The sequence below is a fragment of the Methylococcus geothermalis genome, assembly GCF_012769535.1.
GTDB classification, from domain to species: Bacteria; Pseudomonadota; Gammaproteobacteria; order Methylococcales; family Methylococcaceae; genus Methylococcus; species Methylococcus geothermalis.
This window is the reverse complement of record NZ_CP046565.1, coordinates 1053105-1109409: the sequence shown is the minus strand read 5'-3', so window position 1 is coordinate 1109409 and position 56305 is coordinate 1053105. Positions and strand designations below refer to the sequence as shown.

Below are 56305 nucleotides of genomic sequence, written 5' to 3'. Positions count from 1 at the left end.
GAAGCTTCTTCGGCCGGATAAGGCAGGTAAGTAGTTCCATTGCTTTCCCGCGCGTATCAGGCACCATGATAAGCAAACCAAAAGCTGTTTGCTCGCCTTACTTGATTACCATTTACTAATGGTGGGAGGACAACCATCTGTCACACCAATCCGACCTCATCGGCACCGACATCCACGCCTACCTGGCCCAGCACGAGAAGAAGGAGCTGCTGCGGCTGCTGACCTGCGGCAGCGTCGACGACGGCAAGAGCACCCTGATCGGGCGGCTGCTGCACGACTCCAAGATGATCTACGAGGACCAGCTCAGCGCGGTGCGGCGCGACAGCCTCAAATCCGGCACCACCGGCGGCGAGCTGGATCTGGCCCTCCTGGTCGACGGCCTGCAGGCCGAGCGCGAGCAGGGCATCACCATCGACGTCGCCTACCGCTATTTCTCGACGGCGCAGCGCAAGTTCATCATCGCCGACACCCCCGGCCACGAGCAGTACACCCGCAACATGGCCACCGGCGCCTCCACCTGCGACCTGGCCATCATCCTGATCGACGCCCGCCACGGGGTGCAGGTGCAGACCCGGCGCCACAGCTACATCGTCTCGCTGCTCGGGATCAAGCACGTCCTGGTCGCCATCAACAAGATGGACCTGATGGACCACGCCCAGGCCGTGTTCGACCGCATCCGCGCCGACTACCTCGCCTTTGCCGACAAGCTCGAACTGCACGACGTGCGCTTCATCCCCATCTCCGCCCTGAACGGCGACAACGTGGTGCACCCGAGCGCGGCCATGCCCTGGTACGGCGGGCCCTCCCTGCTCGAACTGCTCAACACCCTCGAGATCGCCCAGGACCAGAACTTCGACGACCCGCGCTTCCCGGTGCAGTACGTCAACCGCCCCCACCTCGACTTCCGCGGCTACAGCGGCACCGTCGCCGCCGGGGTGTTCAAGACCGGCGACCCGGTCCTGGTGCTGCCGGCCAAAACCACCAGCCGGATCCAGTCCATCGTGACCTACGACGGCGAACTGGACCAAGCCTTCCCGCCCCAGGCCGTCACCCTCACCCTGGAGGACGAGATCGACGTCAGCCGCGGCGACCTCTTGGTGCGTCCGGACCGGCTGCCGCACCTCGACAGCCGCTTCGAAGCGCATCTGGTGTGGATGACCGAGGCCCCGCTGATCCCCGGGCGGCAGTACCTCCTCAAGCACGCCACCCGGACCCTGACCGGCTCGGTGGCCGCCATCCGCCACCGGATCGACGTCAACACCCTGGACCGGCACCCGGCCGGCCAGCTCAACCTCAACGAGATCGGCCTGTGCGAGCTGGCGCTGAGCGCCCCGCTGGCATTCGACGCCTATGCCCGCTGCAAGGGCACCGGCGCCTTCATCGTCATCGACCGGCTGACCAACGTCACCGTCGGCGCCGGCATGATCGTGGGACCCGTCCAGGGCGAGGCCGGCTTCCGCAAGGTCACCGCCGAGGAGCGTGCCGCCCGCTTCGGCCAGAAGGCCGTTACTGTTTGGTTGACCGGGGCAAGCCGCCTGGATACGGCTTATCGGCTGGAAAGGCAGCTGTTCGAACGGGGCTACGTCTGCGCCGTCGTCGACGCCGATCTGCTCGGCGATCGAACCGCCCTGGTCGCGGACAGCTTCGTCCAGGCCGGCATCGTCTGCCTCTGCGCCGCCGATACCGGCCTGGCACCGGATGCGGATGAACTCAACCTGGTCGTTCCGCCGGATCAGCTCGACATCGAGGCCGTGCTCGAGCGATTGAATCCGCCCCGCGCAGCGGCTCCTGACTTCGAGATCTGATTCCGCACCGTTGCGAACGCGCGCCGATTCACGCGCTCCAATCACCTGCCCACGACACCGGCGCCGTCCGCCAAGGTGTCCAGCATGTCCAGGAATGCCCGTGTCTTCACAGGCAACAAACGGCGGCCGGCAAACACCGCCCAGCCGGTGACCGACGGCAGCCGCCAAGCGGGTAACACCGGCGTCAAGGCTCCCGTATCGACGTAAGACCGCACGTCATGATCGGGCATGGCCACGACCCCTAAGCCCTGGCAAGCGAGTCTCACCAGCAGTTCGGGCGAGTTCGCCGTGACGCGTCCCGGAGGAACCCCTCCCCTTTCTGTTCGCCGCGCCGAAAGATCGATTTCCAGCGACACTTTCGGATAACGCTCGACGAACACCGAAAGCATCGGCGCAAGCACCAGATGGGCGAAATCATTGGGCATGGAGATGCGCAGAACGCCGCTGGGCTATGCCTGGCGATGCTGAGCCAGCACCGCGGCGGCAAACCGGGCTGGGGCTCCGAAGACAAGACTCCTTATCGTGGCGGCGGTGGCCCTGAATGAACACCACCACCCCATCGCCATGAATCCGCAGGTGGTCCAAGGCTTCCGTTCGGACGCGATCGAACGCTGGGCGAAAAAGCGCCTGGCGCTCGGCAGCCTGGTCTATTCGGATGGGCTGGCCTGCTTTTCCGTCGTCCTCGGTGCGGGCTGCCACCACTACCGCATCGTCACCGGTGGCGGGCCGCAGAGCGTGACCCGAGAGGAATTCACCCGGGTCAACACGATGATCGGCAATGTGAAAAACGCCATCTATGGCACTTACCATGCGATCAATCCCAAGTATCTGCCCCGCTATCTGGTTGAATCTTGCCACCGCTTCAACCGCCGGTTCGACCTGCGGGCGATGATGTCAAGGTTCCTTCACGCCGCCGCCTGGACTATGCCCATGCCCGGCAGGCTACTCAAATTGGCTGAGGCTTTGGGTAATCAAGTAAGCTTATCGGTATCCCGTCTCCAGCAGAGAGCCACAGGTACGGATTCCCGATACGCAAAAAAAAAAACGCTGCAGAAGCAGCGTTTTTTTGAGGCCGGCTCGTGTCAGAGCCAGTACACGAAGATGAACAGTCCGAGCCAGACAACGTCGACGAAGTGCCAATACCACGCTGCGGCTTCGAAAGCGAAATGGTGCTCCGCGCTGAAGTGGCCGCGGATGCTGCGGAACAGCACGACCGTCAGGATGATCGCACCGATCGTCACGTGCAGACCGTGGAAACCGGTCAGCATGAAGAACGTGGAGCCGTAAATCCCGGAGCCGAGGGTCAGGCCCATCTCGGTGTAGGCTTCGTGGTATTCGAACGCCTGCAGCAGGACGAAGAGGAAACCCAGGGCAACGGTGGCGATCAACCCCTTGATCAACTGCCCGCGATTGTCGGCCAGCAAGCCCCAATGTGCCCAGGTGACGGTGCCGCCACTTGACAGAAGGATCAGAGTGTTCAGCGCCGGAATGCCCCAAGCCGCCATGGGCTCGAACTCGCCGCCGATCTTACCCGGACCGTTGCTTGGCCAAACGGCGTCGAATCCCTTCCAAAGGATTTCGTTGGAAACCCCTAGTTCGCCCTCCCCACCGAGCCACGGAAGCGCATAGACGCGGGCGTAATAGAGCGCGCCGAAAAATGCCGAGAAGAAAAACACTTCGGAGGTGATGAACCAGATCATTCCCCAGCGGAAGGAATGGTCGACTTGGTCGTTGTAAGCCCCTGCAACGCTCTCGTGGATGACGGTGCCGAACCAGCCCACCAGCATGGTCACGAGAATGCCAGCACCGAGAATCATCATGGTCGGCCCGATGGACAAGCCGTTCAGGTAGTTCGCAAAACCCGCCAGCAGACTGGTCAGGCCGATGGAGCCGACGATGGGCCAGGTCGCCTTGTGCGGAAGGTAATAGGAAGCTGCGCTAGTCGCCATGTAAATCCCCTGATGAAATGCGAAGAAGGTACAACTTTAGTCTTTCTGAGTATTGGAAATATCGAAAAAGGTGTACGAAAGCGCCATTTCCTTGATGTCCTTGGGCAGACCCGGATCGATCACGAAACGGACCGGCATTTCCCGGCGCTGGCGCGGTTCAAACTTCTGTTCCGAAAAGCAGAAGCACTCGGTCTTTTTCAGGTATGCCGTCGCGGTGCCCGGCGTGATGCTCGGTATGGCACGCCCCACCATCGGTCTGTCGGTCAGGTTCTCGCCGTAAAATTTGACGGTGTAATACTGCCCGGGATGAATCTTCATCTTGGGCGTCTCCACGCTGAAGGCCAATGGCATACGTTCGTTCAGCTCGGTGATGAATTCGATCGTAATCTCGCGCGAAGCATCGACGTCGTAGGCAACCTCTTCAACCGCTTCGGTACGCACCTTTCCATTCAATCCGGTGATTTCACAGAACAGGCTGTAAAAAGGAGCCAGGGCGAATCCGAAGCCGAACATCGCCAACGCGACGAAGACGATGCCCCCGACGAGGCGCCCGTGTTTCTTGCTCTCGGTGTTCTGGTGGCTCACGACGGCGATGACGATGAAATCACTTTAAAAATGGAGAAGAGATACAGCCCGATCACGATGACGAGGATGACCCCCGTCAGGATCAGATTCTTCTTGCGTAAGTCCATGGGCCTTGCCGTAGCGGGCCCGCTTGAAGGCGAGCCCTTGGTTTCCTACCGCTTATTTGATATCCGGTGCGGTGGTCCAGCTGTGGTACGGCGGCGGCGAAGGCAGGGTCCATTCCAGACCGTGCTCGCTCGCACCCTCCCAAACCTCATCCGTCGCCTTCTCGCCGCCGCGGATCGCCTTGATGACGACCCATACCAGGATCAACTGCGAAAAACCGAAGATGAAGGCACCGACGCTCGACATCGCGTTGAACTCGGCGAACTGCACCGCATAGTCCGGGATACGCCGGGGCATGCCGGCCAGTCCCAGGAAATGCTGCGGGAAGAAGCAGACGTTGACCGAAATCGTCGTCAACCAAAAATGCAGCTTCCCGAGACGTTCGTCGTACATATGGCCGGTCCACTTCGGCAGCCAGTAGTAGGTTCCGGCCATCAACGCGAACACCGCGCCCGGCACCAGCACATAGTGGAAATGCGCCACGATGAAATAGGTGTCGTGATACTGCAGATCGGCCGGCGAAATCGACATCATCAGGCCGGTGAATCCGCCCATGGTGAACAAGACCACGAACGCGATGGCAAACAGCATCGGCGTTTCGAAGGTCATTGCACCCTTCCACATCGTGGCGACCCAGTTGAACACCTTCACGCCTGTCGGCACGGCAATCAGCATGGTGGCGTAGGTGAAATAGAGCTCGCCTGCCAACGGCATGCCTACGGTGTACTGGTGGTGAGCCCACACGATGAAGGATAGGAAACCGATCGAAGCGGTTGCATATACCATCGACGAATAACCGAACAACGGCTTGCGCGCGAAGGTCGGGATGATGGTTGAGATGATGCCGAAGGACGGCAGGATCAGGATATAAACCTCGGGATGCCCGAAGAACCAGAACAGATGCTGATACAGCACCGGATCGCCGCCGCCAGCCGCATTGAAGAAGCTGGTGCCGAAGAACTTGTCGGTGAGCAGCATGGTCACCGCACCCGCGAACACCGGCATCACCGCGATCAGCAGGAAGGCAGTGATCACCCAGGTCCACACGAACAAAGGCATCTTCATCAGCGTCATGCCGGGAGCGCGCATGTTGAACACGGTCACGATGATGTTGATCGCCGCCATGATGGAGGACATCCCCAACAGATGCACGGTGAAGATGGTGAACGGAAGCGAGGCACCAGTCTGCAACACCAGCGGCGGATAAAGAGTCCAGCCCGCCGCCGCCGCGCCGCCATCCATGAACAGGGTGCTGGCGAGCATGACGAAGGAGAAGGGCAGAAGCCAGAAGCTCCAGTTGTTCATGCGCGGCAGCGCCATGTCCGGCGCACCGATCATGATCGGAATCATCCAGTTGGCAAACCCTGCGAACGCCGGCATGACCGCACCGAACACCATGATCAGCGCGTGCAGCGTAGTCATCTGGTTGAAGAAGGCCGGGTCGACGTACTGCATGCCCGGTTCGAACAGCTCGGCCCGGATCACCAGCGCCATGGCGCCGCCGACCATGAACATGATCAGTGCGGTCACCAGATAAAGGGTGCCGATATCCTTGTGGTTGGTAGTGAACACCCAGCGCATGAAGCCTTTGGCGGGACCGTGATGATCGTGTTCATCGTGATGGCCGTGGGCGATATGCTCGTCATGGATGGCGTGTTCTTCGTGAGTTGCCTCTGTCATGGCTCTATGACCTCATCGAAAGCGTTGAAAAATCAGTGCCGCGCGGAAATATCCGACGGTTGAACCAGATCGCCCTTGTCGTTGCCGAAGCCATTGCGCTGGTAGGTCACGACGGCGGCGATCTCCACGGGGCTCAGGGAGTCGCCGAAGGCAGGCATCATCTGTCCCTTGCCTTTGACGACCACGTCGAGATGGGTATTCAGGTCGCCGGTGGCCACCGGACTGCCCTTGATGGCCGGGAACATGCCCTGCATGCCTTCCCCATTGACCATGTGGCAACCCGCGCAGCTGGCGTTGTAAACCTCCTCACCCTTGGCCATCAACTCCGCCATCGAGTAGGTCTTGGCCGCATCGGCGACGGCCTTTTGCGCCTGCGCTTTCTGTCCTTCCACCCATTTGTTGTAGTCGGCTTCGCTCTTGACGTCGACGACGATCGGCATGAAGCCGTGGTCGCGGCCGCACAGCTCGGCACACTGGCCACGATAGATTCCCGGCTGCTCGACCTTGGTCCAGGCATCGGTCACATAACCGGGGATGGCATCCTTCTTCCAGCCAAACTGAGGCACCCACCAGGAGTGGATCACGTCGGCGGCGGTGAACAGGAAGCGGACCTTCTTGCCGGCCGGGATCACCAGCGGCTTGTCGACTTCCAACAGATAGTTCGGCACCGCTTCGGGATTCGAGCGGACGCCCAGCTGGCGCGCATCGTTGCTCTTGGCGTCGAGCGTGCTGAAGAAGTCGATGCCGTTGTCGAGGTAGGTATAGCGCCACTTCCACTGGTAGCCGGTGACCTTGACGGTCATGTCGGAGGCGCTGGTATCGTAAGCCTCGATCATCACCTTGGTGGCCGGAATCGCCATGGTCAGCAGGATGACGAAGGGAATGATGGTCCAGACGACTTCCAGCTTGGTGTTCTCGTGGAAATGCGCAGGCACCACGCCCTTCGACTTGCGATGGTGCATGATGGAATAGACCATCATGCCGTATACGCCCACACCGATTGCCACGCAGATCCACAGGATGTACATATGAAGGTCATAAATATCCCGGCTCAACTGGGTGACGCCCGGCGAGAGATTCAACGCATAGTCGGCATTCGCCTCCCCGAACGTTGCGATCCCCACCCCGGTGATCAGTAGCTTAAGTTTTTTCACGGAGCCCTCTCCTCGGTATCTCAGGTCAATATCTTGCGGATCGAACCACTAGCCATTCGTCAATTCTTTTTTCAATTCCCGGTACAGCGCCTCGCGCTCCGATTCCACCAGGAAACGACCGATCTCTATCTTCCTGCCATGACGTTTCAGGCACAGCCGGCTCGGATGCCCCGCGGCCGGTGGCCCTTCCAGACTCACGCCGAGCCAGGCGCGCCGGAACTGGAAAGTCTGCTCCGGACCGCGAATTCCGCGCTCCAGCTTCACGTCCGCAGCGGTCACCGTGATCACCTCGCGCACCGCCGACTGTCTGAAGGCCAAGCTGAAACAGTAAGCCAAGACCAGCCACTCAGCTCCGGCGAATGGCAGGACGAACCAGCAGCCGATGAATGCGAACACCGCCCCGATAGAAGCCAATACGAGGGCGAACCCGCCCAGCAGCAAACGAGCCTGCCATCGCGTCAGCGATGCGTTGGGTTTCAGGATGATGCGCTTGCCGCCCGTCTGTGGATCCCGCTCGGACTCAATCATGGAACCGGCCCGCTACCCGTCTCAAACGCCCGCGCGACACCCCGGCTCTGCACCCGGTTCAGGCATCATCGGTCATTACCCCCACTTTTCTGTGGGAATTCACTCACAGCTTAAAACCCGCAGAACTTTAACGTAACCCTCTGGGCAACGCAAGGAAGGCATGGAGCTGACATTTTCCCGATGGTTTGACGGAACGACCCGGATGTGTGGATAGTGACTTTTGTTCAGGAGCAAGCATATGACCAAGATCAAACCGGAGGAGATTTATGTCAGCGTGGACATCGAGGCGGATGGCCCCATCCCCGGCCCTCACTCGATGCTCAGCATCGGCGCCGTGGCCTATGGCGCCGGGGGCAACCCTCTTGGTGAATTCACTGTCAACCTGGAAACCCTCCCCGAGGCAACTCCTCACCCGGCCATGACGGAATGGTGGCGGCAGTTCCCGGACGCATGGAACGCCCATCGCCGGAACACGCGGCCGCCGGCGGAAGCCATGAACGCCTTTGCCGACTGGCTGGAAGGACTGCCGGGCAAGCCGATTTTTCTCGCCTGGCCCGCGACCTGGGATTTCATGTGGATCTATTGGTACCTGATCCGCTTTACCGGACGGCGGCCTTTTTCGGAACACGGCATCGATGTCCGATCGTACGCCATGGGGATGCGTCGCCAGTCGTTTGGACGAACGAGCAAGAACTTTCTGCCCAAGCGCTGGTTTTCGCCCAATCCGCACACTCATGTCGCCCTCGACGACGCCCGCGAACAGGGCGAACTCTTCATCGCCATGTTGCGGGAAAACATGGGGATCGGGAATGACTGAACGACCGCGGCGACAGTTTATTCACCCTCGCGGCAGAAAACGTCGATCACCGATGTCCGGAATTCCACAGGAAGAGCGCTTCGCCGGGTTTTAACCCAAACATGCGGCTGGGTCACGACCTGGGCCGTCATGCAGCCCGCTCCCGGACGGTTCAGTACCAGGTTGACCCGGATGCGACGGTCTTTCTCTTCGATGCCGGCGACGCTGAGGCGGTAGCCCCCGCTGTTCTTGGCCCCGGCGAAAGCGGCTATCACCATGTCGCTGGCAAAATCCACTTCCGGCAGGGAGGGGGCTGGAACGGAACCCACGACATGCGAAGCCCATAGTGACCGGAAGGCTGCTTCGTCGAGAATCACCGCCGTCCGCTCGTCCTCGATACCGCTTTGGGTGCCCTGGGCCAGCACCGTGAACGGCATCGGACCGGCCATTGTACCGGACGATGCAGTCATAACCGCCGCAAATGCCAGCCTTCGCCACGTCAATGGGTATATCATCGCCAGCCTCACTCGGGGGCGGGGCTGAAATGTCTGCCCCAAGCCCCTTGCCGAATCAATGCTATTGGGTCACCGTCAGCTCCACGTCATCGACCAGAAAACTGGTAGCCCTCGACCAATTCTCCACTCCGTGGAACTGGAGCCGGATCGTTTGCCCCTTATAAGCGGAAAGGTCGAAGCTCCTCTGTACATACCCCGACGAACGGTCCCTGTTCGAATAGGTCGCCAGAGTCTGCAGCACGGTGCCGGCGGTATTGCGCACCGTCACCGTCATCGTATCGCGCGCCGGTGCACTGGTGGTTTCGCTCGTGACGATCCTCAACCAGAAACCGAGATTTACGGCGCAGGCATCGACCGGCACGGTGACCTGCTGATAAAGATCGTCCGTATGGGTTCGGCCATAGCCGTTCATCCATGCTTTCCAGCTCCCGCTGTGGGCCGCCACCGAACTGGAATTGTCTATGACCCCCGCGGAAGCGGTCCATGCCGTCGCACCACTTTCGAATCCGGGATTCGCCAACAACTGTGTCGTCGTGGCGCATGTGGGCGCCGGTTCGGTGCCGTTTGCCGTATCGGCGTTGACCGCATTCGAGAGCGCCCAATTGCCGGCATTGTCGGTGGCGATCGCGTCGAAAACATGCGACCCGTCCTCGACCGATGCGGAATTCCAGCTGACACCATAGGGAGACGAGGTATCGGTGCCCACGATGTTGCCATCGACACGGAACTCGACCTTGGCGACACCGCTCCCCCCGTTTTCATCCGAGGCGTTAGCGGCGAGATTCACAACCCCGGTCAATGAGGCCGACGCCGTCGGCGCCGTGAGCGTCACCTGCGGCGCAGTGTCATCGGTAACGGGTGCCGAGATGAAGCCGGTGTACAGCAGGCGATTGGGAGACCCCAGGCCCGCCCCGCCGACCTTGTTGGCGGTTGCATTGGAAGTCAATGCCGATGCGACCTGAGCCGGCGTCGCACCCGGGAAGACGGACAGATACAAGGCCGCGGCCCCGGCGACATGAGGCGTCGCCATCGACGTACCGCTCATTGTCTGGGTCGCGTCGTCGCCGGCATTGCTCGCCGAGGTGATGCTGCTGCCCGGCGCAAAGATATCCAGGCAGGTTCCATAGTTGGAGTAGCTCGCGCGAGCGTCGGAAGAAGTCGTGGCGCCCACGGTCAGCGCAGCCGCGGTCCGGCCGGGCGACTCGTTGCAGGCATTCCCGTTGGAATTGCCGGCGGCGATCACATACGTCACGCCCGCATTGATCGAGTTCTGCACCGCGGTGTCGAGCGACTGCGAAGCACCTCCGCCCAGGCTCATGTTGGCGACCGCCGGACCCTGCCTGTTGGCGGTCACCCAGTTCACTCCGGCAATCACCCCGGACGTCGTTCCCGAACCATTGCAATCGAGGACCCGGACCGAAACCAGCTTGACGCCCTTGGCGACACCGTAAGTCGAGCCGCCGATGGTTCCGGCGACGTGCGTGCCGTGACCGTCGCAATCGCGCGCACCCCAACCGTCGTTGATCGCCGTATAGCCCTCGCTGGCCCGGCCGCCGAACTGGGAATGGCTGGTCCTGATGCCGGTGTCGATCACGTAGGCCGTGACGCCCTGACCCGTGGTGTTATACACATAGGTGCCATTCAGCGGCAGACTGGCTTGATCGATGCGATCCAGGCCCCAGGTTGCGCCGGATTGGGTGGCATGGATCGAAATGATGCCATCTTCCTCGACCAGGGCCACAGAGGGATCGTTCGCCAATGCTGCGGCTTCCACCGGGGACATCCTGGCCAGAAAGCCTTTCACCGCATGCCGCCAGACATCCGCCGGCGCCGCGTTGTATTTCTGCCCCATGCGGCTCAAAAGGGCGTCGAGACCGGAAGCGCTTTCCGCTTCGCTGCGGAAAATCACGATGTATTGTCCCGGTATGGGCTTGGCGGCATGCCGGAACGTGCCCGCCTGCACCCCGCCGGACAATGCAGCCGAAAGGCCGGCCATCGCAATCAAAGGCATCGCGAGACGGCCGGCCGCGGATGATCCTCTTTCTTTGCTCATCGTTCTCTCCCCTTCGTTATTGTTCCCTTTGCGGGAATCGCGTTCCGGCCGTCTTGCCCGGATGCCTGTTCCTGTCCGTGCAAACAAGCTGTACTACGGAAACTCATGCGCCATCCGAACCCGGAGCATTTGGACTGCTACCATGCATCAAAGCCGCATCCTTCCTGCATCTCTCCTGCTGACGGCGCCATACGGTGGAACGCATCCCAGCGCCTGCCCGGCCCCTCATCCGCCGCCTTGTCATACCAGCGGAATGCCTCTTCGAAATTGCGCGTCACGCTGCGGCCCTGCTCGTACATCAGCCCCAGATGGAACTGGGCATCCGCGTGGCCGCGCTCGGCCGCTAGCATAAACCATGCCATCGCATCGGCGTCGTTGCGCGCCACGCCCAACCCTTCCATGCACAGTCGCCCGAGCTCGAACTGGGCGAGAGGATTTCCCAGCTCGGCAGCCCTACGGTACCAACGGACGGCCTCGGGGTAGTCCTTGGCCACACCGTGGCCGGCCTCGTACATCGTCCCGAGCGCCGCTTGCGCGGCGGCATCATGGCGTTCCGCCCGCTTCCGCCAGACGGCCAGAGCCTTACCGTACCAGCGTTGGGCCCCGTCCGCATCGCGAGCAATGCCCAGCCCCAATTCGGACATCAGACCCAGACTGAAACAGGCCCGGGCATGTCCCTGGCAGGCACCGGAACGGTACCACCGAACCGCCTCGGCATAATCACGGCTGATACCCAAACCATCCTCGTACAGGCGTCCCACCGCCCATTGGGCGTGGGCACAGCCCTGTTCCGCCGAACGCCCGTACCATTTCAGAGCCTCCCGGTAACCGGGTTCGATGCCTGCTCCCGCCTCATGACAAAGGCCCAGCGCAAGCTGCGCGACGGCGTCGCCGCTTTCGCCCCGCGCACGCCAGCAATCCAGCGCCACGCGGTACCACTTTCTTGCTTCGCCCTGATCCGGGGCAATTCCGACACCAGCCTCAAGAATCAAAGCCGATTCGAGCGCAGCCCCCGGATCGCCCTGGGCGGCGGAACGCCGGTACCAGGCGATCGCCTGCTGCATATCCCTGTCAACGCCGAGACCGTCCCGGAAACACAGGCCGAGACACCGCTGGGCGCCGGCGTCTCCCGCTTCCGCCCGTGGCAGCCATGCCTTGAAAGCCGCCGCATGATTCCCGTCCTCGAATTCAGACGAGGCCAAGTCGGCAGCGGAGGGAGAGAGGCCCATCACGCTCGCTTCCGAAACCCGTTTCCCTTCCCATGCCATTCATCTGTCCTCGCCAGCCGGCCGAGGTCAATCTTGCCCGACACCGCCGAAGTGCACAAGTACTGCCATGTCGGGAGCCAGCGACTCCATCAATGCCTGCCTCTCGGCCAGTTCGAAAGGCAGTTGGCCGTCCCAAGCGGCTGGGATACCGCGAGTGAGCGGATCGACACGCTCGTCGCCGATCTGCTGAGTTGCCGCGAGGAGGGTGCACGCGCTCGCTGATCGGCGTTTTCCCCTTCCCGACCGAAACTATTCGGTACCCTGCTGCTCCGTCCCTCGCGCTTTCGAGGCCATGCTGCGATCGAGAGACCAGTTGATGATGAACCCCAGCGTGAAGGCAAGGAGCGCGCCGAACATCAGCGGGCCGGCAAACGGCACCTCATGTGGATCGTTCAACTTGATGCCGATCAGGGTGGAAAGCCAGTCGAGGATCATACCCATCGTGATTACTCCGAAATGAAACGTCCGTCGGGTGGTGCTGCGCCGCCGCCGACTTACAAGCACCGTCAGCATGGCTTGAAAGCCATGTTGAGGCGAATAGTGGACTGTTCCACTTGGGATTTCAGTGATGGAGTCACACAGGGTTCAGGTCGACACCACGAAGCCACGAAGCCGGTTGATGTCGAGTAGTTCGATCGAGCCGCGGCCGAGACCCACCCACCCCAGATGCTCCAGACGTTTGAGGTGGCGCGACACAACCTCGCGCGCGGTCCCGAGTTCGTCTGCAAGTTCCTGATGGGTTCGGGACACGCGCGTCTCCCCGCTCGCCAGCAGGATATGGATGAGGCGGTGGTCTATGTCGCCGAACACCACGTCGGCCAGCCGCGCCATCACTGCCGCCAGGCTGGTCGCGAAATTCCGGAACACATGGCAGCGCAGCGCCGGCGAGCGGTCGACGGCTACCCGAAAGGCTTCAGCGGGAATCACCAGGGCACTGACCTCAGTCTGAGCGACACCCTCGGCCGGATAGACGGTGTCGCCGAGCAGACAGGAGGTCGTCAACACGCACGATTCGCCTGGCCCGACATGGTAAAGGACGATCTGTCGACCTTGTTCCGACAGGACCTGGCAGCGCACGACGCCTTTCGTGACGAAGGCATAGCCCTGGCATCGGGAGCCCGGATAGAACACGTACTTCCCTGCCTCGAGGCGGACCCGGGTCGCCCGGCTGAACAATTCGTCGAGTACCGGGTCGCTCGTCTCCAGCAGGTTCGGGAAGTGTTCGCGGAGTAGAATTCGGTGGTCGGGCATGGGGTTTCTGGCGACACAGGTTACGCGAGACGAGCAATGAGCGGGTCTTCAGCAGGGCCTGCCACTCCGGCCTTCCGGCAGCGATCAGTTGGCCGATTGGGCTTCATGTCCGCATGCGGATCGGAACACAGGCTGAAAGCGCGGCGCCGCCACCGATCACCGAGCGCGGTCAGTTGCGACGATACTGCGCCAACCGCCCCCAGCAATCAAGCGCCGGCTTCCGGTGCGCTCGCACCCAGGCGCCAGGTCGACAGATCAGCCGTGTGGTGGCCGAACTGGCCGAGATAGGGGGTGGTTCTCTTTGCCCGAGAACCACCTCCTCGCGACCCCCGCCGGGTATAGCCGGAATCCGTCCCGCCGGAGTTGCTAATCATGCAGGACACAGATCACGAAGTCCTCATGGTGACGGCCTTGATCGACACGACTCCGGTCGCAGTGCGCAGCCATATACTCGTGCAATCGCTTCGATCGCAGCGAGAACCCACCGCAGCCCCCGAACTCGATACCGCGCCAGAAATCGACGCCGAACGGCACCCTGCCGCCGATACGGTCGTACTGCAGCCATTCCGGCCTCCAGGTGGCCGGATTGCAGACCAATCCGTCATGCTAGACGACGAGCAAAGGAATGGCTCATGAGTTTCACGTCTCGTCACCACCCCGGGAACCGGGGTGGAAACAGCATACGATCAAAATCCGGGCCCCACTTATGACAGCCTGATTCACGCAGGCGCGTCCTCCCAAACCCGCGGTTCCGCGCCGTCCCGGAAAATCGGACAATAGCGCCATGCCAACCCCGCCTCCTATCGCCAGTTTTCGCTCCGTCACCAAGCGCTATGGCGTCCATCCTGCGCTGCGGGAGTTCGACCTCGAGCTGCGGGAAGGCGAATTGCTCACCCTCCTCGGCCCCTCGGGCTGCGGCAAGACCACGGTGCTGCGCCTTCTGGCGGGCTTCGAAAACCCGGATTCGGGCGAAATCCTCCTGGACGGACGAACACTCGCCGGCGTGCCGCCGGAGGCGCGCAACGTGAACACGGTATTCCAGAGCCATGCCCTGTTTCCGCACCTGAGCGTGTTCGACAATGTCGCTTTCGGCCTGAGGATGCGAAAACTCGGCGGCGCGGAAATCCGGGAGAGGACCGAATCGGCGTTGCGCATGGTGCGGCTGGAAGGGCTCGGGGAACGCCGGCCGTTGCAACTGTCCGGCGGACAACAGCAGCGCGTGGCGCTGGCCCGGGCCTTGGTCAACCGTCCACGGCTGCTGCTGCTGGACGAATGCCTGAGCGCCCTGGATTACCGGCTGCGGCGCGAGATGCAGCTGGAGCTCAAGGAACTGCAGCGACAGACCGGCATCACCTTCGTCTTCGTGACGCACGACCGTGAGGAGGCCTTGTCGATCTCGGACCGCATCGCCGTCATGCATGCGGGGAGCATCGAGCAACTGGGGCCGCCCCGCGACATCTACGAGCGCCCGGCGAACCTGTTCGTGGCGCAGTTCGCCGGCGAGAGCAACGTGCTGGAAGCGACCGTCACGGCGAAGCCTGGCCCGGATGCCTTGACCGTCAGCGTGGCGGGGACGCCTCTTGCCGTGCAGACCGACCGGCATTTCGTCATCGGCGAGAAGATCGCCCTGGTGCTGCGGCCGGAAGACCTGCACGTGCACGACGACGCCACCGGCCATGGCGGCCTTGCCGGGCGGGTGCTGGAACGGACCTACCGCGGCGTGACCCTGGACACCCTGATCGCCCTGGATGCCGGGCCGCGAATCAAGGCCAGCGAATTCTTCCGCGAGGACGCGCCGGCGCTGGATCATCCGCCGGGCCAACGGGTCCGCGTGAGCTGGACGCCCGGCTGGGAAATCGTGCTCCCTCATGACGCCGAAACCTGAAGCATTCAAGGCTGCGGCCGTCGGCCTGCTTTCCGGCTGGCTGCTGCTGTTCGTGCTGGCGCCCAACCTGCTGGTGGCGGGGCTGAGCCTCCTCAGCCGGAGCCCGGCGGGCTTCGCCGGCTGGCCCGCAACGCTCGATAACTACCGCCGGCTGGCCGATCCGATCTACCTGCACGTCTTTGCCGAATCGTTCGCCACGGCGCTCATCGCCACCCTGTTCTGTCTGCTGCTGGGCTATCCCTTTGCCTATGGGCTGGCCAGCGCCCGGCCACGGCTGCGCCCGCTGCTGCTGACCCTGGTGATCGTCCCTTTCTGGACCAATTCGCTGGTGCGCATCTATGCCATCCGCGGCCTGCTCGCGGCCAAGGGAGCGGTGAACCACCTGCTGCTGGCCGCGGGACTGATCGATCAGCCGGTGCGGCTGCTCTACACGCAGGCCGCCGAGATCATCGGCCTGGTCTACGTGCTGCTGCCGTTCATGATCCTGCCGCTGTACGGCAGCCTGGAAAAGCTCGATCCGCGTCTGCTGGAAGCCGCCCGCGACCTGGGCGCCGGCCCGTTCCGGCGGTTCCGGCATGTGGTCCTGCCGCTGACCCTGCCCGGCATCGTCGCCGGCTGCCTCCTGGTGTTCCTGCCGGCGCTGGGCCTGTTCTATGTGGGCGACGTGCTGGGCGGTTCGCGCCATCTGCTGGTCGGCAACCTGCTCAAGGATCAGTTCCTGGAAGCCCAGGACTGGCCCTTCGGCGCCGCCGCCAGCCTGGTGCTCATCGGCCTGCTGCTGGCCTTCCTGGCGCTCTATGCCATTGCCGAAAACCGCGTCACCGCGGCTGGCGATGACAGATGACGGATACCGATTGAAAATATTTCCATGCACAGTCTCGAACGGCTGCACGGCGCTTTGATCTATTCCTTCCTCTACCTGCCCCTGGCCGTGCTGATCCTGGGGTCGTTCAACGCCTCGAAATACGGCATCGGCTGGGACGGATTCACCCTGAACTGGTACGCAAGCCTGGCGAACGATGCCGAAATCCTGGCGGCGGCCCGGAATTCGCTGATGGTGGCGGCGCTGTCCGCCACCCTCGCGACCGTCGTCGGTACCCTGGGCGCCGTCGGCCTACACCGCTACCGGTTCCGTGGCAGGGGATTCCTGATGGGCCTGCTGTTCATCACCCTGATGTCGCCGGACATCGTCATGGCGGTGTCGCTGCTGGTCCTGTTCATCGGCTTGCGGCTGGAGCTGGGCCTGTTCACGCTGTGGCTGGCGCACACCAGCTTCTGCCTGCCTTTCGTCACCCTCACCGTGCATGCGCGGCTCCAGGGATTCGACAACGCCCTGGTCGAAGCGGCGCGCGATCTGGGCGCCGGGGAATGGACCGCCATCCGCCGCATCGTGCTGCCGCTGGCGCTGCCGGCCATCGCTGCGGGCTGGCTGATGAGCTTTACCCTGTCGCTGGACGATGCGGTGGTGAGCTTCTTCGTCACCGGCCCCGATTTCGAAGTCCTGCCGCTGCGCATCTATTCCATGGTCCGGCTCGGCGTGAAGCCGGAAGTGAACGCCCTGGCCTCGCTGCTGTTCGCCGTTTCGCTGAGCTTCGTGGTGCTCGCCCAATGGCTGCTGCACAAGGACCGCGAATGATCCGATGCCGGCTGGCGGCATTCGCCCTCGCCGTCTTCCTCGCGCCGATCGCGGCGGGGCAGCGCGAGCTGCGCTTCTTCAACTGGTCGGATTATCTGCCCCCGGCGGTGCTGGAGAGCTTCACCCGCGAAACCGGCATCCAGGTGCACTATGCCACCTACGACAGCAACGAGGCCATGTATGCCAAGGTCAAGCTGCTCGATGGCGGCGGCTACGACCTGGTGGTACCGTCCACCTACATGATCGACCGGATGCGCAAACAAGGTTTGCTGCGCCCGCTGGACCGCGCGCGGCTGCCCCATTTCGGCAATCTCGATCCGCACCACCTCGACCTGCCGTTCGATCCCGGCAACCGCTACAGCGTGCCCTATCTGTGGGGGACGACCGGCATCGGGGTCAACGCCGAACGGATCGATCCCGCCGGCCTGCACGCCTGGGCCGACCTGTGGCAGCCGCAGTTCCGCCGCGCCCTGCTGCTGCCCAATGACATGCGGGAGGTGTTCCACATGGCCATGCGGGTGCTGGGGCTGCCGGTCAATTCGACCGATCCCGCCCACATCGAAGCGGCCTACCGCAAGTTGCGCGAACTCATGCCCAATGTGCGACTGTTCAGCTCCGACGCGCCGCAAGTTCTGTTCATCACCGGCGAAGTGGACGCGGGGATGATCTGGAACGGCGTGGCCTACCTGGCCGCGCGGGACGCCCCCGCCGTCCGCTTCGTCCAGCCCGCGGAAGGGCCGTTGCTGTGGATGGACAACCTGGCGATCCTCAAGAACGCCGAACACCCGAACGAGGCGCACGCGCTCATCGACTACCTGCTGCGGCCGGACGTGGCGCGTCTGATCAGCGAATCCGTGGGCTACGCCACCCCGAATGCCGCCGCCGTCGCAATCCTGCCGCCCGAGATCAGGAACAATCCGGTGATCTACCCGCCGGCCGGCGTCATCGAACGTGGGGAATACCAGGTCGACCTGGGCGACGCGATCAGGCATTACACCGAATACTGGGAGAGGCTGAAAGCCGGGCAGTGATGGCTATAGGGGCACGGCGCGCAATCAGCCGTCGTCGGTCGGTTCGGCCCATCCCGCCTGCTCCCGCCCAACCGCCCGCGCCAAGGCCGTGGCATTGGCCGGCGTCGACGGCGAGGGGTCGGTTTCCATCGAAGGCAATGACGCCGCTACGATCCGCCGTATCGCCGCTTCGTCCTCTTCGATGCATTCCACCAGCCTGAACTGAACCCGCGCCCGTTGGAGGTTCTGGCCGCGGCTTTCGGTGCGGAAGTAGACGTCACCAGCCAGATGGTCGGCCAGGAAGCGGATGCCGAGTTCGAGCGGAATCAGGCGGATGGCGTCGTAGAGATGCTCGCGGTCCGCCGCCGTCAGGAGGGTGGCCGCTTCCGAGAGATACCCCCTCAAGATGGCTTCGCACAGCGCCAAATCGAAGTGCGTCGCTCCCGGATCGTCGGGAGACTCGCCGGAGTGGTTGCAGCAGGAGCGAAGGCAGTCGCCGATGTCGTAGTGCACCAGGCCCGGCTTGACCGTGTCGAGATCGATGAGCGTCAGGGCGCGCTCGCCGGCCCGGTCGAATAGGATGTTGGCGAGTTTGGGGTCGCCGTGGATGACGCGCAGCCGCAATAGGCCGGCGGCCTTGGCCCGCTCCAGCACCGGCACGAAATCCCGCCGCGCATCGACGAAGTCCAACGCCTGGCGGAGCGAGGGATCGTCGAGCCCCGTGGCTGCCGCCCGGACCGCATCCAGTCCGGCGAGATAGCCCGGGGCGACATGAAAATCCGGCAGGGAATCTTCCAGTTCAGCGCAATCGACCTCGCCCAGCGCGGCATGGAACGCCCCCAGCACGCGGCCGACCGCGACCGCTTGGCGCTCGGTCGCGATCCGGTCCAGCACCCGGCTGCCTTCGATGTAGCGCAAGGCCCGCCAGTGGCCGCCTTCGGCATCGAGCACGGTATCGCCGCCCTCGCGCGGCGCGATCAGGTCCGGCCAGTGTTCGGCGAAGTCGCAGCGGCCGCCATGAACATGGGCCTGGATCCGCCGCAGATTGGCGGCGATCCGCTCGGGATGCGGAAACACCCGGGCGTTGATGCGCTGCAGCACGAACCGGGCTGAGGCGGCGGGAGAAACCCGCCAGGTCTGGTTGATGAGGCCATCGCCCAGCGGCTCGACGCGATACCCCTCGCCTTCCGCCAGGAAGCGCGCTGCGATGAATTCCGGTTCCACACTCATCGCGGCTTGATCGAGGTCAGGCCCAACTTCTGGCGGGTGATTTGCTTCTGTCTTTCGCTCTTCCGCAGCATGACGTACACCGCGCCGGTACCGCCGTGCCAGCGCCGGGCACTGTGGAAGGCGAGCACTTCGTCGAATTGCGGCAACCAGCGCGCCACGTAGCTCTTGAGATAGGTCGGCTTGCCGGCCTCCCGCCCGCCCTTGCCGTGATTGATCAGCACCGTGCGCACGTCGTGCTTCCTACAGTCGTGGACGAATTCGAACACCGCCTTGCGCGCCTCCTCCACGCTGAGCAGATGCAGGTCGAGCACCGCTTCGATCTCGTAGGCACCTTGCTCCAACTTGCGGAACACCGCGTGCTGGATCCCCTGGCGGCGGAAGCTCAGCACCGCCTCGCGGTCGAGGAATTCGACGAAATCGGTGGTGAGGAAATTGGCATCGCGCCCCACGGCCCGCTGCGCCGCCGAACGGCGGTAGAGCTGGCCCGGCGTCGGCGCCTCCTTGGGGCGCAAGGGCGCCTGGTCCGTGGGCTTGAGCGGCGTCACGCCTTCCATCTCACGCCGGAACAGTTCTTTGTCATCGGTATTCATTGGGACAATTCTTTCATGGGAGGGACGCTTCATGGCGCGCACGCTACGAGAGAACGACCGCGCATCCGCCCCGGAGTTCCTTCAGCCACGGCCATGGCGCATCTGACGCCGGCTGCCTGCGTTTTCGACCCTGCGCGGTGTTTCGGCCGTCCGGCCATCGAGCAGGCAACGGGGGCTGCGCTTGGTGCCGCTCGACGTGTAATCGGCCGCCACCGCCCACCGGACGCGATCCTGATCCTCCGCGCATTCGCCGGTGAGAAATTCGAAGACGAAATCGTACAGTCGATCCAGCGCGATTTCGTGGGTCTTGCCGGTGCGGGCATACAGCCAGTCGGAAAAGGCCATGAACCGCGCGAATGGGCGCTCCCCCAGCAGGACCGGACGAACCTGCTTGAAGCGCCCGGAGTTGCCGATCAGGTCCCAGTAGCGGGCGAACCGGTTCAGGCGCTGCAGCGCCGCGAAATCCAGCACGTCGGTCCGGACCACGTTGTAAGGCGGATAAGGGTTGTAGCGCATGCCGCAGGATCGGGTGTGGCGGTCGATCGGCGCACCACGCAGGCGCTTCAAGATGCCGACCTGGATCTCATGGGGGTCCAGGGCGATCAGGCGGTCGAAGCCTCGCGCGAATCCCTCCAGCGTCTCCCCCGGCAGGCCGGCGATCAGGTCGACATGCAGATGAGCGTGGGTGTGTCGGCGCAGCCAGCGCAAATTGGCCTCGGTCGCGGCATTGTCCTGACGGCGGCTGATGCGCGCCTGCACCTCCGGGTCGAAGCTCTGGACGCCGATTTCGAGCTGCAGGGTGCCCGGCGCGAACCGCGCCAGCGCCTCCTTCAGGCGATCCGGCAGATGGTCCGGAATCACCTCGAAATGCAGGAACAAGGCCGGGTCCGCCTTGTCCAGGAAGAATTCGAGGATGCGCAGGCTGGTGCCGATATTCAGATTGAAGGTGCGGTCGACAAACTTGAAATGCCGCGCACCACGCCGGTACAGCATGTCCATGGCGGCGAGAAAACGCTCCGGCTCGAACGGCCAGGCCGTGCGGTCCAGCGCCGACAGGCAGAATTCGCACTTGAACGGGCAGCCGCGCGAGGCTTCGACGTAGATCAGCCGGTGGGCGATGTCGCGCTCGTCGTAATAGGCATAGGGCAGTTCCAGCTCGCGCAGATCGGGGGACTCGGCGCGGATGAAGCGGCCGGCCGGCGGGGTCCCGTTCAGGATGTTGCGGCACAGGCGGGGAAACACCAGATCGCCGGGGCCGCCGACGCTATAATCCGCCAGCCGGACGATGGGCTGGTCCTCCCCTTCGTGGCTGACCTCCGGCCCGCCGAGCACGACGACCAGCTCCGGCCTCACGGCCTTGAGCAGAGCGACCAGCCGGGTGGTCTCTTCCACGTTCCAGATGTAGACGCCCAGCCCCACGATGCGCGGATTCAGCGCCAGCAGTTTTTCGGCGATCTCCGCGGGGCGATCGGTGATGATGAATTCGGCCAGCGTCGTCTCGGCCCGCAGCTCGCCCAGGTTGGCCAGAAGATAGCGCAGGCCGAGCGACGAGTGGATGAAACGCGCGTTGAGAGTGGACAAGACGATGGCCGACACGGCTGCGGGATTCCTGACTTGCGGAGTCGACATTTTAATACAGGCGGAAGCGACCCCTCCGCGCGAATGACACAGCAATAGTCCAGACCTTGCCAATCTTCAAATTTTTCCGGAATCTGCGCCGCCGGCGGGTTCTCCAACGATATCCAATCGACCCGGCCGCCTTCCATGCCGCCATCGGCGACGTGCCACTGCTTGCCCGCTTGTCCGAGGGCGAGCGCGAGAACCTGCTCCGTTTGGCGACCCTGTTTCTCCGCGAAAAAATCTTCGCATCCTCAGGGAATCTGGACCTGACCGAAGCCATGAAGACCCGCATCGCCGCACTGGCCTGCCTCCCCATACTCCATCTCGACCTCGACTGGTATGCCGGCTGGAGCACCGTCATCGTGTTTCCCACGGAATTCGTGCGGCCCCGCGAAGCCATGGACGACATCGGCGTGATGCACGAATGGGAGGAAACCGTCGGCGGCGAAGCCTGGGAGCTGGGACCGGTCATCCTGTCCTGGGCGGATGTGGAAGCCTCGGGGCGATGCGACGGCTACAACGTCATCATCCACGAAATGGCCCACAAGCTGGACATGCTGAACGGCCCATGCGACGGGTTTCCCCCACTGCACCGGAACATGGCGGCTCCAGCCTGGTCGAAGGCGTTCACCCACGCTTTCGACGATTTCAACACCCGGCTCGATCGAGGCGAACACACACTCATCGATCCTTACGCCGGCGAATCGCCGTCCGAATTTTTCGCGGTGCTCAGCGAATATTTCTTCGAACGACCGACCGTGCTGGACGCCCAATACCCGGAAGTTTACGCCTTGATGTGCCAGTTTTACCGGACCGACCCGCGGCAGTGCACGCATGCCCCCGTCATGGGGTAGGATTGCCGCCCCGAATTGAGATGACGAGAACATTGCGAATGCAAGACGATTTCCACGACCTCGACGACTCCGCGGAGGAAGAAGGCTACGGCCGCCGCCGCAGCCACGCGAAAATGAAGCGCGAAAGCGCGGAACTGCTGGAACTGGGCCGGGCACTGGTCCTGCTGCCGCAGGAAAGACTGGATCGGCTGGCACTGCCGGAACAAGTCGCGGAGGCGGTCCGCCTGGGGAGGACCATCAGCGCACACGGCGCGCTGAAGCGCCAGCTCAAATACATCGGCAAATTGCTCCGCCAGATCGACGCCGGGCCGATTCGCAGCGCCCTGGACGATATCAAAAACGAGAGCGCGGAAGCAGCCAGACGGCAACACCGGATCGAACAATGGCGGGACCGCCTCATCGCCGAAGGCGACGAAGCCGTCAATGCACTGGTGGGCGAGTTTCCCGGCGCGGACCGTCAGTTGTTCAGGAAGCTGGTCCGCGGAGCCCGGGAGGAACGGGAACAAGCCAAACCTCCGCGCCATGCCCGCCAGTTGTTCCAGGAAATCCGCCACCTGCTGGCGGATGCGGCCGCAGCCCCGGAATGAACTAGCGGCCCTGCCCGGAAGGCCGATCCGCGCGCTCTCCGAACGGGAACGGCATGGCCTCCGTCTGGTAGGTGAGGAACAGCATGATCCGGTAAATGTATTCGGCCAGTCTGGCGCCGCTCCTGACGGCATTGGGATTGACGCCGCCGGTGAACAGATGGCTCAGGAACTGGAAGGCGACGATGGCCCAGAACACGAACCGGACCGCCCCCAGCACCACCATGAAAAACACCATGAAGACCAGGCGCCGGCCGATCCCGGTGATCACGGTCCCTTCGGAAGTCTCGTCAGGCATAAATCCCCCTTTGCCGCGATGAATGTCAGCCTTGCTGGAGCAGATTGCGCAGATCGATCGTCGCCGCGTTGGCGCGGGCAATGTAATTGGCCAGGGTCAGCGAATAATTGGCGAAAATGCCGAAGCCATCGCCGTTCAGGATGATCGGGCTCAGGAACGGCGCCTGACCGTCCTCCAACTCGTGGATGATCGACTGCAGCGAGACCAACGCAGTCTTGTTGCCGAGGATGTCGCGAAAATCGAACTCGATGGCCTTGAGGACGTGAATCGCCGCCCAGCTATAGCCACGGGCCTCGAAGAAGATGTCGTCGACGTTCCACCACGAGGTCTTGATGACCATCCCGCGCTTCTCGTCCGCGTTCACCTGGCTCATGTCGCCGGCGCTCGCACTGAGCCGGTTGGACAGGCTGCCCAGGCGTTTTTCGAGGATTTCCAGGTACTGGCGCAGGTTGTCGGCACGGGAGAAGAAGCTCGCCTCGCGCTTCATCAGCCGGGCCCGGTAACGCATCATGGCCTCGATGCCCTTCTGGTATTCCGATTCGGACGAGGGCAACTGCCAGGATGTGTGATCGAAATAGAAGAACGGTTCGGCCTGGGCCAGATCCGGATCTTCCTTGGACTGGGACTGGGCGCGGGCGATGTGATTGCGCAAGGCCGAAGTGGCGTCGCGCAGGGCCGTCAGCGCGCCGTACTCCCACATCGGCATGTTGTCCTCGAAGACGCCCGGCGGAAACATGTCGTTGACCAGGAACCCGCCCGGCTTGTATAGGAGGGTTTCGCCGATGTCGATAAGCGTGGTCGCATAGGTGTAGCCCAGCGGCAATTCGCGGGAATTCTTGACGCCCGCATCCTGAATGGCCGAAGCCAGCACATCGAACTCTTCCGGCTCTTCGCCCCAGTACTCGGCGATCGCCAGGAAAATGCCCAGCACCAGAATCGTCAGCACGCCCACGGTCCACAGCAGACCCTTCTCACGCATGGTGCGCGGATGGAACGCGCGGAGGACGCTGCCGAAGAAAGACTTCAGCCGGCCTGGAGGTTTGGGTGACGCAGCCATGAGGAATCCTGTTGGGGTTGCCCGTCGCGGGAGGACGGGATTATATCCAAAAAACCCGGACGCGGCTCAGGCTTTCCCGGAGCGGCCGCGCCGCGCGCGGGGGTGAGCCTGGTCGTAGACAGCAGCCAGCCGCTGGAAGTCGACGTGAGTGTAGATCTGGGTGGTGGCCAGGGTGGCATGGCCGAGCAGTTCCTGCACGGCACGGAGGTCGCCGCTGGCTTCCAGCATATGGCTGGCGAAGGAATGCCGCAGCATGTGGGGATGAACCTTCTCCGGCAGGCGCAACTTCGAGCGCCAGCGTTCCAGCCGCACTTCGACGGTGCGGGGCGCGATGCGCTTGCCGTGCCGGCTGAGAAACAGCGCCGGCTGCGCCGCGCCCGGCATCGCACGGCGTATCTCCAGCCATGCCGCGACCGCCTCGATGGCCTTGGCGCCGACCGGCACATGGCGGGCTTTGTCGCCCTTGCCGTGCCGGACGAACACGCTGCCGCCGGCAAAATCGACATCGGCGAGGTCCAGCCCCACCAGTTCGCTCAGCCGCAGACCGGACGAATAAAACAGCTCCCACATCGCCCGGTCGCGGGCTTCCAGGCCATCCTCGGAAGGCGCATCGAGCAACCCGGCCATCGCATCCACGTCGAGCAGGCGCGGCAACCGGCGACCGGTCTTGGGAGGACGCACTCCGCGCGCGGGATTGGACTCGACCGCCCGTTTTTTCATCAAGTCGTCGAAAAATCCGCGGATGGCGGAAAGACTGCGCTGGAGGCTCCGGCCCGACAATTTGTCTTCATGATGCCTGGCGCCGACATAAGCCCTGATCTTGGCGGTGTCGACGTCCGCCCAGCGAACGATATTCTCCGACCCGCAGTGCGCCTGGAAGGCCCGCAGGTCCCGCTGGTAGGCCGCGTGCGTGTGTCCCGAGGCCCGCCGCGCCAGCCGGCCGAGGTAATCGTCGAGCTGCTCGAGGGCTTCCGGCTCCACCTGGTTCAGCGCTCGCGGTCGATCAGGGCGACGAGGCGCGCGGCGACGATTTCGCCCATCTGCACCAGAAACAGATTGCCCATCTCCGGGCTGAATCGCCCGGCGTCGAGGCTGCCTATCGCCAACAGGCCTTTGATGCCGGCATGACAAAGCGGCACGAGGGCGCAGGACGCTACCTCGGGAGCATCGGCACCGAACAGAAATTCCAGCAAAGGGTCGGGCGGCGACCCGCATACCGGTTCGCAGGACGCCAGCAGCGGCTCCAGCAGGATGCTCACGGCCGGTTCCGGCATCACGTGCAGATCGCCAACCGCAGGATGCGAGAAGGCGCGGAAAACCCGGACGGAGACAAAGTCGGCCTGGAATCCCTCGTGCAGGCTCCACTTCAGCCCCGCCAGCATGTCGTCCACCGAAGCGGCATCGAGCAAGCCCAGCGTGAGCCGGTGAAAACGGGCGAACAGCGCGTCGTTCTCGCGGGCAACCTTGAGGATCTCGTTCAACTGCCCTTGCTGCCTCCTGTTCTGGCCTCGCAGCAGCTCGATCTGGCGAGCGATCAGCGAAACCGCATCACCGCAGGGATGGGGCACATGCATGGCTTCCAGCAGATCGAGCTGATCGTGGAAAAAGTCGAGGTGCTTCCACAGGTAGTCCGCCACCCGGGAGGCCGACAGCTCCTCGTTGTCCGCGCGCCTGGCTTTGCCGAAATTCATGCTTCTATGCTCCCTTCGAACACGGTAACCGCGGGACCACTCATATGGACCGGCGTTCCCCGCCCCCGCCAGCCGATCCGCAACGCGCCGCCCGGCAAATCGATGCGCACGGGGTCCTGTAATGCCCCTCGCAACATCCCGACCACCGCTGCGGCGCAGGCTCCGCTGCCGCAGGCAAGGGTTTCCCCCGTCCCCCGTTCGTAAACCCGGAGCCGCGCATGGTGCGAGTCCAATACCTGCATGAAGCCGATGTTGGCACGCTCGGGAAACAACTCGTGCCGTTCCAGCGCAGCGCCGACGCGCGCCACGGGCGCCGCGTCGACGTCGGGTACCGTGATCACCGCATGGGGGTTGCCCATGGACACGGCCCCGAATGTCCAGTCTACACCGTCGATGTTGACCGTGTAGCCGAGCCGCTCTTCGGCCGCCAGCAGCGGCACTTCGGCCGGCGCATGGCGCGGCACCCCCATGTCGACCCGGACCTCGCCGCCCGCCTCCAGCCGCAGCACCATGCGGCCGGAAGCGGTTTCCACCCGGATCTCGTCGCGGTCGATGAGACCCTTGTCGCGCACGAAGCGGGCGAAGCAGCGCGCGCCGTTGCCGCATTGCGCCACCTCGCTGCCGTCGGCATTGAAAATCCGGTAACGGAAATCCACTTCGTCCGACGGCGGCGGCTCCACCAGCAGAATCTGGTCGCAGCCGATACCGTAATGCCGGTCGGCCAGCCGGCGCAATCCCGCCGCATCCAGGTTGACCGCCTGATGAATGGCGTCGATCACGACGAAGTCGTTGCCCAGTCCCTGCATCTTGGTAAAACGCAGCATAGCGGATCTCTCAAGGCAATAGCCGCTCGCCGGCGAACAACTGCGCGACGGTCTCCCGCTCGCGGATCAGATGCATCTCGCTGCCGTCCACCAGCACCTCGGCCAGCCGTGGCCTGGAGTTGTAATTCGAACTCATGCTGAAACCGTAGGCTCCCGCGGAACGCACCGCCAGCAGATCGCCCGGAACCAGGGCCAGCTCGCGCGACTTGCCCAGGAAATCGCCGGTTTCGCAAACCGGCCCCACCACGTCGAAAGTCTCCGGTTCGGCATCGGCGCGCGGCGCGACCGGTACGATGTCCTGCCACGCACCGTACAGCGCCGGCCGCAGCAAATCGTTCATCGCCGCATCGACGATCGCAAAGCGCTTGGCTTGGTTGGCTTTGAGATATTCCACCCGGGTCAGCAGTATGCCCGCATTGCCGGCAATGGCCCGGCCCGGTTCGATCAGGATTTCGAAGTCGTGGCGGCCGAGCCTTGCGAACAGTCGCTCTGCGTACTCGGTGGGATGCGGCGGGTCCTCGTCGCGGTAGCGGATGCCCAAGCCTCCGCCCAGATCCAGGTGGCGGATCGCGATGCCTTCGCTGCGCAACTTGGCGGCCAGCGCCAGGACGCGGTCCAGGGCATCGATGAATGGCATGGAACTGGTCAACTGGGAGCCGATATGACAGTCGATGCCGGCAACCTCCAGGTTCGGCATCCGCGCCGCCCGGCGGTATTGTTGCAGCGCCTCTTCGATTTCGATGCCGAACTTGTTCTCGCGCAGCCCGGTCGAGATGTAGGGGTGGGTGCCGGCGTCGACATCCGGGTTCACCCGGAGCGACACCGGCGCCTTGACGCCCCGCTCCCCGGCCAGCCGGTCGAGCCGGTCGAGCTCTTCGGTGACCTCGACGTTGAAGCAGCGAATGCCGACATCCAGAGCCCTGCCGATTTCGTCCTCACGCTTGCCGACGCCGGAGAAAACCACCTTGGCAGGATCGCCGCCCGCGGCCAGCACCCGCTCCAGTTCGCCCACCGATACGATGTCGAAGCCCGACCCCAGCCGCGCGAGGAGATTCAGGATCGCGATGTTGGAATTGGCCTTGACGGCATAGCAGACCAGATGCGGACAACCGGCCAGGGCACGGTCGAAGGCATGCCAGTGCCGCTCCAGCGTAGCGCGGGAGTAGACGTAGCACGGCGTGCCGTGGCGTTCGGCAACGGCGGTCAGCGGCACATCCTCCGCGTGGAGGGTGCCGTCACGGAAATTGAAATGATCCATGGAATCTCAGGATTTCTGCTTCTTGGCCGGCGCCGGCTCCCGGTCCGGCAGATAGAGCGGACCTTTTTGCCCGCAGGCGCCCAACAGCAGGACCAGCGCCACGGCCAGCCAGAGTATGGGATGATTCTTGCTCATGCCGGATGGAATTGGAGAAAGTCGGAAACGGGCTTGAAAGACGTTGGCTTGAACCGGCATTCTAAAGCAAACCCCGCTCACTGCAACGATTTCGCCCGCCATGCCGCTCCCGAGCTTTCAACGCGCCGTGCTCGACTGGTTCGATCGGTACGGCCGCCACGACCTGCCCTGGCAACGGCCCCGGACGCCCTATCGAGTCTGGATCTCCGAGGTCATGCTGCAGCAGACCCAGGTCGCCACGGTCATCGGCTATTTCGACCGGTTCATGCGGCGCTTCCCCGATCTTCCCGCCCTGGCCGCCGCCGACGTCGACGAGGTGCTGGCGCTGTGGTCCGGGTTGGGGTACTACCGCCGCGCCCGCAACCTCCACCGCACCGCTCGCATCGTCGCCGAGCATCACGCCGGCGAGTTGCCCGCCGACCTGGATGCGCTGGCCGGTTTGCCCGGCATCGGCCGCTCCACCGCCGGGGCCATCCTCAGTCTGGGATTCGAATGCCGCGCGGCGATCCTCGACGGCAACGTCCGCCGGGTGCTGGCGCGCCATTACGGCATCGAAGGCTGGCCGGGCGAAGCGAAAGTGGAGAAGGAACTGTGGCGGCTGAGCGAGGAGCTGACGCCGAAGGAGCGAACCGCGGATTACAATCAGGCGATGATGGACCTGGGCGCGACGATCTGCGTGCGCGGCTCGCCCGGCTGCGGAGCCTGCCCGCTGGCCTTAACCTGCATCGCGCGCAGGGAAGGAAGACAGGACGAGCTGCCCACGCCCCGCCGGACCAGGCCGATACCGGTCCGCTCGACCTACCTGCTGCTGATGGTCGATCCGAACCGGCGGGTCCGGTTGCAAAAACGCCCGCCGGCCGGAGTCTGGCCCGGCCTGTGGTCGTTTCCGGAATTCGACGAACTGGACCGGCTCACCGCCTGGTGCGCGCTACACGGCATTCACTGCCGCCGGATTGAGCGCCTGCCGCCGCGCCGTCATACTTTCAGCCATTTCCATCTGGACTATACGCCGGTCGTCGCCCGTTGCGACGCGCGCCGCGACGGCGTCGACGAATCTGGGCAAAGCCTTTGGCATCCGCTGGCTGCCGAAGGCGAGTTGGGAATCCCGACGCCGATCCGCCGGCTCCTGAACGAACTCGAAAAACTCATCTGAACCCGGAGAACACCATGGCAAGACGAATCATTTGCGCGAAACTGGGGGTCGAAGCGGAAGGGCTGGACGCCCCGCCGTTTCCCGGCGCCCAAGGCCAGCGCATCTTCGAGCACGTGTCCAAGCAAGCCTGGCAGGACTGGCTCAAACTGCAGACCATGCTGATCAACGAACACCGCTTGACCCCGTTCGAAGCCAACGCCCGCAAGTTTCTGGAACAGGAGCGGGAGAAATACCTGTTCGGCGAGGGTGCCGCCACGCCGGAAGGCTACGTGCCACCCAAACCCTGACGGCCGCCGCACCTTGAAATGAAAAAGGGCCGTTCGCAAACGGCCCTTGCCTTGGTCCGGGGAAGCGAATCAGAACAGGCTTTCGGCCGACGGACGCTCCTCGGTTCCATACGAAGTGACCGGCGCGCCCATCCTGGGCGGTTCGACCTGGGTCTCGTACCGCGGCGCGGAGGGTTCGGCCGTCACGGCTTCCTGAGCGCGCTCGACTTCGCTGGTTTGCGGCTGCTCGTAAGTGATCTGCGGCCCCCTCGCTCCGGCTGGTGCGTAAGGGACGGCGGCCTCGACCGGCGCCCCCCCCGACAGGCTGATCACGGTCGGTACGCCGGTGGGTTCCTGGACCGCCTTCCGCAGCGCCGCCTCGTCGATGGTGATCGGGTGCGTGGCGGTTTCCTTCTGGATCAGGCTCACCGCTTTGGCCATCAGGTCGTCGGCGCTCAGCCCGTCCTCGTCCAGCGACCCGCTCACCTCGATATAGAGCGTGTCGCCGCGCCAGCCCAGCTTGACCGGCTGGTTCACCAGATTCACCGGGGTGCCGACGGCCACTTCCGGAAACAGCCTGGCGACATCTTCCGGGTACATTCGGATGCAGCCGTGGGTCACGCGCATGCCGATGCCGTAGGACTTGTCCTGGTCGGTGCCGTGGATGAGATAGCCGGGCACGCCCAGACGCATGGCGAACTGGCCCAGGGGGTTGTTCGGTCCGGCAGGGACCACGTCGGGCAGGATTTCACCGTTTTTGGCATGCTCGGCCTTGATCGAGGCGGGCGGGCGCCACACCGGGTCCTTCACCTTGGCCACCACCTTGGTCACGCCCAGCGGCGAGCGCCAGTCCATCCGGCCGATGCTGATGGGGTAGGTGACCACCGTGGTCGGCTTGGCGCCCTTGCCCGCGCTGGGATAGAAGTAAAGCCGCATCTCGGGGATGTTGACGACGATGCCATTGCGCGGCGCGTTGGGGAGGATGAACTGCCGCGGCACCATGACCTGGGTGCCCGCACCCGGCAGCCAGCGGTCGACCCTGGGGTTGGCCATCACGATCTCGTCCTGGCCCACGCTGTACTCCCTGGCGATGTCGATCAAGGTGTCTTCCTGGCTGGCCGGAACGTACTTGATCTGGCCGACCAGGTCCGAGCCGTCGGCCGGCAGCGGCAGCACCTCGGCGCAGACCGCGGAAGACAGCAGGCCGCCCAAGGCAATCGCGGCGCAATGCTGCGCCAACAGGGTCATCCGATTCGCACTCATGAACTCGATCTCAGCTTGATTTGTCCGCCAACGCCTGTCGTTGGACGGCCTCGCCGCCGAAGAGTTCGACGAGCCGTGCCAGAAATTGTGACAGCTCCAGCGTCATGATGGCAAAGTCCGCATCGAAACGCTCCATTTCGTCGGCCGCGTCGATTTCCGCCGCCTGTTCCTGGATCACGTCCAGGAAACGCAGCTTCTTGATTCCCAGCGCATCGTCCAGGGTGAAGCTCAACCGGTCGTTCCAGCTCACCGCCAACCGCACGACTTCCTTGCCCGCATCGATGTGGTTGCGGATTTCCGGCGCCGACAGGTCCTGCCTGCGGCAGCGGACGATGCCGCCCTCCTCGTCCGGCGAGCGCAGCTCGCACTCGTCTTCGATGACGACGTCCGAAGGCAGGTCCTGCTCCAGCAGCCAGCCTGTCATCACCGCCGCTGGACGGGCCTGAGTCGCGACCGGCGCCACCGGCAGGGAGCCGAGCGTCTGCCGCAGCAGGCTGACCAGCTCCTCCGCCTTCTTGGTGCTGGCGCTGTCCACCACCAGCCAGCCGCCGCGCGGATCGACATAGGCGTAGATCCGACGCGTATGGCTGAAGGCGCGAGGCAGCAGGCTGTTGAACACCTCGTCGCGCAGGTCCCGGCGTTCCTTGCGGCCGACCGGCGTCCCGCGCCGCGCCTCGATCTCCTCCGCCCGTTCTTCCAGCGCTTCGTTCACCACCGAGGCCGGGAGGATTTTTTCTTCCTTGAGCAAGGAAATCATCAGGTAGCCGTTGGCGGCATGCACCAACGGCAGATCGTCACGGCGCAGCGGCGGACACCAGCCGGCGGTGGCCAGCTCCATGCTGCCGCAGGGCGCGAAGCGGCGCACCGCGAGGGCTTCTTCCAGTTGTTCCGCGGTATGGGTGAAGGCTTCGGTGAATCGGTAGAGGACGAGGTTCTTGAACCACATGGCCAATCTGTCGAAAAGTGGCGGATTATCGGCGCAATCGGACCGGCTGTCACGGACGATGCGCCCAATTGCAGCCACCTGCCGTTTGACGGATCATGAGCCTTTCTGCAGTTCGTCCCCGACAAGGAATCATGATCGACCATCCCGCCGCGCTCCCCCCCGAGCGTCTCCACATCTCCTGCGACCCTGCCCGATTCGGGTTCGAAACGACCGCCGAGCTGCCGGACACCGAGATCATCATCGGCCAGCCCCGCGCCCTGGAAGCGATTCAACTGAGCCTCAAAATCGCGCAGAAGGGTTTCAACGTGTTCGTGCTGGGCCCGCCCGGCAGCGGCAAGCTGACCGCCGCGCTCGAACTCGCGGAACGCATCGCCGCCAGCCAGCCGCCGCCGAGCGACTGGTGCTACGTCAACAACTTCGCCAACCCGGCGCAGCCCAAGGCCTTGCGTCTGCCGGCCGGATGGGGGCGGCATCTGGCGCACGACATGGAAGTGGTGGTCGAGGATCTGGTCACCGCTCTCCCGGCCGCCTTCGAAGGCGAGGAATACCGCACCCGCGCCGAAAAGATCGAGCAGGAGGCACGCGAGCGGGAAGCCGAGGCGGTCAATCGGCTGAGGGCGGAGGCCTTGCGCAGCCGCATCGCCCTGATCGAGACCCCGACCGGTTTTGCTTTCGCGCCGATGCTGCGCGAGAAAGACGAGATCATCAGTCCGGAACAGTTCCAGAACCTGTCGGACCAGGAACGCCAAGCCATCGAATCCACCGTCGCCGATCTGCAGCAGCAGCTGCAGAAAGTCCTCCGCCAGTTCCCCGCCTGGCGCAAGGAGGCACGTGGCAAGATCAAGGCGCTGAACCGCGAGATCGCCGAATACACGGTCTCGCATCAGTTCGCCGACCTCAAAGCCCGCTATGCCAGCCTGCCGGGCGTGATCGATTACCTGAACCTGGCCCAGGCCGACATCATCGAGCACACGGAATCGTTTCTCCCCAAATCCGAAGGCGTCATCAGCCTGTTCGAAGGGCCGCAGAAGGCGCCGGCACAGCGCTACCGGATCAACCTCGTGGTCGATCACAGCGAACACACCGCGGCGCCCATCGTCCAGGAAGAGCTGCCGACCCACGGCAACCTGATCGGCCGGATCGAACACCAGGCCCACATGGGAGCACTGGTGACGGATTTCACCATGATACGGGCGGGAGCGCTGCACAAGGCCAACGGCGGCTATCTCCTGCTCGATGCGCGCAAGCTGCTGACTCAACCGTTTGCCTGGGAGACACTGAAGCGCGCCCTGCATGCCGGAGAGATTCGCATCGAGTCGCTGGAGCGCAGCCTCAGCCTCATCAGCACGACCAGCCTGGAACCGGAGCCGATTCCGCTGGACCTCAAGGTCATCCTGTTCGGCGAGCGGGTGCTGTATTTTCTGCTGGACATCTACGACCCGGAATTCCGGGAGTTCTTCAAAATCGCGGCCGATTTCGAGGACACCCTGCCGCGCGACACGGCCTCGATGGCCATGTACGCCCGGATGGTGGCCACCCTCGCCCGCCGCGAGAAACTGCGGCCGCTACACCGGGACGCGGTGGCCCGCACCATCGAGCAGGCGTCGCGGCGGAGCGGAGACAGCGAGAAGATGAGCGCGCATCTGCGCAGCCTTGCCGATCTGGTCAGGGAGGCCGACTTCTACGCCGGCAGCGAGGGACGCGCCCTGATCACGGCCGCCGACGTCGAACGCGCCATCGACCGCCAGATCCACCGCTCCGACCGCATCCGCTGCCAAGTCCAGGAGGCCATACGGCGGGGTTTGATACTGATCGACACCGAAGGCGCGGTGACCGGCCAGATCAATGGCCTCTCCGTGGTCCAGCTCAACGATTTCTCCTTCGGCCAGCCCTCGCGGATCACCGCCACCACCCGCCCCGGCACCGGCCGCATCCTCGACATCGAGAAGGAAACCGAACTCGGCGGCGCCCTGCACAGCAAGGGCGTGCTGATCCTCGGCAACTTCCTGGCCTCGCGCTATTCCGGCGCGCAGGGTTTTTCGGTCTCCGCCAGCCTGGTGTTCGAGCAGTCCTATGGCGGGGTGGACGGCGACAGCGCTTCGCTGGCCGAACTGTGCGCCGTGCTATCGTCGATCGCCGACATACCCATCCGGCAGAATCTGGCCGTGACCGGCTCGGTCGACCAGCGCGGCCGGGTGCAGCCCATCGGCGGCGTGAACGAAAAGATCGAAGGCTTCTTCGACATCTGCGCGGCCCGCGGCCTGACCGGCGACCACGGCGTGATCATCCCGACCGCCAACGTCATGCATCTGATGCTGCGGCAGGACGTCGTGCAGGCCGCCGCCGAAGGAAAATTCCATGTCTATGCGGTGTCCGAGGTCGACGAGGCGCTGGAACTCCTCACCGGCGTGCCCGTGGGGCAGCGCGACGAAGCCGGCGCGTTTCCCGAAGGATCGCTGAACCGGAAGGTGGAAGAACGGCTCAAGGCCTTCGCCGCGGTGCTGCGCAGCCTGCAGAAGAGTGGCGAAGAAACGGGCGGGGAGAAACCTTGACCGGTGCCGGCCGGCCCGCCCGAACGATTTCCGGCAATCCGCCGACAGCGTTTCGAGTCGCCCGGCTACTCGCCAACGGACGTTCTGTTGGGATCCCATCTCGTTTACAGACACATCGCAGCCATCTCGACTGGACCTTACTGATGTCGGACCCAAGAGGATCGTTACCGTTGATCGCCTTGAGTCTGATGGTCGACGGCTGTCCTTCGACCAGTTTATTAACCAGGCAATCAAATAGCGGTTAGTGATATAATATTGGGCATGGAAAAAGTTGATGCCCGGAAATTACCTCGCGAAGCCCAAGACGAAATGCGTCGGCAGGCGATGCGGATGCGTGTGGAATTGAAATTGCCTTGGCGGGAAATTGCGCGGGTGGTTGGCGTCAATATCAACACGGTCATTGGTTGGTCCAAGCGTTATTCAAGGGAGGGCGAGTCTGGCCTGAAATCGAAGACGCGAGGTCGTCGGTATTTGTCGGGACGGACGCTGACCCTGGCCCAGGAATGGCAATTGCGATCGGTCATCGTGGGCGAGAACCCCAAGCAATTGAGTCTGCCGTTTGCCTTGTGGAACCGGCGGGCGGTGATGCAACTGGTCAAGGTGCTGTTCGGCATCGACATGCCAATTCGCACCGTCGGCGAATACCTGCTGCGCTGGGGCTACACGCCGCAGCGCCCGATGAAGCGGGCACTGGAACAAAATCCGGTCAAGGTTGAGCAATGGCGCAACGACACTTATCCGGCGATCGCGGCCCGCGCCAAGGCAGAGGGTGCCGTCATTTACTGGGGTGACGAAACGGCGGTCGCGGAAGATGGACACTGGCTGCGCGGCGATGCGCCGGTGGGACAGACGCCAGTGCTTGCGGCGCCGAGCAAACGGCATGGCCTGTCGATGGTTTCGGCGATCAGCAACCAAGGACTGGTGCGCTTCGAGTTCACCGAGGAAGCCATGAACACCGATTGGTTCATTGGCTTCATGACGCGCCTGATCGCCGACAGCCGTCAGAAAGTTTTCCTGATCCTCGACAACCTGAAAGTGCATCATGCAAAACGCGTGACCGCTTGGTTGGCCGAGCGTAAAGCGCAGATCGAAGTCTTCTATCTCCCGCCGTACTCGCCCGAGATCAATCCCGACGAATACCTGAACCGGGACTTCAAAACCGAACTGCGATCCTCTGACCGAGCCACCAGCAAAAAAATGTTGCTTCAAAAGGCGAACCGATTCATGGAATTCCTCAGAAAAACACCAGAACGGGTGATGGCTTACTTCAATCATTCGGCTGTCCAATATGCAGCATTTCAGGATATTTGATTGCCGGGTTAATAATAGAGTTGCTTCCGATGATAAAAATGGATTTATTGTGGTATAAATATACCCATTAACAACAATCAAATGGTGTCAGTCAGTGATTTTTGGAAAGTTCATGGAAGAAACCAACGAACGTACTGTCAGAGCCCTGATCGGAATGAACAAGGCTCAATTCGCCAAGCTCTACCCTATCTTTGAAGAGGCCTATGCGGATATTCAGCAAGAACGTGTTAGGCAAGGCGAAATAAAACGGGTACAAAAAGGAGGTCATGTTGGCTATCTCGATCGGATGGATAAGAAGCTGTTCTTCATTTTGTATTACCTCAAGACCTACTGTACCTTCGATGTCCTGGGCTTCCATTTTGGCTTGAGTTCGGGGCATGCGCATCGACATGTGGAACAACTTCTGCCCGTGTTGCGGCGCAGCTTGGCGAAGCTCGATCTGCTGCCAGAGCGGGCGCTGACGACACCGGGAGAGATGATGAAACTGATTGAAAAACATGGCGATCTCATCATTGACGGAGTGGAATGCGGTTGCGTCAGGCCGCAGGATGACGATCAGCAAAAAGCCCGCTATAGCGGCAAAAAAAACGACATACGGTTAAAACCTTAGTCATTTCGACCCTTGAGCGGCAAATTCTATTCGTTGGAGGTATGGTGGCCGGCAGCGTTCATGATGATGCGCTGATGAAGCAACTGTTCGATCCTGCATTATCGTGGTTTGATGGCGCCGATGTCTGGTTGGATTTGGGGTTCTTTGGTGCCGCTGCCGATGATGGGAATAAAGCCAGAATTCACCTTCCTCACAAGAAACCCAGGACATCCAAGAACAATCCTCATGCCGCGTTGACAGTTCAACCAATACGAGAGAATAAAAAGCAAGCACGAACCCGAATCTCAGTCGAGCACTCCATTGGAGGAATGAAGACCTTTCACTGCTTGATGCATCGGATTAGAAACCGACTCAACATATTCATCGATGGGTTTTTCGGCCTTGCCGCTGGCCTTTGGAATCTAAAAATGTCTTTGTGATCATATGGTTATCATTGGAAGCAACTCTATTGACTATGACTGGAGAATCAAATGACTTTCAAATGCGCTTTGTTGTGTATGCACGGAATGGGAAACCTGACAAAAAATGAGTTCCAATCCGACATTGCGAAGTTGAGGCAAAATCTAGCTGAGCGGTTGTCAGCGGATAGGTTCTCCGAAATATATATTCCAACTTCTGGTATTTTTTATAGTGATCTAACACAACAGCAAGAAGATGGCGTTTGGCAGGCAATGACTACTCAGGGTGGATTGAATACGGGCTTCATACGTCGTAATACAATTAACCGCATTCGTCGCTTTATCATTTCTGGGTTTTCGGATGCTACTGCATTCACTGGATTCAATGGCTCCATCACTAAACAGCAATACACAAATATCCAACAGCGCATTTATAATACCTTGACTGATATTCATAATGCTTGTGGGGAGGTGCCCATTATAATTATTTCCCACTCACTCGGCTGTCAAATCATGTCGAGCTATATTTGGGATGCGCAAATTTACTGGAGAAATACGATATTCGGAACCAACTTTGTCATTGATTCGCGCAGCATTTGGAAAAATCATAAATCTACTAATAATGACAGTTTTTTGTGTCTCCAATCATTAAAAACGTGGTTTACTACTGGTTGCAACATTCCAATTTTTGTCTCTGGCTTTAGAAACGTACGCGCCATTCATAATCGAGAATATGATTACGACTTTGATTGGATTAACTATTTTGATTATGATGATGTATTAGGATACCCTCTTGCACCATTGGGAGTTTTGTTCGATTCGACCGATGCCACTGGTCACGGCCAGTCTTATACAGATATTGTGACTGATATTCAGGTCAATGCCAACGACGGAATTTGGGGTGCAATAACATCAAGCTGGAACCCAATGTCGCACACTCAATATTGGGGTGATAATACAGTTCTAAAGGCCTTAGCCAGTACTCTGGGATAAGTGATACTGGAAGTCATATGGGCACCTCGAAAACCGGGTATTAGTCAGGTAAAACGAGCAATCCAACCCGAACAGTCGGCCATCCCGCAATTTTTCTGTTTTTTGGCCCGGCCCGGAAGGCGCTTTCCGTCCGGAACCGCCCCTTCCAGCGTTTCCGGACGGTCCCCCTGCGTCAGAAGGCCACCACCCGCAGGCATTGAGACTACAGAGGCGGCGTAGGTTGTAGGTCGCCGCCTTCCCCTTAAGCAGGAACCTGGCCCGCTCCAGGCCGATGCAGCGCAGCAGCTTGCCGCCCATCTGCTCCAGCGTGGCGAACCCATGCTCGACGCGCGCCCGGACCCGGGCGATGCGGATGTTGCGGCGCTTCTGGCAAGCGGACAGAGGCCGGTTCTTCTCCGCTTTGCGTGGGATGTGGACCCGCCAACCCTGGCTCTCGAGGCGGGCCTCTCGCCCGCCATCGACGTAGCCCTTGTCGCCGTCCAGGTCGCGGCTCGTGTTGGCGCTGTCCAGCACGTCCTCCAAGTGCAAGGTGTCATGGGTGCTGGCTGTACTCACCTTGAGCCTGCTGATCAGCTTGTAGCCGAAGTAGGACTTGCCGTGCTTCTTCGTCCAGCTGGCGTCGACGTCCCGCTGCCGCCGCTCGGCAGGCTTCCCGTCCGGAGGCATCGCCTGCGCCTTGATCTGTTCCCGCTCTTCCTCGGTGATGTGCTGCCGGGGTACGGGAACCAGGCTGGCGTCTACGATCTGCCCGCCGCGCGCGATGTCGCCGTGCCGCGCCAACTGCCGGTTCACCGCATCGAACAGCGCGTCGCCGGCCTGCGCCACCGTCAGCCGCTCCCGGAAGGTCCAGAACGTGGTCCGGTCCGGCACTTGGCTGCTGCGCTTGAGGCCTGGGAAGCGCTGAAAACTCAGGCGGTCCAGCACTTGAAACGCCAAGGGTTCATCGCTCAGTCCATACACGTTCTGAAGGACGAAAGCGCGGACCATCCATTCGGTCGGAAACGGCGGACGTCCGCCACACGCTCGGCTTGGACGCGGTGCGGCCCGGTCGATTTCGGCGGCCAACGCCTTGAAGTCGATGTGTGCTTCTCCATCTCTCGCAGCACGTCGCCCAAGCGATCCAGCTTGGCCTCACGTTCCTCCGCGGCGCATAGGCTCTCTCTGATCATGGCGGCTCAGGCTGGTTGTTCAGGGGCGGTATTGTCCCATGACCCCGGTTTTTCGAGGTGCCCAAGCGTTTCGTGTTCCGGCAGCGGGGAGTCTGAATGCGACTGACCGGCTGGGGGCGCAAGCCCGTCGTCGACGCCGACATGCTGGCGCCGCGGTCGATATCCGAGGTGCAGATCCGATGCCGGCAGACGCCGTTCCGCGGCATCCCGCGTGGCAACGGCCGCAGCTACGGAGACAGCGCCCTGGCTCCACGAGTCTTGAGCAGCCGTCGGCTGGACCGGTTTCTGGCGTTCGATGCAGAAACCGGGGTGCTGCGCTGCGAGGCCGGCGTGCTGCTGGCCGACATCCTCGACGTGTCCGTGCCGCGCGGCTGGTTTCTGCCTGCGACGCCAGGCACCAAGCTGATCAGCGTCGGCGGTGCCATCGCCAGCGATGTGCACGGCAAGAGCCATCACCTCGAAGGCTGCTTCAGCCGGCATCTGGAGCGCTTTTCGCTCATGCTGGCCGACGGCGAGACTCTCGAGTGCTCGAGGACGCAGCATGCGGATCTGTTCCGGGCCACCTGCGGCGGCATGGGGCTGACCGGTTTCATCCTGGAAGCCTCGCTCCGGCTCAAGCCCATCCGCAGCGCCTATCTGCGGGAAACCACCTTCAAGGCCGAAAATCTCGATCACGCCCTATCCCTGTTTTCAGAGCATGCCGGCGCCCCCTACTCGGTCGCCTGGATCGATTGCCTCGCCACCGGTCCGAGGCTGGGCCGGTCGCTCCTCATGACCGGCGACTTCATCGACGACGGCCGCCTGCGGGCACCCGTCAAGTCACCACTTTCCGTGCCGTTCGATGTGCCGGGCTTTGCCCTGAACCGCTACAGCGTCGCCGCGTTCAATGCGCTGTATTACCACAGGGTGAGGACGGCGCAACGCGAGCGCATGGTGCATTTCGACCCGTTCTTCTATCCGCTGGACGGCATAGGCCACTGGAACCGGATTTACGGCAAGTCGGGTTTCACCCAGTACCAGTTCGTGGTCCCGCGGGAAGCCGGCCACGGCGGGATCGGGGCGGTACTGAAGCGAATCGTTGCGTCCAAACGAGGCTCGTTCCTCGCCGTGCTCAAGACTTTCGGCCCCGCCAACGACAACCCTCTGTCCTTTCCCATGGAAGGCTACACCCTGGCGTTGGACTTCAAGCTGGAGCCGGGACTGTTGCCGTTTCTCGAGGAACTGGACCGCATCGTTCTGGATCACGGCGGGCGGATCTACCTGACCAAGGATGTGCGCATGAGTGGAGACACCTTTCGCGCCGGTTATCCGCGTTGGGAGGCATTCCAGGAGTTGCGCCGAAAATATGGAGCGGACACCACCTTCCGCTCGTTGCAATCGGAACGTCTGGGGCTTTGAGCATGCAGAAAATATTGATCATCGGCGCCACTTCCGCCATCGCCCAGGCCACCGCCCGGCGCTTCGCCCGGCGCGGCGACCGGCTCTACCTGCTGGGCCGCGACCCGGACAGGCTGGATGGGATGGCCCAGGACCTTCGGATTCGCGGCGCCGAGTCGGTGAGCTACGCGAGCTTCGAGGCGGAAGACTTCGCCCGCCATCCCGCTTTGCTCGACCAAGCATACGAGGCCCTCGGCGGCCTCGACGTGGCCCTGATCGCCCACGGCACCCTGCCCGACCAGCGGGCTTGCGAGGCGAGCTTCGATACGGCGCGGCGGGAGCTGAACGTCAACGCCCTCGGCACGCTGTCGCTGCTGACCCACCTCGCCAACCGGCTGGAGAGCCAAGGGAGCGGAACACTGGCCGTGATCAGCTCACCTGCCGGCGATCGCGGCAGGCAAAGCAATTACGTCTACGGCGCGGCCAAGGCCATGGTCACGGTGTTCTGCCAGGGACTGCGCAACCGGCTGTTCGGGAGCGGCGTGCACGTCCTCACCATCAAACCCGGCTTCGTCGATACGCCGATGACCGCGGCCTTCGACAAGGGCATGCTGTGGGCGCAGCCGGAGCAGATCGCCGCGGGCATCGAAAAGGCCATCGGCAAAGGCAAGGATTCGGTTTACCTGCCGGGATTCTGGGCATTCATCATGCTGGCGATCAAACACATCCCGGAGGGAATCTTCAAGCGCCTGAAACTTTGATGGCGACGGCGGAACACGCCGTTGGAGCGATGCGCTTACCCGGAAAGGCAAGTGCTTTGAGTCACGGTCCCGTTTTCCTCCCCCACGGCGATATCGTCCTTGACCGACAGGCCGGCGACACCGTCGGAGTAGTCATCTCCGGTTCCGGACGTGGGGGGACTTGGGGCAGCGAAACCGACCTATCGCCCAGGTCCCCGACCGCCGTCGCAGTCATAACGGACATAACGGTCGGACCGTATTTCATACTGCCCCCTGCCGACGCAGCCGGAAACCAGAACGCCGATCGCCGCACCGACCGCGCGCTGCACGACATCGCTGGAATCCACGAAAACGTTTCCTCTTTATTCCTTACCAAGCCATGGGGCCGTGAAACAGCCCGCAAGCGCTCACTTCTGCTCCGAAAGTTCGTCCTGCTCGATCGTTTCCCTGAAGCGGCACAGGCCGCGGTAGACCATGTAGCCGACCCAGGGCACGCTGAGGCCGGTCATGAATTCCACGTTCACGAAATTGAGGCCGGCGGCTTTCAAGCCCTTGAACAGTTCGTTGGCCAGCGACACGCCGTAGTAGGTGATGGCGACCGCCGACAGCCCTTCCACGGTCTGCTGCAGGCGCAGTTGCAGCTTGGCGCGGCGGTTCATGGACTGCAGCAGGGACTGGTTCTGCTGGGCCAGCTTGACGTCGATGCGGGTGGTCAGCAACTGGTTGGCATTGGCGATCCGGCGTGACAATTGCTCCAGTCCATGCGCCACCGCTACGCAGGTCTGCATGGCCGGCGCCAGCCGCCGGGTCAGATATTCGGTAAAGGTCGGAAAGCCGGGAATGCGCTGCTCGCGCAACTGCTCGAGCCGGGTGTTGACGATGGCGTGGTAGGCCCGGGAGGCATCGAAGCGGGAATAACTCGCCGACAGCAGGTTCTCGACGTTGGCCGCCAGCTCGGACAGCTCCGCCTGAATGGCTTCGTCGGCCTCGCCGCCATCCGTGGTCAGGCAGGCCGTGAGGCGCAACAGCTCGTGGTCGGCTACGCGCAGCCGCGGAATCAGCTTGCGCGCCTCGGGGAACGCCATAAGCGCGAGCATCCGGTAAGTCTCGATTTCCAGAAGGCGCTGCACGGTCCGGCCCGCCTGGCCCGGAGAAAGCGATTCGTCCACCACCAGGAAGCGGCTGTAGCCGTCCGCATGAATGCGGAAATCGGTGTAGGCCCGCCCGGCGCCGCCGGCGATCTTCGATCCGATCACCCGGTTGCCTTCGAATACCCGGCTCAAGTCTTCTTCGCTGCGGAACCGGCTTTGTTCCTGCTGCGGCACGAGTTCGACGTGGGCTGCGACCAACAAAGTCCCCGGCAGCTTACCGAGCCAGTCGACCGGCAACGCATTGCACAACGAGTTTTCGAACGACCCGACGCCGTCGACGCGCCGACTGAACCGGTAGCGGGTGAATTCCTGGTGGCGCTCGATCTGAACCCGCACCTCGCCGTTGTCGAAGTAAATCTGCCCAGCCGCCTCCGGCGCGGATACCCGCCAGGCTCGGCACAGCTTCGCGATGTGCGCAGACTCGTTGGCGCGGTCTTCGGGCGTCACCAGCATGATCAGTTGCGACACCTGTTCCGGAGCGAACAGGTTCTCGTAGGCCCGCGCATGAATTTCATCGTTCAGCTCCCTGCGGTCCGCATGGCTGTGAGTCGGTAACATAAGCCTCGCTTCTCGTTGTGATTGTTCGAATTCCGCCATCGAGCCGGCGTCAGGGCGTGATCCTGACCGCCAGCCCGCGCTCCCGGATCGCGGCGCCGAACGCTTCCAGCGCCTCCGCCGGCAGGCGTGCCAGCCGGGACGACTCCGGCTGCAGGGAAGGCCGCGCCAGACCGTACAGCAATACCCCGCGCAAAGCGACCCCGCCGCAAACCAGACCGGACAGGAAGGCCAGATAGGCCTCCTGTTCGGGGGCGGAAGGCGGCGCACCGTCCCATGCAAACAGGCAGGTCTGGAGCCAGGTCGGGCAAAGCTTGGCGCAAACCGCGATGCGGCGCCTCACGGTCTGGGGCTGGAGATGCACGTTGTTGATCCGGCGGATGCCCGCCTCGGTGGCGCTGTCCAGCTTGAACCAGACTTCGCCGCCCAGGGCGGCCCAGTGCTTCAGGCCCTGTTGAACGGGCAAGCGCTCGATGCCGCTGCCGTTGGTGATCAGCACGAACCCGATCCGTCCGGGCAGGCCGAATCGCCCTGCCACTTTTCCGATGGCCTCGATGACCTGCTCGAACTCCGCCACGCTGGTCGGCTCGCCGTTGCCGGAAATGGCGATATCGCGGACGTGGCGCTGATCTTCCGGCACGCCGTAACGCTCGAAAAAATCCCCCTCGAGCACATCGGCCAGAAAGCCCTCCAGCTCTTGAGCGAGCAGAGCGACATCGACGGCCGGCGCGCCGCCGCGGCGCAGGTCCGGCACTTGGCAGTAGATGCAGCGCCAGTTGCAGGCATGGTTCGGGTTGAGATTGATGCCGACCGACAGGCCGCCCGCGCGCCGGGACAAGACCGGATAGACATGGCGCAGGCCCGCGCTGTCGCGGCTGTGATCGGAGACGGAAAGTCGAGGGGATACGGACACGCTCGAAAATACCAGGCGGGTTCCGGTCAGAACCCTTGAAACAGAAAATCCCGCGCCTGGGTCATGTCCAGGCGGCAGGCGGCTAGCGAAGTCACCGGCACGTTCAGGATTCGCACGGGGACGGCGGCGAGCTTGGAATTTCCAGAAGGCATTCGTCGCCCTCGACCGTCGCTACCGGCATCAGATTGGCCGGAACGATGGATGCCGGAAAACGGCTGCGTCGGCGCACGTGATGTTGGTCGCTTTCTTGGCGTGGTTGCCGGTTATCGCCATGACGCGGCATCCTCCTGGTGACATCGTAGGCACATGATAGGCCAACATCAAAACCGGCGCCATTGCCCGAGGAACTCGAGACGGCCCCTCAAACCGCTGCTACGCGCAGCCCCGCGCGCTCCGCCGCCTCGAGCTGCCGGCCGTCAGCGGAGACGAATACATCGGCCTTCAGCGCCACGGCACTGCCGATATGAATGGCATCCATACCTCGCAATACATTGTTCTCCAAACAGGAAATTGCACATCCCAATACAGCCGGATTCAGATCACACACGGCGACATCCTGAATATCGAGCAGCAGCAACGACTTGATCTGCCGATATTGCTCCTCCGTGATCCGATTTTCCCGACGCAAACGGCAGAACGCCGAAACGATCTCCGGCAATGCCATCCCGGAAAGTCCGATCTCGTCTGCGCGATCGCACCAAGCGAGAACCGAGTCGGTGCCCGCCTCGCGAACATAACGTTTCGCGAAGGCCGAAGAGTCGAAAAAAACCCGCATCGCAACGCTCCCCTCACCGCCCGGCGTCACGCTCCTCCAGAATCATGCGGCTGAGGGCGATACCATCAAGCACCAGAGGCTGCACGTTGCGGCGTTTCCACGACGGAAGTTCGGCCATCACCGGCACGATGTCGGCGATAGGCTTGCCGTTACGCAAAACCCGAACCGATTCTCCCGCCTCGACGAGGTCGAAATACTGCTTGGCATGATGGCGAACCCCGGCAAATGTGGCTTGTTTCACGGCAAGCTCCTCCCGAAGTACAACATGGCATCCAAATGTCCATTCGCGGAAACCGCCAAGCACTCGCTTCTGCCGCAGTACTTGAGATGGCTGCCGCAGCCGCTGCGGCAATCGCTGGCGCCGAAACCCGGCGCGACGACGACGCCTTCGGTAGCCTGGTTCACCGCGCATTCGCCGTCCTCGAACAAACGGACGCCCACCACCTCGGCCTCTCCGGCAATCAGCAGGTAATCGATATGCCAGCGCAATCGCTTGTCCCGGGTCAGGTGGCGATCGATGCGCGCCGCCAGATTGCGGCGGGCGCTGCCGGTGTAGACGTAGCGGCCGGCCGGAAACAGGAACTCGCCCAGCCGGCCGACCGCTATCCTGGCGTCGGCCGTCAGCACGATGTCGAGCTGGTAGACCGTCGCCGCTTGCGCATCAATGGGCTTCATCCCAGTTGTCGCCCGTGCCGATGTCGACGACCAGCGGCACGGCGAGTTCGGCGGCGCGGCTCATGTGATCGCGGACGGCTGCGGCGGCTTCGGACACGAAATCCTCGGCCACTTCGAACACCAGTTCGTCGTGGACCTGCATGATCATGCGCAGCGGCGCACGGCTGGCTTCGAGCCAGGCATCCACCGCGATCATCGCCCGCTTGATGATGTCGGCGGCCGTCCCCTGCATGGGCGCGTTGATCGCGGTGCGCTCGGCGTACTGGCGGCGCTGGGCGTTGCGGGAGTGGATGTCCGGCACGTGCAGCCGGCGGCCGAACAGGGTTTCGACGTAGCCGCGCTCGCGGGCCGATTCGCGGGTGCTGTCCATGTAGGCGCGCACGCCGGGATAGCGGGCGAAGTAGAGGTCGATGTAGCCCTGCGCCAGCTTCTGCTGGATGCCGAGCTGCTTGGCCAGACCGAAGGCGGACATGCCGTAGATCAGCCCGAAGTTGATGGCTTTGGCGGAACGCCGCTGGTTGAGCGTCACCTCTTCCAGCGGCACGCCGAACACCTCGGCGGCGGTGGCACGGTGCACGTCGGCATCCTCGGCGAAGGCGGCGAGCAGGTTCGCATCGCCCGACAGATGCGCCATGATCCGCAGCTCGATCTGCGAGTAGTCCGCCGCCAGCAGCTTGTGGCCGGGCGGTGCGATGAAGGCCTGGCGGATGCGGCGGCCTTCATCGGTCCGCACCGGGATGTTCTGCAAATTGGGATCGGAGGACGACAGCCGCCCGGTCGCCGCCACCGCCTGGTGATAGGAGGTGTGGACCCGGCCGCTACGGGGATTCACCTGCTGCGGCAGCTTGTCGGTGTAAGTGGACTTGAGCTTGGACAGCGAGCGGTATTCGAGGATCAGCCGCGGCAGCTCGAAAGTCTCGGCCAGATCCTGCAGCACCGATTCGTCGGTGGAGGGCTGGCCGGTGGGCGTCTTCTTGATGACTGGCAGCCCCAGCTTGTCGTACAGGATGGTCTGGATCTGCTTGGGCGATGCGAGATTGAAGGTCTCGCCGGCCACGGTCTGGGCCTCAAGCTCGACCTGGGCCATGCGCAGCTCCAGCTCGCGGCTCTGCTCCGCCAGCTTGTACACGTCCACCAGCACGCCGGTTCGCTCGATGCGGGACAGCACCGGCACCAGCGGAATCTCGATGGTTTCGTACACCGCCCGCAGCGCGGGTATGCTCTCCAGTTGCGGCCACAGCGCCCGGTGCAGGCACAGCGTGATGTCGGCGTCCTCGGCGGCGTAGCGGCAAGCGTCCTCGACCGCCACCTGGGCGAACGGGATCTGCTTCGCGCCCTTGCCGGCGACATCCTCGTAATGGATGGTCTTGCGGTCCAGGTAGCGCTCGGCCAGCGAGTCCATGTCGTGGCGGGTCGCCGTGCTGTTCAGCACATAGGACTCCAGCATGGTGTCGTGGCGGATGCCGCGCAACGCGATGCCATGGTTGAGCAGCACGTTGGCGTCGTACTTGAGATGCTGGCCCAGCTTGGGTTTGGTTTCGTCCTCCAGCAGCGGCCGCAGGCGCTCCAGCACCATGGCCCGGTCGAGCTGGACCGGCACGCCGGGGTAGTCGTGCGCCAGCGGCACATAGGCCGCCTCGCCCGGCTCGACGGCGAAGGACACACCGACGATCTCGGCGCGCATGTAGTCCAGGCTGCTGGTCTCGGTATCGAAGGCGAACAGTTCGGCCGCTTCGAGTTTCTCCAGCCAGCGGTCCAATGCTGCCTGCTCCGTCACCATGTCGTAGCGCATCTCGACCTGCGGTACCGGGGCGACAACGGGACCCGCCTTCGGACCGTCCGGCTCGGCGTCCAGTTGCCGCAGCAAGGTCTTGAACTCCAGCCGGGCGTACAGCTCGCGCAGCGCCGCCTTGTCCGGCGGCCGCCGCTTCAGCGACTCCGGCGCCAGCGGCAGCGGAATATCGCAGCGGATGGTCGCCAGTTCGCGCGAGAGCGGGATCAGCTCCAGGCTGGCGCGGAGGTTCTCGCCGATCTTGCCGCCGACTTCGCCGGCACGGGCGATCAGCGCATCGAGCGAACCGTACTCGGCCAGCCATTTCGCCGCGGTCTTGGGGCCGACCTTGGGCACGCCGGGGATGTTGTCCGAGGCGTCTCCGACCAGAGCGAGATAGTCGACGATGCGCTCGGGCGGCACCCCGAACTTGGCGATCACGCCCTCCACGTCGAGCCGGCTGTCGAACATGGTGTTCTCCAGGGTCACGCGGTCGCACACCAGTTGCGCCATGTCCTTGTCCCCGGTCGAGATCAGCACCCGGAAGCCCCGCTCCACCGCCTGCCTGGCCAGAGTGCCGATGACATCGTCCGCCTCCACGCCCGGCTCGATCAACATCGGCAAGCCCAAAGCCCGCACCGCCTGATGCAGCGGCTCGATCTGGCTCCGCAGATCGTCCGGCATGGGCGGCCGGTGCGCCTTGTAATGCTCGAACAGTTCGTCGCGGAAATTGCGGCCGGGGGCGTCGAACACCACGGCGATATGGGCACCGTCGTAGGACTGCACCAGTTTGCGCAGCATGTTGATGACGCCATAGACCGCCCCCGTCGGCTCGCCGCGGGAATTGGTCAGGGGCGGCAGGGCGAAAAAAGCGCGGTAGAGAAACGAGGAGCCGTCGACGAGGACGAGCAGAGGAGCGGCATCGGACACGGGGAAAACCTGCGACAAATCGGGAGTCACAAGATATACGATATGACCAGACAGGCGAAACGCCTGTGCCGCCATGCCTGCTCGGATGCCGGCAGCCCGGTTCCGGGGATGGAACGCCGGGCAGCAGGTCATTTCAACCTATTGCGATGCTACACTTCGGCTCGCTCCTTTCGATTTTTCCGATGCCCCCAAGGAGAACACATGCACGGCATCCGCCTTCTGGCTCTCGCACTGATGTTCGGCTTGTCGCAGCCGGCGATAAGCGACACCGCCGATAACGCACCCCGAGACGACTACGCCCAATCGAGAAAGCGCCTGGTCGAGAGCAATCTGCAGCTTTCCCCGGAAGAGGCCGCCCGCTTCTGGCCGCTGTACGAACGCTACTGGGACGAGCTCTCGGCCCTGACCGCGCGGCGCGAATACTACTACAGCGAGTTCGGCAACAATTTCGACGACATGACGGACGAACTGGCGAAGAAGATCACGCTGGGCTACATCGCTGTGGAAGAGGACCGCTACCGACTTCTGAAATCCTTTTTCCCCAAGTTCGTGGCCGCCATCTCCGCCAAGAAGGCCGCGCGCTACTATCAGATCGAAGCCAAGATCCATTCCGCGGTCAACTCGGAAATCGCGGCGCGGATTCCCTTGATCAAATAGCCCAAAGTTCCGCCGGGAACACGCGCCCATGCGAGCCGCCCCACGATCCGCCGGGCTCCTTTCGATGCTCCTCGTTCTCGACGGGTGCGCGTCCGCTGGCAAAAGCTCGGATCCCGCAGAGCCGACCACGACGCCGCCGCAGAAGGCGGAATCCTCATCCGCCCCTGGCGTTCATCCCGCCGTCGCGCCACCGTCCTCCACACCGGACGGCGACTTCGAGTCTTCCTACCGGGAGTTCCAGGCCCTGGCCAGAAAGCGGGTGGAAACCATGCAGGCGGAGCTGCGAACCGAGAACCGGCGGGCAGAAGCGGCACCGCCGGAACGACCGCCCGAATCGCAGGACTTCTACCAGCCATTCCGGGCCTACGGCACGGAGCGTGCAATCGAGGTCGCCGAAGCCTTCTTCAAGGGCCGCTACAACCGTTCCCGCGCCCGGTTGCCCGAAAACGTCGAAAAATGGCGCTCGCGGCCCGACATCGGCAACCCCGGCCCGGACCTGGCCAACTTCCCCAACAGCGCGTTTACGCTTCCCTCCGGACGCGCCTATGTGGAATTCGTGCCGTTCACCTATTACGGCACCTCGCATTCGAGCCCGGCGCAATACAACACCGAATTCCTGCTGCGCTACGGCCTGACCGACGACATCGAGCTGCGTTTGTTCGGCAACGGCGTCGCCTGGCAGGGCGGCAGCCATTCCGGCTGGGGCTTTTCGCCCATCGCCTTCGACACCAAGATCAACGTCTGGCTGGAAAAGCCGGACTATTTCCTCCCGGCTTTGGGGATCGAGGCCTACATCCAGACCCAGTGGCTGGGCAGCGCGCCTTTCGACTCCGGCACCCAGCCTTCGATCAGTTTCAATTTCGACCAGTCGCTGCCGTTCGACATCGACCTGGAATACAACCTGGGCGCGACCCGCACCCAGCAGAGGCCGGGCCAGAACGAATGGGAATTCGTCTTCCAGTGGGCCTTGCAGCGCGACCTCTTCGACAAGGATTTCGCCGCCTTCATCCATGGCTACTACAACGCCACGACCCTGCCGCGGCTCCCCCATTCCCAAGCCCCCGTTAGCGACGACCTGACGCAGGACGCGGTCGGCGCCGGCTTGATCTGGACGGTCAACAGCCGCTTCGCCATGTGGGCGCAGAGCGCCGCCGGCACCACCCGGAACTCCCCATCCCTGATCAGTTCACTGGGACTCGCCCTCGCCTTCTGAAGCCTCGATCCGAGACCACCGAGCCATGCCGCCGCCATTCCCGCGCCCCGGACTCGTTGGCGTGCCGTGGACGCTCAACGACCGTGTCGCCATGTGGGCCCAGAACGCCGTCGGCACCACCCGCTGGACGCCTGGCCTGCTCAGCACCGTCGGTGTCGACCTCGCATTCTGAAAGCGGCGCCGTGGCCGGCGTGAGACCAACGCATGCCTTGCCCCGACTCAGGTCTAAATGCCAGAATAACCGGCCGAACCGCCGCACGCGGAAACACCCCGCGCAGACCGTGACGCGCAACGGCCTGCGCTTTCGTTGAGTCCCAAGGAAAACCATTGCCATGAACGAATTCTGGATCGCCCCTTCGATTCTCTCCGCCGACTTCGCCCGCCTCGGCGAGGAAGTGGACAACGTCCTCAAGTCGGGCGCCGACATCGTCCATTTCGACGTGATGGACAATCACTACGTCCCGAACCTGACCATCGGCCCGCTGGTATGCGAGGCGCTGCGCAAGCACGGGGTGACGGCGCCGATCGACGTGCATCTGATGGTCAAGCCGGTGGACCGCATCATTCCCGATTTCGCCAAGGCCGGGGCGAGCTACATCACTTTCCATCCGGAAGCCTCCGAACACGTCGACCGCAGCCTGCAGCTGGTCAAGGATTCCGGCTGCAAGACCGGCCTCGTGTTCAATCCGGCCACGCCGCTCAACTACCTCGATCACGTCATGGACAAGCTCGACATGATCCTGCTGATGTCGGTCAACCCCGGCTTCGGCGGCCAGTCGTTCATCCCCTACGTGCTGGACAAGGTCCGCGAATGCCGCCGCCGCATCGACGCCAGCGGCCGCAACATCCGCCTGGAGATCGATGGCGGCGTCAACGCCAGGAACATCCGCGAGATCGCCGCGGCGGGCTGCGACACCTTCGTGGCCGGATCGGCGGTGTTCGGCGCCGGCCAGGCGGACGACCCGAACCGCTACGACTCCATCATCCGCGCCCTGCGCAGCGAACTGGCCCAGGCCCGCGCATGATCGGATTCCGGCCCGAGCTGATCGCCTTCGACCTCGACGGCACCCTGGTCGACAGCGCGCCCGACCTGGCCTGGGCGGTGGACGCCATGCTGGAGCGGCTGGGCCGTGCCCCGGTCGGGCTGGAACGGGCGCGGGGCTGGATCGGCAACGGCGCGGACATGCTGATCAAGCGGGCCATGACCGGGCAGCTGTGGCCGGCATCGGAACCCGAGGACTTCCAGGAAGGCATGCGCCTGTTCCTGGAATTCCACGAAGCGCATCTGTGCGAGCGCGGTGGCTTGTTTCCCGGCGTGCTCGAAGGCCTCCGGACCCTGAAGGCGGAGGGTTATGCCACGGCCGTCATCACCAACAAGCTGGCCCGCTTCACCGAGCCGCTGCTGGAACGGCTCGGGGTGACCGAGTATCTCGACTTCATTGGCTCGGGCGACCAGTTCGAGCGCATCAAGCCGGACCCGCTGCCGCTGCTGAAGACGGCGGAGCGGTTCGGCGCCTCGCCCGAGCGCTGCCTGATGGTCGGCGATTCCGACAACGACGTGCGGGCCGCGCGGGCCGCCGGTTATGCGATACTGTGCGTCCCTTACGGCTACCGGGGGGAGGTCGCCACGCCGGAACAACTGGGCGCGGACGGCATTGTGGATTCCATCGGCGCGCTTCCCGCCTTACTGAAACGACTGACATGACGGCTTTATTCGGATTCGATCACCCACAACGATGGCGCAGCGCGGACTGAGCACAGACGTTTGACCGTCACGGCCGCCGTGCCGTCCATCGTTTCGCATCGAACACCGGAGTTCTCATGACCCCCGAACAATTCCAGGCCTACGCCGCGCAAGGCTACAACCGCGTCCCGCTGGCGCGGCGCGTGCTCGCCGATCTCGACACACCCTTGAGCGCCTATCTCAAGCTCGCCGACGGGCCTTATTCCTATCTGTTCGAATCCGTCCACGGCGGCGAGCAATGGGGCCGCTATTCCATCATCGGCCTGCCTTGCCGGACCCGCATCGAGGTGCGCGGACACTCGATCGCCCTGCTGCAGGACGGCGCGCTTGGCGAAACCCTGGTGGCGGACAATCCGCTGGCATGGATCAAAGCCTACGGCGCCCGCTTCAAGGTGCCGGACATCGATGGCCTGCCGCGCTTCACCGGCGGCTTGGTCGGCTACTTCGGCTACGAGACGATGGGCTACATCGAGCCGCGCCTCGCCACCGCCAAACCCGACCCGATCGGCTCGCCCGACATCCTGCTGATGGTGTCGGAAGAAGTGCTGGTGTTCGACAACCTCACCGGCAAGCTGCTGGTCGTCGTCCATGCCGACCCGAACGAGGCCGGCGCCTACGACCGGGCCCAGGCCCGGCTGGACGAACTGGTCCGGGGACTGCGCAGCCGCCGGGTTCTCGCCGCAACGCCGCACGCGCCGCGCACGGTGGACGAAACCGACTTCATCTCCGGCTTCACCCAGGAAGGCTTCGAGAATGCGGTGCGGCGGGTCAAGGACTACATCGTCGAGGGCGACGTGATGCAGGTGGTGCTGTCGCAGCGGCTGAGCATTCCCTACGCTGCCTCGCCCTTGGACCTCTACCGCGCCCTGCGCTGCCTCAACCCCTCGCCCTACATGTACCAGCTCAACCTGGGGGATTTCCACGTGGTCGGCTCCTCGCCGGAAATCCTGGTGCGGCTGGAGGACGGCACGGTCACGGTGCGCCCCATCGCCGGCACCCGCCGCCGCGGCCGCAGTCCGGAAGAGGATCAGGCGCTGGAGCAGGAGCTCCTGGCCGACCCCAAGGAAATCGCCGAGCATCTGATGCTGATCGACCTGGGCCGCAACGACACCGGCCGGATTTCCGAGACCGGCAGCGTGCGGCTCACCGACAAGATGATCGTGGAGCGCTATTCCCACGTCATGCACATCGTCTCCAACGTGACCGGCAAGCTCCAGGCCGGCAAGGACGCCTACGACGTGCTGGCGGCGACCTTCCCCGCCGGCACCGTCAGCGGCGCGCCGAAGATCCGGGCCATGGAGATCATCGCCGAGCTGGAGCCGGTCAAGCGCGGGGTCTATTCCGGCGCGGTGGGCTATATCGGCTGGTCCGGCAACATGGACACGGCGATCGCCATCCGCACCGCCGTCATCAAGGACGGCCAGCTCCACATCCAGGCCGGCGCCGGCATCGTCTATGACTCGGTGCCGCGCAGCGAATGGGAGGAAACCATGAACAAGGGCCGGGCCATTTTCCGTGCGGTCGCCATGGCCGAGGCCGGCCTCGAAGAAGGCGAGAACGTATGAGCACCCGCGTCCTGATGATCGACAACTACGACTCCTTCACCTACAACCTGGTGCAGTACCTGGCCGAGCTGGGCGCGGAGGTCCAGGTGGTGCGGAACGACCAGATCGCGGTGGAGGAGATCGAGCGCATAGCCCCGGACAAGATCGTCATCTCGCCCGGCCCCTGCACGCCGAAGGAAGCCGGCATCTCGGTGGAGACGATCCACCGCTACGCCGGGCGCTATCCCATCCTCGGGGTCTGCCTCGGCCACCAGAGCATTGGCCACGCCTTCGGCGGCAACATCATCCACGCCAAGCGCATCATGCACGGCAAGGTGTCGATGGTGCGCCACCGCGACGTCGGCGTGTTCCACGGCCTGAGCAATCCGTTCCAGGCCACCCGCTACCATTCGCTGGTGATCGAGCAATCCACCCTGCCCGAGTGCCTGGAAGTCACCGCCTGGACCGAGGACGATGACGGCGGCATCGAGGAAATCATGGGCGTGCGCCACAAGACCCTGGACGTCGAAGGCGTGCAGTTCCATCCCGAATCGATCATGACCGAGCAGGGCCACGACCTGCTCCGCAACTTCCTGCACCGGTAACAGCCCATGGAAATCCCCGAAATCCTGGAAACCCTGCTGGCCGGCAAAGACTTGAGCCCCAGCGCGATGCGCGCCGCCATGCGCCGGATCATGAGCGGCGGCGCCACGCCGGCCCAGATCGGCGCCTTCCTGATCGCCCTGCGCTGCAAGGGCGAGACCGTCGACGAAGTGGCCGCCGCGGCCCAGGTGCTGCGGGAAATGGCGACCAAGGTGCCGGTATCGGGCCCCCATCTGCTCGACACCTGCGGCACCGGGGGCGACACCAGCAAGACCTTCAACATCTCCACGACCGCGGCCTTCGTGGTCGCGGCGGCGGGCGGCCGGGTCGCCAAGCACGGCAGCCGCTCGGTGTCGGGCCGCTCGGGCAGCGCCGACGTGCTGGAAGCCGCCGGCGTCAACCTCGAACTCACCCCGGACCAGGTCAAGACCTGCATCGAAACGCTCGGTGTCGGCTTCCTGTTCGCCCAGCGCCACCACGGCGCGATGAAATACGCCATCGGGCCGCGCCGGGAACTCGGCGTCCGCACCCTGTTCAACCTGCTCGGCCCTCTGACCAACCCCGCCGGTGCGCCGAATCAGCTGGTCGGGGTCTACACCGATCAATGGGTGGAAGGCCTCGCCCGGGTGCTGCAGCAATTGGGCAGCTCGCACGTCCTGGTCGTGCACGCCGAGGACGGGCTGGACGAGATCAGCATCGCCGCGCCCACCCATGTCGCCGAGCTGAAAAACGGCCTGATCACCAACTATGAGGTGCAGCCGGAGCAGTTCGGCTTCGAGCGCGCCGCTTTGAGCGAACTCGCCATCGACACCGTCGCCGCCAGTCTGAAGATGATGCATGGCGTGCTGGACAACGTGCCGGGCCCCGCCCGCGACATCGTCGCCCTGAACGCCGGCGCCGCCATCTACGCTGCCGATCTGACCGACTCGCTGGAAGCCGGGGTCCGCCGCGCCGAGGCCGTCATCGCCGACGGCTCGGCCCGCGCCAAGCTCGAAGCGCTGGCCGCCCTTTCCCGCCAATTCGCCGCAAGCTGAAAGCCATGAGCGACACCCCCGACATCCTGAAAAAGATCCTGGCCCGCAAAGCCGAGGAGATTGCCGACCGCGCGAAAGCCCTGCCGCCGTCCGAGCTGCGCGAACGGGCAGAGCAGGCCGATCCGGTGCGCGGTTTCGTCCGCTCGCTCCGGGCCACGATCGAAGCCGGCCAGGCCGGGGTGATCGCCGAAATCAAGAAAGCCTCGCCCAGCAAGGGCGTGATGCGGGAGGATTTCCAGCCCGCCGCCATCGCCCGGAGCTACGCCGAGGGAGGCGCGGCCTGTTTGTCGGTGCTGACCGACCGGGACTTCTTCCAGGGCTGCGAGGACTATCTGCAACAGGCCCGCGCCGCCTGCGCGCTGCCGGTGCTGCGCAAGGACTTCACCGTCGACTCTTACCAGGTCTACGAGGCGCGGGCGATCGGCGCGGACTGCATCCTGCTCATCGCCGCCGCGCTGGACGACGCGCAGATGCGCGATCTGGCGGAACTGGCGACCTCGCTCGGCATGGACGTGCTGGTGGAAGTGCACGACCGGGCCGAACTGGAACGATCGCTGCCGCTGGAGCTCCCCCTGGTCGGCATCAACAACCGCAACCTGCGCAGCTTCGACGTCAGCCTCCAGACCACGCTGGACCTGCTGCCGCTGATCCCGCCAGGCCGCACGGTGGTCACCGAAAGCGGCATCCTGGCGCCGCCGGACGTCGCCCTGATGCGGAGTCACGGGGTCCATGCCTTCCTGGTCGGCGAAGCCTTCATGCGCGCCCCCGAGCCCGGCATCGAGCTGCAGCGGCTGTTCGCCGCCTAGGCGGCCCTCCTCCCGAATCTTTCCGGCCATCGAAGAGGACTCACCATGCACGTCACCGTTTCGGAAATCTTCGAACGCTTCCAGCCGGAAGGGCTGATCACGAACCGGCTCGGCCCCGACGCCAGCATCGCCCAAGTCGCGCCGATCGAGGACTGCGCCCCTGGCGACCTGGTGTTCATCGACAAGCCCAAATACCTCAGCGACGTATTCGAACGGAAGCCGGCGGCCGTCATCGCGACGCCGGCCATCGCCGCCGAATTCGGCGAATCGCCGGCACTGGCCGTCCTGGTCGCGCCCAACGTCCGCCTCGCCATCGCGCTGATCAAACAGGCCTACGCCGACCGCGACGTGCGCGATACCGAATGGCCGCGCATCCATCCTTCTTCCGTGATCCACGACAGCGTGGAAGTGCCCGACGACGCGATCATCGGTCCGGGCGTGGTGATCGGCGCGGATGTCGCGCTGGGCCACGGCGTGGTGCTGATGGCGAACGTGGTGATCGAGCGCGGCGCCCGCATCGGCGCGGAAACCGTGCTGCATCCCGGCGTCACCGTCTGCGTCGACTGCGAAATCGGCGCCCGCTGCATCCTCAAGCCCGGGTGCGTCATCGGCTCGGAAGGCTTCGGCTTCGCCCAGGACGCCCAGCGCCGCAACTACCGCATTCCGCACACCGGCAAGGTCGTCATCGAAGACCGCGTGGTGATCGGCGCCAACACCACCATCGACCGCGGCACTTACGGCGCCACCCGCATCCGCAGCGGCACCATCATCGACGCGCTGGTGCACCTGGGTCAC

Annotated in this window: 56 protein-coding genes and 4 pseudogenes (1 of these 60 running past the window's edge); 28 read left to right on the top strand and 32 right to left on the bottom strand. The window is 63.5% G+C overall.

The features are described 5' to 3' along the window. Positions 1 to 137: 137 nt before the first annotated feature. On the top strand, positions 138 to 1805 hold the full coding sequence (cysN, locus tag GNH96_RS05365; RefSeq protein ID WP_169604608.1) for a sulfate adenylyltransferase subunit CysN: 1668 nt from the start codon (positions 138 to 140) through the stop codon (positions 1803 to 1805). A gap of 41 nt (positions 1806 to 1846) precedes the next feature. On the opposite strand, the gene GNH96_RS05360 is transcribed toward cysN, so the two are convergent. Further along, positions 1847 to 2230, bottom strand: coding sequence for a LysR substrate-binding domain-containing protein (locus GNH96_RS05360; RefSeq protein WP_169602725.1), 384 nt, complete (start codon positions 2228 to 2230; stop codon positions 1847 to 1849). 45 nt (positions 2231 to 2275) lie between these two features. Between GNH96_RS05360 and GNH96_RS05355 the strand changes: the two are divergent. Beyond that, positions 2276 to 2774: pseudogene (locus GNH96_RS05355) on the top strand (IS1595 family transposase); the annotation flags it as partial. A 113-nt stretch (positions 2775 to 2887) separates the two neighbouring features. Here GNH96_RS05355 and GNH96_RS05350 read toward each other — a convergent pair. The 5 genes from GNH96_RS05350 to GNH96_RS05330 all read right to left on the bottom strand — a co-directional run bounded on the left by GNH96_RS05350 (position 2888) and on the right by GNH96_RS05330 (position 7806). Next, positions 2888 to 3754 (bottom strand): cytochrome c oxidase subunit 3, encoded by an 867-nt coding sequence (locus GNH96_RS05350; RefSeq protein ID WP_169602724.1) that lies wholly within the window; start codon positions 3752 to 3754, stop codon positions 2888 to 2890. A 36-nt stretch (positions 3755 to 3790) separates the two neighbouring features. Beyond that, positions 3791 to 4339 carry a cytochrome c oxidase assembly protein gene (locus tag GNH96_RS05345; protein WP_169602723.1) on the bottom strand — a complete coding sequence of 183 codons (549 nt, stop codon included), beginning with the start codon at positions 4337 to 4339 and terminating at the stop codon, positions 3791 to 3793. A 159-nt stretch (positions 4340 to 4498) separates the two neighbouring features. Continuing rightward, on the bottom strand, positions 4499 to 6124 hold the full coding sequence (gene ctaD, locus GNH96_RS05340; RefSeq protein ID WP_169602722.1) for a cytochrome c oxidase subunit I: 1626 nt from the start codon (positions 6122 to 6124) through the stop codon (positions 4499 to 4501). 32 nt (positions 6125 to 6156) lie between these two features. Continuing rightward, positions 6157 to 7278 (bottom strand): cytochrome c oxidase subunit II, encoded by a 1122-nt coding sequence (gene coxB, locus GNH96_RS05335; protein WP_169602721.1) that lies wholly within the window; start codon positions 7276 to 7278, stop codon positions 6157 to 6159. A 48-nt stretch (positions 7279 to 7326) separates the two neighbouring features. Next, positions 7327 to 7806 (bottom strand): DUF2244 domain-containing protein, encoded by a 480-nt coding sequence (locus GNH96_RS05330; protein ID WP_169602720.1) that lies wholly within the window; start codon positions 7804 to 7806, stop codon positions 7327 to 7329. Positions 7807 to 8044: 238 nt separating this feature from the next. Between GNH96_RS05330 and GNH96_RS05325 the strand changes: the two genes are divergently transcribed. Continuing rightward, a complete protein-coding gene (locus tag GNH96_RS05325) occupies positions 8045 to 8623 on the top strand; it encodes an exonuclease domain-containing protein (protein WP_169602719.1) in 579 nt (192 codons plus the stop codon). A 17-nt stretch (positions 8624 to 8640) separates the two neighbouring features. Here GNH96_RS05325 and GNH96_RS05320 read toward each other — a convergent pair whose 3' ends face one another. The 6 genes and pseudogenes from GNH96_RS05320 to GNH96_RS05300 all read right to left on the bottom strand — a co-directional run bounded on the left by GNH96_RS05320 (position 8641) and on the right by GNH96_RS05300 (position 13689). After that, the gene (locus GNH96_RS05320; protein WP_228720029.1) at positions 8641 to 9072 is read right to left on the bottom strand and encodes a protease complex subunit PrcB family protein; all 432 of its coding nucleotides are present in this window, start codon (positions 9070 to 9072) and stop codon (positions 8641 to 8643) included. A 106-nt stretch (positions 9073 to 9178) separates the two neighbouring features. Beyond that, positions 9179 to 11128: a S8 family serine peptidase gene (locus GNH96_RS05315; RefSeq protein ID WP_228720084.1), complete on the bottom strand. Its 1950-nt coding sequence runs from the start codon at positions 11126 to 11128 to the stop codon at positions 9179 to 9181. A gap of 179 nt (positions 11129 to 11307) precedes the next feature. Continuing rightward, positions 11308 to 11661 (bottom strand): annotated as a pseudogene (locus GNH96_RS16315) (tetratricopeptide repeat protein); the annotation flags it as partial. A gap of 129 nt (positions 11662 to 11790) precedes the next feature. Then, a pseudogene (locus GNH96_RS16310) lies at positions 11791 to 12399 on the bottom strand (tetratricopeptide repeat protein); the annotation flags it as partial. A gap of 288 nt (positions 12400 to 12687) precedes the next feature. Further along, positions 12688 to 12873, bottom strand: coding sequence for a hypothetical protein (locus GNH96_RS05305; RefSeq protein ID WP_169602717.1), 186 nt, complete (start codon positions 12871 to 12873; stop codon positions 12688 to 12690). A 150-nt stretch (positions 12874 to 13023) separates the two neighbouring features. Continuing rightward, positions 13024 to 13689, bottom strand: a complete 666-nt coding sequence (locus GNH96_RS05300) for a Crp/Fnr family transcriptional regulator (protein ID WP_169602716.1) — start codon at positions 13687 to 13689, stop codon at positions 13024 to 13026. A gap of 784 nt (positions 13690 to 14473) precedes the next feature. Between GNH96_RS05300 and potA the strand changes: the two genes are divergently transcribed. The 4 genes from potA to GNH96_RS05280 are packed head-to-tail and all read left to right on the top strand — an operon-like array spanning position 14474 to position 18241. Further along, a complete protein-coding gene (gene potA, locus GNH96_RS05295) occupies positions 14474 to 15574 on the top strand; it encodes a spermidine/putrescine ABC transporter ATP-binding protein PotA (RefSeq protein ID WP_228720027.1) in 1101 nt (366 codons plus the stop codon). Then, positions 15558 to 16418: a spermidine/putrescine ABC transporter permease PotB gene (gene potB, locus GNH96_RS05290; RefSeq protein WP_169602715.1), complete on the top strand. Its 861-nt coding sequence runs from the start codon at positions 15558 to 15560 to the stop codon at positions 16416 to 16418. Before potA ends, potB begins: the two co-directional genes overlap by 17 nt. Positions 16419 to 16442: 24 nt before the next feature. After that, positions 16443 to 17210: a spermidine/putrescine ABC transporter permease PotC gene (gene potC / locus GNH96_RS05285; protein WP_169602714.1), complete on the top strand. Its 768-nt coding sequence runs from the start codon at positions 16443 to 16445 to the stop codon at positions 17208 to 17210. Then, complete coding sequence (locus GNH96_RS05280; protein ID WP_228720026.1) at positions 17207 to 18241, top strand: extracellular solute-binding protein; 1035 nt, start codon at positions 17207 to 17209, stop codon at positions 18239 to 18241. The genes potC and GNH96_RS05280 overlap by 4 nt, the downstream gene beginning before the upstream one ends. 24 nt (positions 18242 to 18265) lie before the next feature. Here GNH96_RS05280 and GNH96_RS05275 read toward each other — a convergent pair whose 3' ends face one another. From GNH96_RS05275 to GNH96_RS05265, 3 genes are all read right to left on the bottom strand, one after another. Next, the gene (locus tag GNH96_RS05275; RefSeq protein ID WP_169602712.1) at positions 18266 to 19450 is read right to left on the bottom strand and encodes a phosphotransferase enzyme family protein; all 1185 of its coding nucleotides are present in this window, start codon (positions 19448 to 19450) and stop codon (positions 18266 to 18268) included. Continuing rightward, on the bottom strand, positions 19447 to 20040 hold the full coding sequence (gene smrA / locus GNH96_RS05270) for a DNA endonuclease SmrA (protein WP_169602711.1): 594 nt from the start codon (positions 20038 to 20040) through the stop codon (positions 19447 to 19449). Before smrA ends, GNH96_RS05275 begins: the two co-directional genes overlap by 4 nt. Positions 20041 to 20121: 81 nt before the next feature. Beyond that, on the bottom strand, positions 20122 to 21636 hold the full coding sequence (locus tag GNH96_RS05265; protein WP_169602710.1) for a B12-binding domain-containing radical SAM protein: 1515 nt from the start codon (positions 21634 to 21636) through the stop codon (positions 20122 to 20124). A gap of 89 nt (positions 21637 to 21725) precedes the next feature. Between GNH96_RS05265 and GNH96_RS05260 the strand changes: the two genes are divergently transcribed. Together GNH96_RS05260 and yjgA are read left to right on the top strand one after the other, a co-directional pair. Continuing rightward, a complete protein-coding gene (locus GNH96_RS05260; RefSeq protein WP_228720025.1) occupies positions 21726 to 22514 on the top strand; it encodes a M90 family metallopeptidase in 789 nt (262 codons plus the stop codon). 38 nt (positions 22515 to 22552) lie between these two features. Further along, a complete protein-coding gene (yjgA, locus tag GNH96_RS05255; protein ID WP_169602709.1) occupies positions 22553 to 23101 on the top strand; it encodes a ribosome biogenesis factor YjgA in 549 nt (182 codons plus the stop codon). 1 nt (position 23102) lies between these two features. On the opposite strand, the gene GNH96_RS05250 is transcribed toward yjgA, so the two are convergent. From GNH96_RS05250 to lptM, 7 genes are all read right to left on the bottom strand, one after another. Then, positions 23103 to 23396 (bottom strand): DUF4389 domain-containing protein, encoded by a 294-nt coding sequence (locus GNH96_RS05250; RefSeq protein WP_169602708.1) that lies wholly within the window; start codon positions 23394 to 23396, stop codon positions 23103 to 23105. Positions 23397 to 23421: 25 nt separating this feature from the next. Then, on the bottom strand, positions 23422 to 24453 hold the full coding sequence (locus GNH96_RS05245) for a DUF2333 family protein (RefSeq protein ID WP_228720024.1): 1032 nt from the start codon (positions 24451 to 24453) through the stop codon (positions 23422 to 23424). 66 nt (positions 24454 to 24519) lie between these two features. Further along, the gene (xerC, locus tag GNH96_RS05240; RefSeq protein ID WP_169602707.1) at positions 24520 to 25434 is read right to left on the bottom strand and encodes a tyrosine recombinase XerC; all 915 of its coding nucleotides are present in this window, start codon (positions 25432 to 25434) and stop codon (positions 24520 to 24522) included. Between the two features lie 5 nt (positions 25435 to 25439). Continuing rightward, positions 25440 to 26144 (bottom strand): DUF484 family protein, encoded by a 705-nt coding sequence (locus GNH96_RS05235; RefSeq protein ID WP_169602706.1) that lies wholly within the window; start codon positions 26142 to 26144, stop codon positions 25440 to 25442. Beyond that, positions 26141 to 26968, bottom strand: a complete 828-nt coding sequence (gene dapF, locus GNH96_RS05230) for a diaminopimelate epimerase (RefSeq protein WP_169602705.1) — start codon at positions 26966 to 26968, stop codon at positions 26141 to 26143. Before dapF ends, GNH96_RS05235 begins: the two co-directional genes overlap by 4 nt. 10 nt (positions 26969 to 26978) lie before the next feature. Continuing rightward, positions 26979 to 28226, bottom strand: a complete 1248-nt coding sequence (gene lysA / locus GNH96_RS05225; RefSeq protein WP_169602704.1) for a diaminopimelate decarboxylase — start codon at positions 28224 to 28226, stop codon at positions 26979 to 26981. 6 nt (positions 28227 to 28232) lie between these two features. Beyond that, positions 28233 to 28361 (bottom strand): LPS translocon maturation chaperone LptM, encoded by a 129-nt coding sequence (gene lptM, locus GNH96_RS05220; RefSeq protein WP_169602703.1) that lies wholly within the window; start codon positions 28359 to 28361, stop codon positions 28233 to 28235. A 100-nt stretch (positions 28362 to 28461) separates the two neighbouring features. On the opposite strand from lptM, the gene mutY reads away from it, so the two are divergent. Beyond that, positions 28462 to 29514, top strand: coding sequence for an A/G-specific adenine glycosylase (gene mutY / locus GNH96_RS05215; RefSeq protein ID WP_169602702.1), 1053 nt, complete (start codon positions 28462 to 28464; stop codon positions 29512 to 29514). Positions 29515 to 29528: 14 nt separating this feature from the next. Then, entirely contained in the window at positions 29529 to 29801 is a 273-nt protein-coding gene (locus tag GNH96_RS05210) for an oxidative damage protection protein (RefSeq protein ID WP_169602701.1), read from the top strand. Between the two features lie 69 nt (positions 29802 to 29870). Here the strand turns inward: GNH96_RS05210 and GNH96_RS05205 are convergent, their stop codons facing one another. Both GNH96_RS05205 and rdgC read right to left on the bottom strand, forming a co-directional pair. After that, on the bottom strand, positions 29871 to 31043 hold the full coding sequence (locus GNH96_RS05205) for a L,D-transpeptidase family protein (RefSeq protein WP_228720023.1): 1173 nt from the start codon (positions 31041 to 31043) through the stop codon (positions 29871 to 29873). Between the two features lie 10 nt (positions 31044 to 31053). Continuing rightward, positions 31054 to 31989, bottom strand: coding sequence for a recombination-associated protein RdgC (rdgC, locus tag GNH96_RS05200; protein ID WP_169602700.1), 936 nt, complete (start codon positions 31987 to 31989; stop codon positions 31054 to 31056). Positions 31990 to 32120: 131 nt separating this feature from the next. Here rdgC and GNH96_RS05195 point away from each other — a divergent pair, with 131 nt between their 5' ends. The 5 genes from GNH96_RS05195 (at position 32121) to GNH96_RS05175 (ending at position 37853) form a co-directional block, all read left to right on the top strand. Beyond that, on the top strand, positions 32121 to 34541 hold the full coding sequence (locus GNH96_RS05195) for a Lon protease family protein (RefSeq protein WP_228720022.1): 2421 nt from the start codon (positions 32121 to 32123) through the stop codon (positions 34539 to 34541). Positions 34542 to 34802: 261 nt separating this feature from the next. Continuing rightward, positions 34803 to 35852, top strand: coding sequence for an IS630 family transposase (locus GNH96_RS05190; RefSeq protein WP_169602699.1), 1050 nt, complete (start codon positions 34803 to 34805; stop codon positions 35850 to 35852). A 112-nt stretch (positions 35853 to 35964) separates the two neighbouring features. Beyond that, a complete protein-coding gene (locus tag GNH96_RS05185) occupies positions 35965 to 36462 on the top strand; it encodes a helix-turn-helix domain-containing protein (RefSeq protein WP_169602698.1) in 498 nt (165 codons plus the stop codon). 2 nt (positions 36463 to 36464) lie between these two features. Continuing rightward, on the top strand, positions 36465 to 36881 hold the full coding sequence (locus GNH96_RS05180) for a transposase family protein (RefSeq protein WP_169604602.1): 417 nt from the start codon (positions 36465 to 36467) through the stop codon (positions 36879 to 36881). 51 nt (positions 36882 to 36932) lie between these two features. Continuing rightward, complete coding sequence (locus GNH96_RS05175) at positions 36933 to 37853, top strand: hypothetical protein (protein WP_169602697.1); 921 nt, start codon at positions 36933 to 36935, stop codon at positions 37851 to 37853. A gap of 186 nt (positions 37854 to 38039) precedes the next feature. Here the strand turns inward: GNH96_RS05175 and GNH96_RS05170 are convergent. Continuing rightward, positions 38040 to 39022, bottom strand: a pseudogene (locus GNH96_RS05170) (IS5 family transposase); the annotation flags it as partial. A 96-nt stretch (positions 39023 to 39118) separates the two neighbouring features. Here GNH96_RS05170 and GNH96_RS05165 point away from each other — a divergent pair. Continuing rightward, positions 39119 to 40420 carry an FAD-binding oxidoreductase gene (locus tag GNH96_RS05165; protein WP_169602696.1) on the top strand — a complete coding sequence of 434 codons (1302 nt, stop codon included), beginning with the start codon at positions 39119 to 39121 and terminating at the stop codon, positions 40418 to 40420. Between the two features lie 2 nt (positions 40421 to 40422). Continuing rightward, positions 40423 to 41160 carry an SDR family oxidoreductase gene (locus GNH96_RS05160; protein WP_169602695.1) on the top strand — a complete coding sequence of 246 codons (738 nt, stop codon included), beginning with the start codon at positions 40423 to 40425 and terminating at the stop codon, positions 41158 to 41160. Between the two features lie 386 nt (positions 41161 to 41546). Here GNH96_RS05160 and GNH96_RS05155 read toward each other — a convergent pair whose 3' ends face one another. From GNH96_RS05155 to polA, 7 genes are all read right to left on the bottom strand, one after another. Further along, a complete protein-coding gene (locus tag GNH96_RS05155) occupies positions 41547 to 42848 on the bottom strand; it encodes a DUF3422 family protein (protein ID WP_169602694.1) in 1302 nt (433 codons plus the stop codon). Between the two features lie 49 nt (positions 42849 to 42897). Next, positions 42898 to 43758, bottom strand: a complete 861-nt coding sequence (locus GNH96_RS05150) for a radical SAM protein (RefSeq protein WP_169602693.1) — start codon at positions 43756 to 43758, stop codon at positions 42898 to 42900. 26 nt (positions 43759 to 43784) lie between these two features. Next, positions 43785 to 43910 (bottom strand): CcdB family protein, encoded by a 126-nt coding sequence (locus GNH96_RS15875; protein ID WP_223163474.1) that lies wholly within the window; start codon positions 43908 to 43910, stop codon positions 43785 to 43787. Between the two features lie 209 nt (positions 43911 to 44119). Further along, complete coding sequence (locus tag GNH96_RS05145) at positions 44120 to 44533, bottom strand: type II toxin-antitoxin system VapC family toxin (protein ID WP_169602692.1); 414 nt, start codon at positions 44531 to 44533, stop codon at positions 44120 to 44122. A 13-nt stretch (positions 44534 to 44546) separates the two neighbouring features. Then, complete coding sequence (locus GNH96_RS05140; RefSeq protein WP_169602691.1) at positions 44547 to 44774, bottom strand: type II toxin-antitoxin system Phd/YefM family antitoxin; 228 nt, start codon at positions 44772 to 44774, stop codon at positions 44547 to 44549. Next, complete coding sequence (locus tag GNH96_RS05135) at positions 44771 to 45208, bottom strand: GIY-YIG nuclease family protein (RefSeq protein ID WP_169602690.1); 438 nt, start codon at positions 45206 to 45208, stop codon at positions 44771 to 44773. The genes GNH96_RS05140 and GNH96_RS05135 overlap by 4 nt, the downstream gene beginning before the upstream one ends. Next, positions 45195 to 47909 (bottom strand): DNA polymerase I, encoded by a 2715-nt coding sequence (polA, locus tag GNH96_RS05130; protein WP_188114792.1) that lies wholly within the window; start codon positions 47907 to 47909, stop codon positions 45195 to 45197. Before polA ends, GNH96_RS05135 begins: the two co-directional genes overlap by 14 nt. Positions 47910 to 48110: 201 nt before the next feature. On the opposite strand from polA, the gene GNH96_RS05125 reads away from it, so the two are divergent. The 10 genes from GNH96_RS05125 to lpxD all read left to right on the top strand — a co-directional run. Next, positions 48111 to 48566 (top strand): hypothetical protein, encoded by a 456-nt coding sequence (locus GNH96_RS05125; RefSeq protein WP_228720021.1) that lies wholly within the window; start codon positions 48111 to 48113, stop codon positions 48564 to 48566. Between the two features lie 64 nt (positions 48567 to 48630). After that, positions 48631 to 49779, top strand: a complete 1149-nt coding sequence (locus GNH96_RS05120) for a transporter (protein ID WP_169602689.1) — start codon at positions 48631 to 48633, stop codon at positions 49777 to 49779. A gap of 25 nt (positions 49780 to 49804) precedes the next feature. Continuing rightward, the gene (locus GNH96_RS05115) at positions 49805 to 49951 is read left to right on the top strand and encodes a hypothetical protein (protein ID WP_169602688.1); all 147 of its coding nucleotides are present in this window, start codon (positions 49805 to 49807) and stop codon (positions 49949 to 49951) included. A gap of 160 nt (positions 49952 to 50111) precedes the next feature. Next, a complete protein-coding gene (gene rpe, locus GNH96_RS05110) occupies positions 50112 to 50804 on the top strand; it encodes a ribulose-phosphate 3-epimerase (RefSeq protein ID WP_169602687.1) in 693 nt (230 codons plus the stop codon). Then, entirely contained in the window at positions 50801 to 51484 is a 684-nt protein-coding gene (locus GNH96_RS05105; protein ID WP_169602686.1) for a phosphoglycolate phosphatase, read from the top strand. The genes rpe and GNH96_RS05105 overlap by 4 nt, the downstream gene beginning before the upstream one ends. A 116-nt stretch (positions 51485 to 51600) precedes the next feature. Further along, a complete protein-coding gene (gene trpE / locus GNH96_RS05100; protein WP_169602685.1) occupies positions 51601 to 53088 on the top strand; it encodes an anthranilate synthase component I in 1488 nt (495 codons plus the stop codon). Beyond that, positions 53085 to 53672, top strand: coding sequence for an anthranilate synthase component II (locus GNH96_RS05095; protein WP_169602684.1), 588 nt, complete (start codon positions 53085 to 53087; stop codon positions 53670 to 53672). The genes trpE and GNH96_RS05095 overlap by 4 nt, the downstream gene beginning before the upstream one ends. A 6-nt stretch (positions 53673 to 53678) precedes the next feature. Continuing rightward, on the top strand, positions 53679 to 54704 hold the full coding sequence (gene trpD / locus GNH96_RS05090; RefSeq protein WP_169602683.1) for an anthranilate phosphoribosyltransferase: 1026 nt from the start codon (positions 53679 to 53681) through the stop codon (positions 54702 to 54704). Between the two features lie 5 nt (positions 54705 to 54709). Continuing rightward, a complete protein-coding gene (trpC, locus tag GNH96_RS05085) occupies positions 54710 to 55510 on the top strand; it encodes an indole-3-glycerol phosphate synthase TrpC (RefSeq protein WP_169602682.1) in 801 nt (266 codons plus the stop codon). 45 nt (positions 55511 to 55555) lie between these two features. After that, positions 55556 to 56305 carry the 5' portion of a UDP-3-O-(3-hydroxymyristoyl)glucosamine N-acyltransferase gene (lpxD, locus tag GNH96_RS05080; RefSeq protein WP_169602681.1) on the top strand. 315 nt of this gene lie beyond the right edge of the window, so 750 of the gene's 1065 nt are visible here — the first part of the coding sequence; it begins with the start codon at positions 55556 to 55558; the stop codon falls past the right edge of the window.

Excerpts from the sequence above, each read along its gene's own strand:
- lysA (WP_169602704.1), bottom strand. The coding sequence starts at position 28,226 with ATGGATCATTTCAATTTCCGTGACGGCACCCTCCACGCGGAGGATGTG.
- potC (WP_169602714.1), top strand. The coding sequence starts at position 16,443 with ATGCACAGTCTCGAACGGCTGCACGGCGCTTTGATCTATTCCTTCCTC.
- GNH96_RS05350 (WP_169602724.1), bottom strand. The coding sequence starts at position 3,754 with ATGGCGACTAGCGCAGCTTCCTATTACCTTCCGCACAAGGCGACCTGG.
- GNH96_RS05330 (WP_169602720.1), bottom strand. The coding sequence starts at position 7,806 with ATGATTGAGTCCGAGCGGGATCCACAGACGGGCGGCAAGCGCATCATC.
- GNH96_RS05175 (WP_169602697.1), top strand. The coding sequence starts at position 36,933 with ATGACTTTCAAATGCGCTTTGTTGTGTATGCACGGAATGGGAAACCTG.
- GNH96_RS05360 (WP_169602725.1), bottom strand. The coding sequence starts at position 2,230 with ATGCCCAATGATTTCGCCCATCTGGTGCTTGCGCCGATGCTTTCGGTG.
- GNH96_RS05305 (WP_169602717.1), bottom strand. The coding sequence starts at position 12,873 with ATGATCCTCGACTGGCTTTCCACCCTGATCGGCATCAAGTTGAACGAT.
- GNH96_RS05125 (WP_228720021.1), top strand. The coding sequence starts at position 48,111 with ATGCACGGCATCCGCCTTCTGGCTCTCGCACTGATGTTCGGCTTGTCG.
- potB (WP_169602715.1), top strand. The coding sequence starts at position 15,558 with ATGACGCCGAAACCTGAAGCATTCAAGGCTGCGGCCGTCGGCCTGCTT.
- mutY (WP_169602702.1), top strand. The coding sequence starts at position 28,462 with ATGCCGCTCCCGAGCTTTCAACGCGCCGTGCTCGACTGGTTCGATCGG.
- GNH96_RS05210 (WP_169602701.1), top strand. The coding sequence starts at position 29,529 with ATGGCAAGACGAATCATTTGCGCGAAACTGGGGGTCGAAGCGGAAGGG.
- GNH96_RS05320 (WP_228720029.1), bottom strand. The coding sequence starts at position 9,072 with ATGACTGCATCGTCCGGTACAATGGCCGGTCCGATGCCGTTCACGGTG.
- GNH96_RS05145 (WP_169602692.1), bottom strand. The coding sequence starts at position 44,533 with ATGCGGGTTTTTTTCGACTCTTCGGCCTTCGCGAAACGTTATGTTCGC.
- rpe (WP_169602687.1), top strand. The coding sequence starts at position 50,112 with ATGAACGAATTCTGGATCGCCCCTTCGATTCTCTCCGCCGACTTCGCC.
- GNH96_RS05095 (WP_169602684.1), top strand. The coding sequence starts at position 53,085 with ATGAGCACCCGCGTCCTGATGATCGACAACTACGACTCCTTCACCTAC.
- GNH96_RS05190 (WP_169602699.1), top strand. The coding sequence starts at position 34,803 with ATGGAAAAAGTTGATGCCCGGAAATTACCTCGCGAAGCCCAAGACGAA.
- GNH96_RS05325 (WP_169602719.1), top strand. The coding sequence starts at position 8,045 with ATGACCAAGATCAAACCGGAGGAGATTTATGTCAGCGTGGACATCGAG.
- trpD (WP_169602683.1), top strand. The coding sequence starts at position 53,679 with ATGGAAATCCCCGAAATCCTGGAAACCCTGCTGGCCGGCAAAGACTTG.
- dapF (WP_169602705.1), bottom strand. The coding sequence starts at position 26,968 with ATGCTGCGTTTTACCAAGATGCAGGGACTGGGCAACGACTTCGTCGTG.
- GNH96_RS05315 (WP_228720084.1), bottom strand. The coding sequence starts at position 11,128 with ATGCCTTTGATTGCGATGGCCGGCCTTTCGGCTGCATTGTCCGGCGGG.
- yjgA (WP_169602709.1), top strand. The coding sequence starts at position 22,553 with ATGCAAGACGATTTCCACGACCTCGACGACTCCGCGGAGGAAGAAGGC.
- trpC (WP_169602682.1), top strand. The coding sequence starts at position 54,710 with ATGAGCGACACCCCCGACATCCTGAAAAAGATCCTGGCCCGCAAAGCC.
- GNH96_RS05280 (WP_228720026.1), top strand. The coding sequence starts at position 17,207 with ATGATCCGATGCCGGCTGGCGGCATTCGCCCTCGCCGTCTTCCTCGCG.
- GNH96_RS05195 (WP_228720022.1), top strand. The coding sequence starts at position 32,121 with ATGATCGACCATCCCGCCGCGCTCCCCCCCGAGCGTCTCCACATCTCC.
- GNH96_RS05165 (WP_169602696.1), top strand. The coding sequence starts at position 39,119 with ATGCGACTGACCGGCTGGGGGCGCAAGCCCGTCGTCGACGCCGACATG.
- GNH96_RS05155 (WP_169602694.1), bottom strand. The coding sequence starts at position 42,848 with ATGTTACCGACTCACAGCCATGCGGACCGCAGGGAGCTGAACGATGAA.
- GNH96_RS05250 (WP_169602708.1), bottom strand. The coding sequence starts at position 23,396 with ATGCCTGACGAGACTTCCGAAGGGACCGTGATCACCGGGATCGGCCGG.
- GNH96_RS15875 (WP_223163474.1), bottom strand. The coding sequence starts at position 43,910 with ATGCCTTCTGGAAATTCCAAGCTCGCCGCCGTCCCCGTGCGAATCCTG.
- potA (WP_228720027.1), top strand. The coding sequence starts at position 14,474 with ATGCCAACCCCGCCTCCTATCGCCAGTTTTCGCTCCGTCACCAAGCGC.
- GNH96_RS05300 (WP_169602716.1), bottom strand. The coding sequence starts at position 13,689 with ATGCCCGACCACCGAATTCTACTCCGCGAACACTTCCCGAACCTGCTG.
- smrA (WP_169602711.1), bottom strand. The coding sequence starts at position 20,040 with ATGAATACCGATGACAAAGAACTGTTCCGGCGTGAGATGGAAGGCGTG.
- trpE (WP_169602685.1), top strand. The coding sequence starts at position 51,601 with ATGACCCCCGAACAATTCCAGGCCTACGCCGCGCAAGGCTACAACCGC.
- GNH96_RS05135 (WP_169602690.1), bottom strand. The coding sequence starts at position 45,208 with ATGAAGCCCATTGATGCGCAAGCGGCGACGGTCTACCAGCTCGACATC.
- rdgC (WP_169602700.1), bottom strand. The coding sequence starts at position 31,989 with ATGTGGTTCAAGAACCTCGTCCTCTACCGATTCACCGAAGCCTTCACC.
- GNH96_RS05160 (WP_169602695.1), top strand. The coding sequence starts at position 40,423 with ATGCAGAAAATATTGATCATCGGCGCCACTTCCGCCATCGCCCAGGCC.
- GNH96_RS05120 (WP_169602689.1), top strand. The coding sequence starts at position 48,631 with ATGCTCCTCGTTCTCGACGGGTGCGCGTCCGCTGGCAAAAGCTCGGAT.
- lptM (WP_169602703.1), bottom strand. The coding sequence starts at position 28,361 with ATGAGCAAGAATCATCCCATACTCTGGCTGGCCGTGGCGCTGGTCCTG.
- GNH96_RS05245 (WP_228720024.1), bottom strand. The coding sequence starts at position 24,453 with ATGGCTGCGTCACCCAAACCTCCAGGCCGGCTGAAGTCTTTCTTCGGC.
- GNH96_RS05105 (WP_169602686.1), top strand. The coding sequence starts at position 50,801 with ATGATCGGATTCCGGCCCGAGCTGATCGCCTTCGACCTCGACGGCACC.
- GNH96_RS05205 (WP_228720023.1), bottom strand. The coding sequence starts at position 31,043 with ATGAGTGCGAATCGGATGACCCTGTTGGCGCAGCATTGCGCCGCGATT.
- GNH96_RS05275 (WP_169602712.1), bottom strand. The coding sequence starts at position 19,450 with ATGAGTGTGGAACCGGAATTCATCGCAGCGCGCTTCCTGGCGGAAGGC.
- GNH96_RS05235 (WP_169602706.1), bottom strand. The coding sequence starts at position 26,144 with ATGAATTTCGGCAAAGCCAGGCGCGCGGACAACGAGGAGCTGTCGGCC.
- GNH96_RS05185 (WP_169602698.1), top strand. The coding sequence starts at position 35,965 with ATGGAAGAAACCAACGAACGTACTGTCAGAGCCCTGATCGGAATGAAC.
- GNH96_RS05115 (WP_169602688.1), top strand. The coding sequence starts at position 49,805 with ATGCCGCCGCCATTCCCGCGCCCCGGACTCGTTGGCGTGCCGTGGACG.
- ctaD (WP_169602722.1), bottom strand. The coding sequence starts at position 6,124 with ATGACAGAGGCAACTCACGAAGAACACGCCATCCATGACGAGCATATC.